The 55,341-nt window shown below is 56.8% G+C and carries 56 protein-coding genes, 5 tRNA genes, 1 pseudogene and 1 riboswitch (2 of these 63 running past the window's edge); of the genes and pseudogenes, 35 read left to right on the top strand and 27 right to left on the bottom strand.

Annotated features, from left to right (window positions below):
• The 3 genes in view from astB to astE are tightly spaced (at most 57 nt apart) and all read left to right on the top strand, a layout consistent with a single transcriptional unit that may run on beyond the window.
• Positions 1-290, top strand: partial view of an N-succinylarginine dihydrolase gene (astB, locus tag V3W27_RS11360; protein ID WP_115984193.1) — the final stretch only. Its footprint begins 1,057 nt before the window's first position; 290 of the gene's 1,347 nt are visible here — the last part of the coding sequence; its start codon lies beyond the left edge, outside the window; it ends in the stop codon at positions 288-290.
• 57 nt (positions 291-347) lie between these two features.
• The gene (locus V3W27_RS11355; RefSeq protein ID WP_134787124.1) at positions 348-638 is read left to right on the top strand and encodes a topoisomerase II; all 291 of its coding nucleotides are present in this window, start codon (positions 348-350) and stop codon (positions 636-638) included.
• A 12-nt stretch (positions 639-650) separates the two neighbouring features.
• A complete protein-coding gene (astE, locus tag V3W27_RS11350; protein WP_096795017.1) occupies positions 651-1,661 on the top strand; it encodes a succinylglutamate desuccinylase in 1,011 nt (336 codons plus the stop codon).
• A gap of 151 nt (positions 1,662-1,812) precedes the next feature.
• Here the strand turns inward: astE and V3W27_RS11345 are convergent, their stop codons facing one another.
• Positions 1,813-2,322 carry a 6,7-dimethyl-8-ribityllumazine synthase gene (locus V3W27_RS11345; protein WP_330206614.1) on the bottom strand — a complete coding sequence of 170 codons (510 nt, stop codon included), beginning with the start codon at positions 2,320-2,322 and terminating at the stop codon, positions 1,813-1,815.
• Positions 2,323-2,423: 101 nt separating this feature from the next.
• Positions 2,424-2,595, bottom strand: a riboswitch (FMN riboswitch).
• 275 nt (positions 2,596-2,870) lie between these two features.
• On the opposite strand from V3W27_RS11345, the gene ltaE reads away from it, so the two are divergent.
• The 8 genes from ltaE to V3W27_RS11305 all read left to right on the top strand — a co-directional run bounded on the left by ltaE (position 2,871) and on the right by V3W27_RS11305 (position 8,982).
• Positions 2,871-3,875: a low-specificity L-threonine aldolase gene (gene ltaE / locus V3W27_RS11340; RefSeq protein WP_330206613.1), complete on the top strand. Its 1,005-nt coding sequence runs from the start codon at positions 2,871-2,873 to the stop codon at positions 3,873-3,875.
• Between the two features lie 146 nt (positions 3,876-4,021).
• The gene (alaS, locus tag V3W27_RS11335; RefSeq protein ID WP_330206612.1) at positions 4,022-6,640 is read left to right on the top strand and encodes an alanine--tRNA ligase; all 2,619 of its coding nucleotides are present in this window, start codon (positions 4,022-4,024) and stop codon (positions 6,638-6,640) included.
• Positions 6,641-6,730: 90 nt separating this feature from the next.
• A complete protein-coding gene (locus tag V3W27_RS11330) occupies positions 6,731-7,972 on the top strand; it encodes an aspartate kinase (RefSeq protein WP_025112914.1) in 1,242 nt (413 codons plus the stop codon).
• 187 nt (positions 7,973-8,159) lie between these two features.
• Complete coding sequence (gene csrA, locus V3W27_RS11325; protein ID WP_002554426.1) at positions 8,160-8,348, top strand: carbon storage regulator CsrA; 189 nt, start codon at positions 8,160-8,162, stop codon at positions 8,346-8,348.
• A gap of 62 nt (positions 8,349-8,410) precedes the next feature.
• A tRNA-Ser gene (locus V3W27_RS11320) sits at positions 8,411-8,501 on the top strand.
• A gap of 107 nt (positions 8,502-8,608) precedes the next feature.
• A tRNA-Arg gene (locus V3W27_RS11315) sits at positions 8,609-8,685 on the top strand.
• Between the two features lie 71 nt (positions 8,686-8,756).
• A tRNA-Arg gene (locus V3W27_RS11310) sits at positions 8,757-8,833 on the top strand.
• A gap of 72 nt (positions 8,834-8,905) precedes the next feature.
• Positions 8,906-8,982: transfer RNA gene (locus V3W27_RS11305), tRNA-Arg, on the top strand.
• Positions 8,983-9,000: 18 nt separating this feature from the next.
• Here the strand turns inward: V3W27_RS11305 and V3W27_RS11300 are convergent.
• Complete coding sequence (locus V3W27_RS11300; RefSeq protein ID WP_098965155.1) at positions 9,001-9,519, bottom strand: cell envelope protein SmpA; 519 nt, start codon at positions 9,517-9,519, stop codon at positions 9,001-9,003.
• A gap of 321 nt (positions 9,520-9,840) precedes the next feature.
• Between V3W27_RS11300 and mgtE the strand changes: the two genes are divergently transcribed.
• Positions 9,841-11,283, top strand: a complete 1,443-nt coding sequence (gene mgtE / locus V3W27_RS11295; RefSeq protein ID WP_027612263.1) for a magnesium transporter — start codon at positions 9,841-9,843, stop codon at positions 11,281-11,283.
• A 231-nt stretch (positions 11,284-11,514) separates the two neighbouring features.
• Here the strand turns inward: mgtE and V3W27_RS11290 are convergent, their stop codons facing one another.
• On the bottom strand, positions 11,515-11,841 hold the full coding sequence (locus V3W27_RS11290; RefSeq protein ID WP_003178899.1) for an Arc family DNA-binding protein: 327 nt from the start codon (positions 11,839-11,841) through the stop codon (positions 11,515-11,517).
• A gap of 388 nt (positions 11,842-12,229) precedes the next feature.
• Here V3W27_RS11290 and phnN point away from each other — a divergent pair, with 388 nt between their 5' ends.
• Complete coding sequence (phnN, locus tag V3W27_RS11285; RefSeq protein WP_330206611.1) at positions 12,230-12,799, top strand: phosphonate metabolism protein/1,5-bisphosphokinase (PRPP-forming) PhnN; 570 nt, start codon at positions 12,230-12,232, stop codon at positions 12,797-12,799.
• On the opposite strand, the gene V3W27_RS11280 is transcribed toward phnN, so the two are convergent.
• Together V3W27_RS11280 and V3W27_RS11275 are read right to left on the bottom strand one after the other, a co-directional pair.
• Positions 12,774-12,953, bottom strand: a complete 180-nt coding sequence (locus V3W27_RS11280; RefSeq protein ID WP_027612267.1) for a PA3371 family protein — start codon at positions 12,951-12,953, stop codon at positions 12,774-12,776. The genes phnN and V3W27_RS11280 overlap by 26 nt on opposite strands.
• Positions 12,954-12,973: 20 nt before the next feature.
• Positions 12,974-13,204, bottom strand: coding sequence for a hypothetical protein (locus tag V3W27_RS11275; RefSeq protein WP_027612268.1), 231 nt, complete (start codon positions 13,202-13,204; stop codon positions 12,974-12,976).
• A 294-nt stretch (positions 13,205-13,498) separates the two neighbouring features.
• Between V3W27_RS11275 and V3W27_RS11270 the strand changes: the two genes are divergently transcribed.
• The 3 genes from V3W27_RS11270 (at position 13,499) to V3W27_RS11260 (ending at position 14,645) form a co-directional block, all read left to right on the top strand.
• Positions 13,499-13,575 (top strand) — tRNA-Arg (locus V3W27_RS11270).
• 189 nt (positions 13,576-13,764) lie between these two features.
• The gene (locus V3W27_RS11265) at positions 13,765-14,295 is read left to right on the top strand and encodes a hypothetical protein (protein WP_330206610.1); all 531 of its coding nucleotides are present in this window, start codon (positions 13,765-13,767) and stop codon (positions 14,293-14,295) included.
• Positions 14,292-14,645, top strand: a complete 354-nt coding sequence (locus tag V3W27_RS11260; RefSeq protein ID WP_330206609.1) for a hypothetical protein — start codon at positions 14,292-14,294, stop codon at positions 14,643-14,645. The genes V3W27_RS11265 and V3W27_RS11260 overlap by 4 nt, the downstream gene beginning before the upstream one ends.
• Positions 14,646-14,665: 20 nt before the next feature.
• On the opposite strand, the gene V3W27_RS11255 is transcribed toward V3W27_RS11260, so the two are convergent.
• The 10 genes from V3W27_RS11255 to V3W27_RS11210 form a co-directional block, all read right to left on the bottom strand.
• A complete protein-coding gene (locus tag V3W27_RS11255) occupies positions 14,666-14,899 on the bottom strand; it encodes a hypothetical protein (protein WP_330206608.1) in 234 nt (77 codons plus the stop codon).
• A gap of 65 nt (positions 14,900-14,964) precedes the next feature.
• Positions 14,965-15,552 (bottom strand): tail assembly protein, encoded by a 588-nt coding sequence (locus V3W27_RS11250; RefSeq protein WP_330206607.1) that lies wholly within the window; start codon positions 15,550-15,552, stop codon positions 14,965-14,967.
• A 10-nt stretch (positions 15,553-15,562) separates the two neighbouring features.
• Positions 15,563-15,910 carry a hypothetical protein gene (locus V3W27_RS11245; protein ID WP_330206606.1) on the bottom strand — a complete coding sequence of 116 codons (348 nt, stop codon included), beginning with the start codon at positions 15,908-15,910 and terminating at the stop codon, positions 15,563-15,565.
• A gap of 161 nt (positions 15,911-16,071) precedes the next feature.
• A complete protein-coding gene (locus tag V3W27_RS11240) occupies positions 16,072-17,262 on the bottom strand; it encodes a phage major capsid protein (RefSeq protein ID WP_330206605.1) in 1,191 nt (396 codons plus the stop codon).
• Positions 17,263-17,682: 420 nt separating this feature from the next.
• A complete protein-coding gene (locus V3W27_RS11235; protein ID WP_330206604.1) occupies positions 17,683-17,931 on the bottom strand; it encodes a hypothetical protein in 249 nt (82 codons plus the stop codon).
• A gap of 910 nt (positions 17,932-18,841) precedes the next feature.
• On the bottom strand, positions 18,842-19,246 hold the full coding sequence (locus V3W27_RS11230; protein ID WP_330206603.1) for a helix-turn-helix domain-containing protein: 405 nt from the start codon (positions 19,244-19,246) through the stop codon (positions 18,842-18,844).
• Positions 19,247-19,311: 65 nt separating this feature from the next.
• Positions 19,312-19,566 carry a helix-turn-helix domain-containing protein gene (locus V3W27_RS11225; protein ID WP_330206602.1) on the bottom strand — a complete coding sequence of 85 codons (255 nt, stop codon included), beginning with the start codon at positions 19,564-19,566 and terminating at the stop codon, positions 19,312-19,314.
• A complete protein-coding gene (locus V3W27_RS11220; RefSeq protein WP_330206601.1) occupies positions 19,563-19,886 on the bottom strand; it encodes a hypothetical protein in 324 nt (107 codons plus the stop codon). The genes V3W27_RS11225 and V3W27_RS11220 overlap by 4 nt, the downstream gene beginning before the upstream one ends.
• A complete protein-coding gene (locus V3W27_RS11215; protein ID WP_330206600.1) occupies positions 19,883-20,185 on the bottom strand; it encodes a hypothetical protein in 303 nt (100 codons plus the stop codon). Before V3W27_RS11215 ends, V3W27_RS11220 begins: the two co-directional genes overlap by 4 nt.
• Positions 20,182-20,400: a helix-turn-helix domain-containing protein gene (locus V3W27_RS11210; RefSeq protein ID WP_330206599.1), complete on the bottom strand. Its 219-nt coding sequence runs from the start codon at positions 20,398-20,400 to the stop codon at positions 20,182-20,184. The genes V3W27_RS11215 and V3W27_RS11210 overlap by 4 nt, the downstream gene beginning before the upstream one ends.
• Before the next feature lie 172 nt (positions 20,401-20,572).
• Here V3W27_RS11210 and V3W27_RS11205 point away from each other — a divergent pair, with 172 nt between their 5' ends.
• Positions 20,573-21,124, top strand: coding sequence for a hypothetical protein (locus tag V3W27_RS11205; protein ID WP_330206598.1), 552 nt, complete (start codon positions 20,573-20,575; stop codon positions 21,122-21,124).
• Here V3W27_RS11205 and V3W27_RS11200 read toward each other — a convergent pair whose 3' ends face one another.
• Complete coding sequence (locus V3W27_RS11200) at positions 21,125-22,339, bottom strand: site-specific integrase (protein WP_330206597.1); 1,215 nt, start codon at positions 22,337-22,339, stop codon at positions 21,125-21,127.
• 324 nt (positions 22,340-22,663) lie between these two features.
• Here V3W27_RS11200 and V3W27_RS11195 point away from each other — a divergent pair, with 324 nt between their 5' ends.
• Positions 22,664-23,482, top strand: a complete 819-nt coding sequence (locus tag V3W27_RS11195; RefSeq protein WP_330206596.1) for a hypothetical protein — start codon at positions 22,664-22,666, stop codon at positions 23,480-23,482.
• On the opposite strand, the gene V3W27_RS11190 is transcribed toward V3W27_RS11195, so the two are convergent.
• From V3W27_RS11190 to V3W27_RS11170, 5 genes and pseudogenes are all read right to left on the bottom strand, one after another.
• Positions 23,483-24,097: a recombinase family protein gene (locus V3W27_RS11190; RefSeq protein ID WP_330206595.1), complete on the bottom strand. Its 615-nt coding sequence runs from the start codon at positions 24,095-24,097 to the stop codon at positions 23,483-23,485.
• Between the two features lie 161 nt (positions 24,098-24,258).
• Entirely contained in the window at positions 24,259-24,675 is a 417-nt protein-coding gene (locus tag V3W27_RS11185; protein ID WP_330206594.1) for a hypothetical protein, read from the bottom strand.
• The gene (locus V3W27_RS11180; protein WP_330206593.1) at positions 24,672-25,517 is read right to left on the bottom strand and encodes a GAF domain-containing protein; all 846 of its coding nucleotides are present in this window, start codon (positions 25,515-25,517) and stop codon (positions 24,672-24,674) included. Before V3W27_RS11180 ends, V3W27_RS11185 begins: the two co-directional genes overlap by 4 nt.
• A 182-nt stretch (positions 25,518-25,699) precedes the next feature.
• Positions 25,700-25,870, bottom strand: a pseudogene (locus tag V3W27_RS11175) (tail assembly protein); the annotation flags it as partial.
• A 579-nt stretch (positions 25,871-26,449) separates the two neighbouring features.
• A complete protein-coding gene (locus V3W27_RS11170; RefSeq protein WP_330206592.1) occupies positions 26,450-27,928 on the bottom strand; it encodes a PIN-like domain-containing protein in 1,479 nt (492 codons plus the stop codon).
• Positions 27,929-28,431: 503 nt separating this feature from the next.
• Between V3W27_RS11170 and V3W27_RS11165 the strand changes: the two genes are divergently transcribed.
• The gene (locus tag V3W27_RS11165) at positions 28,432-29,289 is read left to right on the top strand and encodes a restriction endonuclease (protein WP_330206591.1); all 858 of its coding nucleotides are present in this window, start codon (positions 28,432-28,434) and stop codon (positions 29,287-29,289) included.
• Between the two features lie 127 nt (positions 29,290-29,416).
• On the opposite strand, the gene V3W27_RS11160 is transcribed toward V3W27_RS11165, so the two are convergent.
• Positions 29,417-30,079, bottom strand: coding sequence for a DUF4145 domain-containing protein (locus tag V3W27_RS11160; RefSeq protein ID WP_330206590.1), 663 nt, complete (start codon positions 30,077-30,079; stop codon positions 29,417-29,419).
• A gap of 139 nt (positions 30,080-30,218) precedes the next feature.
• Here V3W27_RS11160 and V3W27_RS11155 point away from each other — a divergent pair, with 139 nt between their 5' ends.
• From V3W27_RS11155 to V3W27_RS11135, 5 genes are all read left to right on the top strand, one after another.
• The gene (locus V3W27_RS11155) at positions 30,219-30,629 is read left to right on the top strand and encodes a hypothetical protein (protein ID WP_330206589.1); all 411 of its coding nucleotides are present in this window, start codon (positions 30,219-30,221) and stop codon (positions 30,627-30,629) included.
• A gap of 43 nt (positions 30,630-30,672) precedes the next feature.
• Positions 30,673-32,277 carry a tetratricopeptide repeat-containing response regulator gene (locus V3W27_RS11150; RefSeq protein ID WP_047295822.1) on the top strand — a complete coding sequence of 535 codons (1,605 nt, stop codon included), beginning with the start codon at positions 30,673-30,675 and terminating at the stop codon, positions 32,275-32,277.
• Positions 32,274-32,966, top strand: coding sequence for a sensor histidine kinase (locus V3W27_RS11145; RefSeq protein WP_095137133.1), 693 nt, complete (start codon positions 32,274-32,276; stop codon positions 32,964-32,966). The genes V3W27_RS11150 and V3W27_RS11145 overlap by 4 nt, the downstream gene beginning before the upstream one ends.
• Before the next feature lie 200 nt (positions 32,967-33,166).
• Positions 33,167-34,408 (top strand): glutamine synthetase family protein, encoded by a 1,242-nt coding sequence (locus V3W27_RS11140; protein ID WP_330206669.1) that lies wholly within the window; start codon positions 33,167-33,169, stop codon positions 34,406-34,408.
• Positions 34,409-34,477: 69 nt separating this feature from the next.
• Positions 34,478-35,854 (top strand): MFS transporter, encoded by a 1,377-nt coding sequence (locus V3W27_RS11135; protein ID WP_097085801.1) that lies wholly within the window; start codon positions 34,478-34,480, stop codon positions 35,852-35,854.
• Positions 35,855-36,032: 178 nt separating this feature from the next.
• Here V3W27_RS11135 and V3W27_RS11130 read toward each other — a convergent pair whose 3' ends face one another.
• From V3W27_RS11130 to flgA, 4 genes are all read right to left on the bottom strand, one after another.
• On the bottom strand, positions 36,033-36,779 hold the full coding sequence (locus V3W27_RS11130) for a flagellar brake protein (protein WP_330206588.1): 747 nt from the start codon (positions 36,777-36,779) through the stop codon (positions 36,033-36,035).
• 92 nt (positions 36,780-36,871) lie between these two features.
• Complete coding sequence (locus tag V3W27_RS11125; RefSeq protein ID WP_258675703.1) at positions 36,872-37,339, bottom strand: flagella synthesis protein FlgN; 468 nt, start codon at positions 37,337-37,339, stop codon at positions 36,872-36,874.
• Positions 37,340-37,387: 48 nt separating this feature from the next.
• Complete coding sequence (gene flgM / locus V3W27_RS11120) at positions 37,388-37,714, bottom strand: flagellar biosynthesis anti-sigma factor FlgM (RefSeq protein ID WP_007917589.1); 327 nt, start codon at positions 37,712-37,714, stop codon at positions 37,388-37,390.
• Between the two features lie 160 nt (positions 37,715-37,874).
• Positions 37,875-38,636: a flagellar basal body P-ring formation chaperone FlgA gene (flgA, locus tag V3W27_RS11115; RefSeq protein ID WP_027612276.1), complete on the bottom strand. Its 762-nt coding sequence runs from the start codon at positions 38,634-38,636 to the stop codon at positions 37,875-37,877.
• Positions 38,637-38,718: 82 nt separating this feature from the next.
• Between flgA and V3W27_RS11110 the strand changes: the two genes are divergently transcribed.
• The 9 genes from V3W27_RS11110 to V3W27_RS11070 all read left to right on the top strand — a co-directional run bounded on the left by V3W27_RS11110 (position 38,719) and on the right by V3W27_RS11070 (position 48,581).
• Positions 38,719-39,651, top strand: coding sequence for a chemotaxis protein CheV (locus tag V3W27_RS11110; protein ID WP_041074300.1), 933 nt, complete (start codon positions 38,719-38,721; stop codon positions 39,649-39,651).
• Between the two features lie 46 nt (positions 39,652-39,697).
• Positions 39,698-40,525 carry a protein-glutamate O-methyltransferase CheR gene (gene cheR, locus V3W27_RS11105; RefSeq protein ID WP_007963053.1) on the top strand — a complete coding sequence of 276 codons (828 nt, stop codon included), beginning with the start codon at positions 39,698-39,700 and terminating at the stop codon, positions 40,523-40,525.
• 365 nt (positions 40,526-40,890) lie between these two features.
• Complete coding sequence (gene flgB / locus V3W27_RS11100; protein WP_007917581.1) at positions 40,891-41,298, top strand: flagellar basal body rod protein FlgB; 408 nt, start codon at positions 40,891-40,893, stop codon at positions 41,296-41,298.
• Between the two features lie 3 nt (positions 41,299-41,301).
• Positions 41,302-41,745, top strand: a complete 444-nt coding sequence (gene flgC / locus V3W27_RS11095) for a flagellar basal body rod protein FlgC (protein ID WP_007963049.1) — start codon at positions 41,302-41,304, stop codon at positions 41,743-41,745.
• Between the two features lie 15 nt (positions 41,746-41,760).
• Positions 41,761-42,486 (top strand): flagellar hook assembly protein FlgD, encoded by a 726-nt coding sequence (flgD, locus tag V3W27_RS11090; protein WP_027612278.1) that lies wholly within the window; start codon positions 41,761-41,763, stop codon positions 42,484-42,486.
• 30 nt (positions 42,487-42,516) lie between these two features.
• Positions 42,517-43,833: a flagellar hook protein FlgE gene (flgE, locus tag V3W27_RS11085; RefSeq protein ID WP_027612279.1), complete on the top strand. Its 1,317-nt coding sequence runs from the start codon at positions 42,517-42,519 to the stop codon at positions 43,831-43,833.
• A gap of 190 nt (positions 43,834-44,023) precedes the next feature.
• Positions 44,024-45,184 (top strand): efflux RND transporter periplasmic adaptor subunit, encoded by a 1,161-nt coding sequence (locus tag V3W27_RS11080; RefSeq protein ID WP_330206587.1) that lies wholly within the window; start codon positions 44,024-44,026, stop codon positions 45,182-45,184.
• A complete protein-coding gene (locus tag V3W27_RS11075; RefSeq protein WP_442962650.1) occupies positions 45,181-47,199 on the top strand; it encodes a MacB family efflux pump subunit in 2,019 nt (672 codons plus the stop codon). Before V3W27_RS11080 ends, V3W27_RS11075 begins: the two co-directional genes overlap by 4 nt.
• Positions 47,196-48,581 (top strand): efflux transporter outer membrane subunit, encoded by a 1,386-nt coding sequence (locus V3W27_RS11070; protein ID WP_330206586.1) that lies wholly within the window; start codon positions 47,196-47,198, stop codon positions 48,579-48,581. The genes V3W27_RS11075 and V3W27_RS11070 overlap by 4 nt, the downstream gene beginning before the upstream one ends.
• 756 nt (positions 48,582-49,337) lie before the next feature.
• On the opposite strand, the gene V3W27_RS11065 is transcribed toward V3W27_RS11070, so the two are convergent.
• Positions 49,338-52,232: a ribonucleoside-diphosphate reductase subunit alpha gene (locus tag V3W27_RS11065; protein WP_095137143.1), complete on the bottom strand. Its 2,895-nt coding sequence runs from the start codon at positions 52,230-52,232 to the stop codon at positions 49,338-49,340.
• 849 nt (positions 52,233-53,081) lie between these two features.
• Between V3W27_RS11065 and V3W27_RS11060 the strand changes: the two genes are divergently transcribed.
• Together V3W27_RS11060 and V3W27_RS11055 are read left to right on the top strand one after the other, a co-directional pair.
• Complete coding sequence (locus tag V3W27_RS11060) at positions 53,082-53,804, top strand: response regulator (protein ID WP_330206585.1); 723 nt, start codon at positions 53,082-53,084, stop codon at positions 53,802-53,804.
• Positions 53,801-55,341, top strand: partial view of an ATP-binding protein gene (locus tag V3W27_RS11055; RefSeq protein ID WP_098965099.1) — the 5' portion only. It continues 70 nt past the right edge of the window; only the first 1,541 of its 1,611 coding nucleotides appear in the window; the start codon lies at positions 53,801-53,803; the stop codon falls past the right edge of the window. Before V3W27_RS11060 ends, V3W27_RS11055 begins: the two co-directional genes overlap by 4 nt.

The raw sequence follows: 55,341 nt of genomic DNA, 5'->3' as shown, positions 1-55,341 counted from the left end.
AAGTCAAAGTCTTCGACCTCAAGCAAAGCATGCAGAACGGCGGTGGCCCGGCGTGCCTGCGACTGCGCGTCGCGCTCAACGAAACCGAGCTGGCGGCCGTCAACCCAGGGGTTATCATGACGGCCCCGTTGTACGGTTCGTTGACCGCATGGGTTGAAAAGCACTACCGCGACCGCCTGAGCGAAACCGATCTGGCGGACCCGCAGTTGCTGCTTGAATGCCGGACGGCACTGGATGAACTGACGCAAATCCTTAAACTGGGCGCGGTTTATCCATTCCAGATCAATTGATGGCCGGCGCGTTGCCTGAACGCGGCGCGCGGCTTGTCTCCCCAAGAGAGTAAAAACATGAGCGATTCCCTGCAGCTGATCCTTGAAGACACCGACGGCACGCAACTGCAAACCTCGTGCACCCGCGTCGCGGTCATGTGGCAAGGCAAAGAGCTGTGGATCCAGCAGGACGGCCGTGGCCAACTGCTGATCGGCGTGGACGTTGAAGAAGGTGACGAAGAGTACGCCAACCTGCTGCTGCGCCCATTGGCGACTAATCTGGTAAGTCTGCAACTGGAAATGGAACCGGCTGAAGTCGGCGACGACGAAGACCACGTGCACGGCCCGGATTGCAACCACGATCACTAAGGAAACCGCTCTATGCTCGCCCTCGGCAAACTGCTTGAACTGACCCTCGCCGGCCGCGAACCGGCGGAGAAGACTCAACTGACTGTCGAAGGCGTGCGCATGCGCTGGTTGAGCGAGGGTGCGCTGGAAGTCCGGCCGCCCGAAGCGCGCGACAATGGCCTGGACCTGCTGCTGTCGGCAGGTATCCACGGCAATGAAACAGCGCCGATCGAGTTGCTCGATCGGCTGCTGCATGACATCGCTCGCGGCGATCTGAAGCCGCGTGCACGCATTCTGTTTCTGTTCGGTAACCCGGAAGCGATCCGCAAGGGCGAGCGCTTCGTCGAGCAGGATGTCAACCGGCTGTTCAACGGCCGGCATGAACAAACCAGCGGTTCCGAAGCCATCCGCGCCTGTGAGCTGGAACGGCTGGCGGCGAGCTTCTTCAGCCTGCCGGATCGGCAGCGACTGCACTACGACCTGCACACCGCCATTCGTGGTTCGAAGATCGAGCAGTTCGCGCTGTATCCGTGGAAGGAAGGTCGCCAGCATTCGCGCCGCGAACTGGCGCGTCTGCGCGCCGCCGGGATGGAAGCGGTGCTGCTGCAGAACAAGCCGTCGATCGTGTTCAGTTCCTACACCTACGACAAGCTCGGTGCCGAGGCTTTCACCCTGGAACTGGGCAAGGCGCGGCCGTTCGGGCAGAACGAAGGGGTGGATGTTTCACGTCTGGAAACTCGTCTGAAGCAGATCATCGAAGGCAATGAGCCGGATCTGGCAGCAGAGGGACTGGATGGTTTGCAGCTGTTCAGCGTCGCCCGGGAAATCATCAAGCACAGCGATGCGTTCCGCCTGAACCTGCCAGCGGACATCGAGAACTTTTCTGAATTGGATGTGGGTTATGTGCTGGCCGAAGATCTGGCCAATACCCGCTGGGTCATCGAGGAAGAGGGCGCGCGCATCATCTTCCCTAATCCCAAGGTCAAGAACGGCTTGCGTGCGGGCATCCTGATCGTGCCGGCCACCGACGAACACTTATCCTGAGAACACTTCAGACCCCATGTGGGAGCGGGCTTGCTCGCGAAAGCGGTGTATCAGTGACGAATCTGTGTGCTGACACACCGCTTTCGCGAGCAAGCCCGCTCCCACATTTAGATTTGAGTGAGGTTTGGGGTCGCGCTCGACCCAGACAGACTCAGACCGCTACAGCTCGCGGCTCACTGCGACGCAACGCACGAACCTTCTGCAGCGTATCCGCGCAAGTCCGCGCCGCTTCCTGACCCTTGTGCACGAAGTGCTCGAAGAAGAATTTCTGATGCTCTTCACCGGCATGGAAGTGATGCGGGGTCAGGGACACCGAGAACACTGGCACTTCGGTTTCCAGTTGCACCTGCATCAGGCCGCTGACCACTGACTGGGCGACGAATTCGTGACGATAGATGCCGCCATCCACGACCAGAGCGGCCGCGACGATGCCGGCATAACGGCCAGTTTTGGCCAGCAACTTGGCGTGCAGGGGCATTTCAAAGGCGCCGCCGACTTCGAAGAAGTCGATGTCCGATTCCTGATAACCCTGAGCCAGAATTTCGGCGACGAAGCCTTTACGGCTCTGGTCGACGATTTCCTTGTGCCAGCAGGCCTGGATGAACGCAACGCGCTCGCCGTGAGGGTGTTTGGTTTTGCTGTCGATAGCGGTGGGTTGCATGTTCTGACTCCTGTTTGTGTGAAAAACAGGGCGTTATGAATTGAAAGGGATTCAAGGGTACGCACGAGCACACAAGCGCGCGGGCGGCCCATTGGCGTCAATCCCGTTCTCTCTTCATCCGGACTATGACCGTCGGCCCCGGAATCACACCGGGTCTGCTGACCTTGTCGCCGATCACAGCCTTTGCCGTGTTCGTCGCCAAGCGCTCGCGGGCTATGCGCATTGCGCGCAATTACCGCCGGTGGGGAATTGCACCCCGCCCTGAGAACGTTTTTGCCGCCCTTTCTCGGGCGGCGCAGCGTTTTTATCACATATTTTCCGGCCTTGCACAGAACCTGTGGGAGCGAGCCTGCTCGCGAAAGCAATGTGTCAGTCAGCAGATGTGTCACTGACAGACCGCCTTCGCGAGCAAGCCCGCTCCCACATTGGGTTGCGTCCTTTCAAGGAGTAATGTGCTTTTTCTCACTCAAGGGTTGATTAATCGGCGCCATGACCGCAGTAATTCACCTTCGAAAAGGGATTTCCCCTGCTGATCAGAGGCCAGGTTCATGAGCGTTATCGATCTTCGCAGCGACACCGTCACCCAACCGACTCCTGCCATGCTCGACGCAATGACTGCGGCGGCTACCGGTGACGACGTGTACGGCGAAGATCCGACGGTCAATCGTCTGGAGGCGGAACTGGCAAGTCGCCTGGGGTTCGCCGCTGCGCTGTTTGTGCCGACTGGCACCATGAGCAATCTGCTGGGCCTGATGGCGCATTGCGAACGTGGCGACGAATACATCGTCGGCCAGCAGGCGCACACCTATAAATACGAGGGCGGTGGCGCGGCGGTGCTCGGCTCGATCCAGCCGCAGCCGCTGGAGGTGCAGGCCGACGGTTCGCTGGATCTGGATCAGGTCGCGGCAGCGATCAAGCCGGATGACTTCCATTTCGCCCGTACCCGACTGCTGGCGCTGGAAAACACCATGCAGGGCAAAGTGTTGTCGCTGGAGTATCTGGCCCGCGCCCGCCGCTTCACTCAGGATAAAGGCTTGCAACTGCACCTCGACGGCGCGCGCCTTTACAACGCCGCGGTCAAGCTGGGCGTCGATGCACGGGAAATCACTCAGTACTTTGATTCGGTGTCGGTGTGCCTGTCCAAAGGCCTTGGCGCGCCGGTGGGTTCGGTGCTGTGCGGTTCAGCCGAGTTGATCGGCAAGGCCCGCCGCCTGCGCAAAATGGTCGGCGGCGGCATGCGTCAGGCCGGTTTGCTCGCGGCGGCGGGGCTGTACGCGCTGGATCACCACGTTGAGCGCCTGGCGGATGACCATGCCAACGCCCGGTTTTTGGCCGAAGGCTTGCGCGAGGCCGGGTTCAGCGTCGAGCCGGTGCAGACCAACATGGTCTACGTGCAAATGGGCGATCAGTCCGAAGCGCTCAAGGTGTTTGCCGCCGAACGCGGGATCAAGTTGAGCGCCGCCGCGCGCTTGCGCATGGTCACGCACATGGACGTCAGTCGCTCGCAAATCGAGCAAGTGATCGCGACATTCGTCGAGTTTTCGCGCAAGTGACAGCGTTAGCCGTCCAATTGACCGTTACTATCGTATAAACACGCTGTACCCCGCGCGAAGGGCCGATATAATGCGGCCCTTTGCCGTCGTTTCGTCTGTTGACGTTTCGTACAGGCCTTTGGCCGCAGCCTCCGTGGAAGAACCTAATGAAAAGCGCAGAAATCCGTGAAGCCTTCCTTCGCTTCTTCGAAGAGCAAGGCCACACCCGTGTAGCCTCCAGCTCTTTGATTCCGGGCAACGACCCAACCCTGCTGTTCACCAACGCGGGGATGAACCAGTTCAAGGACTGCTTCCTGGGCCAGGAAAAGCGCGCGTACACCCGCGCAACCAGCAGCCAGAAGTGCGTGCGTGCCGGTGGCAAGAACAGCGACCTGGAAAACGTCGGTTATACCGCTCGTCACCACACCTTCTTCGAAATGCTCGGTAACTTCAGCTTCGGTGACTATTTCAAGCACGACGCGATTACCTTCGCCTGGACCTTCCTGACCGGCGTCCTGAAACTGCCGAAGGAAAAACTCTGGGTCACCGTCTACGCCTCCGACGACGAAGCGTATGACATCTGGACCAAAGAGATCGGTGTGCCGGTCGAGCGCATGATCCGCATCGGCGACAACAAAGGCGCGCCGTACGCGTCCGACAACTTCTGGACCATGGGCGATACCGGCCCGTGCGGCCCGTGCACCGAGATTTTCTACGATCACGGCGACCACATCTGGGGCGGCCCACCGGGTTCGCCGGAAGAAGACGGCGACCGTTACATCGAGATCTGGAACAACGTGTTCATGCAGTTCAACCGCACCGCCGATGGCGTGTTGCATCCGTTGCCAGCGCCGTCGGTCGACACCGGCATGGGCCTGGAGCGGATCAGTGCGGTGATGCAGCACGTCAATTCCAACTACGACATTGACCTGTTCAAGAACTTGCTGAAGGCTTCGGCCGAAGCGATCGGTTGCGAAAACGGCGATCAGTCGTCGCTGAAAGTGGTGTCCGACCACATTCGTTCGTGCGGTTTCCTGATCGCCGACGGCGTGCTGCCGTCCAACGAAGGCCGTGGCTACGTGCTGCGCCGGATCATTCGTCGCGCCTGCCGTCACGGCAACAAGCTGGGCGCTACCGGCAGCTTCTTCTACAAGATCGTCGCTGCGCTGGTCGCCGAGATGGGCGAAGCCTTCCCGGAACTGAAGAAGCAGCAGAGCAACATCGAGCGCGTACTGAAGGCCGAAGAAGAGCAGTTCTCCAAGACCCTGGAGCACGGCTTGAAGATTCTCGAACAGGATCTGCTGGAACTCAAAGGCACCGTGGTGCCGGGCGACGTAGTGTTCAAACTCTACGACACCTACGGTTTCCCGATGGACCTGACCGCCGACATCGCTCGCGAGCGCGGCCTGACCGTCGACGAAGTCGGCTTCGAGCGTGAAATGGAAGCCCAGCGTGTTCGTGCGCGTTCCGCCAGCTCGTTCGGTCTGGACTACAACACCCTGGTCAAGGTTGATGTGGCCACCGAGTTCACCGGTTACAAAGACACCAGCGGTTCGGCAAAAATCGTCGCTATCTATAAAGATGGCCAGTCGGTCGACGTCTTGAATGAAGGCGAAGAGGCGGTGATCGTACTGAACCAGACGCCGTTCTACGCTGAATCCGGCGGCCAGATCGGCGACTGCGGTTTCCTCCAGGCGGGCAACGCGCGTTTCGACGTCCGTGATACCACCAAGACCGGCGGCGCCTTCCTGCACCACGGCGTGCTGGATTCCGGCAGCCTGACCATCGGTGCGCCAGTGGAAACCCACGTCGATGCCGAGGTGCGTCACGCGACCTCGCTGAATCACTCCGCGACTCACTTGCTGCACGCTGCATTGCGTCAGGTGTTGGGCGAGCACGTTCAGCAGAAGGGTTCGTTGGTGGATAGCCAGCGTCTGCGCTTCGACTTCAGCCACTTTGAAGCGATCAAGCCGGAGCAGATCAAGGCGCTGGAAGACATCGTCAACGCCGAGATCCGCAAGAACTCCGCGGTTGAAACCGAAGAAACCGACATCGAGACCGCCAAGCAGAAAGGCGCGATGGCGCTGTTCGGCGAGAAGTACGGCGACAACGTGCGCGTGCTGAGCATGGGCGGCGATTTCTCCGTCGAGCTGTGTGGCGGTATCCACGCCAACCGTACCGGCGACATCGGCCTGCTGAAGATCATCAGCGAAGGCGGTGTGGCATCGGGCGTGCGTCGTATCGAGGCAGTCACCGGTGCTGCGGCGCTGGCCTACTTGAACGCTGCAGAAGAACAACTCAAGGAAGCGGCCAACCTGGTCAAGGGCAGCCGCGACAATCTGATCGACAAGCTGTCGGCCGTGCTGGAGCGCAACCGCGCGCTGGAAAAGCAACTCGAGCAGTTGCAGGCCAAGGCCGCCAGCGCCGCGGGCGACGATCTGTCGAACTCGGCAGTCGACGTCAAGGGCGTGAAGGTTCTGGCCGCACGTCTGGATGGTCAGGACGGCAAGGCGCTGCTGGCGCTGGTCGATCAGCTGAAAAACAAACTCGGCCGCGCAGTGATCCTGCTCGGCAGTGTCCATGAGGAAAAGGTCGTACTGGTTGCAGGCGTAACCAAAGACCTGACTGGCCAACTCAAAGCCGGTGATTTGATGAAACAGGCTGCTGCGGCAGTGGGCGGGAAGGGCGGTGGTCGTCCGGACATGGCGCAGGGCGGCGGTGTTGACGCCGGCGCACTGGATGGCGCGCTGGCGCTGACCGTTCCATTTGTCGAGCAGGGTTTATAAGACGGCCCGCCGGGCCCGCAGTCTAGTGGCGGGCCCGGCGGCTGTTCGAGTGATTATTGGGCGCCCTTCATGGGCAGAGGCGGCTTTGAAATGGCTTTGATCGTACAGAAATTTGGAGGCACCTCGGTCGGCACTGTCGAGAGAATCGAGCAGGTCGCCGACAAGGTTAAGAAATTCCGCGATGCCGGCGATGACCTGGTGGTTGTGCTGTCTGCAATGAGCGGCGAAACCAACCGTCTGATCGATCTGGCCAAGCAAATCAGTGGCGACGTGCAACCGGTTCCGCGTGAACTGGATGTGATCGTTTCCACCGGTGAGCAGGTGACGATTGCCCTGTTGGCCATGGCGCTGATCAAGCGCGGTGTGCCAGCGGTGTCGTACACCGGTAATCAGGTGCGGATCCTGACGGACAGTGCGCACAATAAAGCGCGTATCTTGCAGATTGATGACCAGAAGATTCGCGGTGATCTGAAAGCAGGTCGCGTGGTGGTTGTCGCCGGTTTCCAGGGCGTCGACGAGCACGGCAACATCACCACCCTCGGCCGTGGCGGTTCCGATACCACAGGCGTGGCACTGGCGGCTGCATTGAAGGCTGACGAGTGCCAGATCTACACCGACGTCGATGGTGTCTACACCACTGACCCGCGCGTGGTGCCGGTCGCTCAGCGTCTGGACAAGATCACCTTCGAAGAGATGCTGGAAATGGCCAGCCTCGGTTCCAAGGTGCTGCAGATCCGTGCGGTGGAATTCGCCGGCAAGTACAACGTTCCGCTGCGCGTACTGCACAGCTTCAAGGAGGGTCCGGGCACCCTCATTACTATTGATGAAGAGGAAACCATGGAACAGCCGATCATTTCCGGCATCGCTTTCAACCGCGATGAAGCCAAGCTGACCATCCGTGGCGTGCCAGACACCCCGGGCGTGGCGTTCAAGATTCTCGGCCCGATCAGTGCCGCGAACATCGAAGTCGACATGATCGTGCAGAACGTCGCGCACGATAACACCACCGACTTCACCTTCACCGTGCACCGCAACGACTACCAGGCCGCACAGACCGTGCTGGAAAACACCGCTCGCGAGATCGGTGCCCGGGAAGTGGTGGGTGATACCAAGATTGCCAAGGTCTCGATCGTCGGCGTCGGCATGCGTTCCCACGCAGGCGTGGCCAGCCGCATGTTTGAATCCCTGGCCAAGGAAAGCATCAATATCCAGATGATCTCGACGTCGGAAATCAAGGTTTCCGTGGTGATCGAAGAGAAGTACCTGGAACTGGCCGTGCGCGCCCTGCACACGGCTTTCGAACTGGACGCTCCGGCCCGTCAGGGCGAGTAATCCGGTCACCTGAAGGGCGCGGTCTGACCGCGCCCTTTATTTTTTGAATGGCGCGAGCCCTGAACTGTTCTTTTGCTCGCGCTGGTCAATACTCAGGCATGTAGGGCTACGATCGCTCCGGTTGTAGGTCGGGTGCCTTTTTTTTGCAGACTGTTGTCCCTGAAATGAAATGCGTGAGGAGAAAGGTATGCTGATTCTGACTCGTCGGTGCGCAGAAAGCCTGATTATCGGTGATGGCGAAATCACCGTGACCGTGCTCGGCGTCAAAGGAAATCAAGTGCGCATCGGCGTCAACGCCCCGAAAGAGGTTGCCGTGCACCGTGAGGAAATTTACCTGCGTATAAAGAAAGAGAAGGACGAAGAACCAAGCCATTAATTTTTATCGATTTTTATGTTTGCAAACGGGGAAGAAGGTGGTTAATATACGCCCCGTGTTGCGGAGAGCTGGCCGAGTGGCCGAAGGCGCTCCCCTGCTAAGGGAGTACACCTCAAAAGGGTGTCGGGGGTTCGAATCCCCCGTTCTCCGCCATTATTTGCTTAGTACGTTGTAATCTGGCTTTTTCTGTAAGTTGTTGAATTTATTAGAAAAAGTGGTTGGAATAGAGATTAGACGGGCTATAATGCGGCGCAACAAATGCACTCGTAGCTCAGCTGGATAGAGTACTCGGCTACGAACCGAGCGGTCACAGGTTCGAATCCTGTCGAGTGCACCATTTAAGAGTTGTTTATAGCGATATAAAGAACTCGGCTTCAGCCAGTTGTGGTCTGGTTTAAAAACACAAATGCACTCGTAGCTCAGCTGGATAGAGTACTCGGCTACGAACCGAGCGGTCACAGGTTCGAATCCTGTCGAGTGCACCATTTAAGAGTCGTTTGTAGCAATACAGGCAACTCGGCTTCAACCAGTTGTGATCTGGTCTAAAAACACAAAATGCACTCGTAGCTCAGCTGGATAGAGTACTCGGCTACGAACCGAGCGGTCACAGGTTCGAATCCTGTCGAGTGCACCATATTCAAGAAGCCCGCGTTTAACGCGGGCTTTTTGTTGCCTGCGATTTGGCTTTTCCTTTCACGCATCCCTTCTCGTCAAAATCGACTTGAGCACTTCGGCCTCTTTTCAGGTCATAGCGATAGCTAGTCGTCGACGTTCGAATATTCACCTTGTCCGGTTTGCCGAGCGCGCTCTCGACATCCTGTTGGCTCATGCCGGCAATCACTCGTTGATTGATGATTGCTGCGCGGCGCTGCCTGGCATCGATCAGGTTGCCGCATTTGTCCGCCAGGCGGCCAACGATGCCCGGTTCACGTCCCCTGATTGTCATACCGGATATTTCCTCATGGTTGTGTTCCGGCATGATCGGTACGACGGATCCGGGCGAGTAAGGGTGAACCTGTTGCTCTGAAAGCTGCTCGTCGCTCGCACAGCTCAGGGTCGTGAAGGTGATGCCGCCGTCGGCAGCCTCGCAGCGGTGAAGGGTGGTGGCGGCTCCGGCGGGTGGCAGGCAGAGCAGGCTGGCGACTACAAAAAGGCATGTTCTGGATAGCATTCGACGTCCTCCATGACGGTCTACGCTCAAGGGTAGCCGCTACATTTTTCAACGCCGGTGTGTTTTCTTTTCAAGATGAGTCGTCGCATCTGCACGGGTCAGGACAGCGCTCAACTTTGTCGCGCAAGCACTTGTTTCGACCGCGATTTTTTAACGTTTAAAACCGTCAGGCGGTGTATCATTGCGCCCGTCAGCCCCGCCGGGGCTTATGGAAAACCTCCATGGACTTACCCAGTAGTTACTCAGTAGCCCGTTTCACCAATCATGAATTGACTGATTGATCCTTCCGGCGTGCCCCGCTGCTGGGAGTGGAGTTCGCCTATGTCCGAAATCGAAGTAAAGAAAACCCAGGAAAGCCTGCAGGATCGCCTGGCTCAGGTCGTTGAGCTGCTGCAGCGCCAGAAGGTCGTCGAAGACCTGACTCATCGCCAGGAAGGCGCGCACCACGACCGGGTCGAGAACCTGGTTCACCGGCAGAACCTCGTCGAGCTGCAACGCAAACTCGATGATCTGCACTCCGCCGACGTTGCCTACATCCTTGAAGCCTTGCCGCTGGACGATCGTCTGACGCTCTGGCAACTGGTCAAGGCTGATCGCGACGGCGACATTCTTCTCGAAGTATCCGATTCCGTTCGTGAAACGCTGATCGCCGACATGGACGATCACGAGCTCCTGGCTGCGGCCAAGGACATGGACGCCGACGAACTTGCTGACCTGGCCTCCGAGCTGCCGCGAGACGTCGTCCATGAGCTGATGGAGACGCTCGACCAGCAACAACGCGAGCGCGTGCGTTCGGCCTTGTCCTATGACGAGGAGCAGGTCGGTGCGCTGATGGACTTCGAGATGGTGACGATCCGTGAGGATGTCAGCCTCGAAGTGGTTCTGCGTTACCTGCGTCGGCTCAAAGAGCTGCCGGGCCATACCGACAAACTGTTCGTGGTCGATTACGACGGCGTGCTCAAGGGCGTGCTGCCGATCAAGCGTCTGTTGGTCAACGACCCGGAGAAGCAGGTTTCTGAAGTCATGGCCAGCGATCCGGTGAGTTTTCACCCGGACGAAGACGCCTATGACGCGGCTCAGGCGTTCGAGCGTTACGACTTGATCTCGGCCCCGGTGGTCGACAAGAACGGCAAGCTGATCGGCCGTCTGACCATCGACGAAATGGTCGACCTGATTCGTGAAGAGAGTGAAAGCGAAGTCCTCAACATGGCGGGTCTGCGCGAAGAGGAAGACATCTTCGCCTCCGTCTGGAAATCCCTGCGCAACCGTTGGGCGTGGCTGGCGATCAACCTGATCACTGCCTTTGTCGCGTCGCGGGTGATCGGTCTGTTCGAAGGCTCGATCGAGAAGCTGGTGGCGCTGGCGGCGCTGATGCCGATCGTGGCGGGTATCGGCGGCAACTCCGGTAACCAGACGATCACCATGATCGTGCGTGCCATGGCGCTTGACCAGGTCAGCACCGGCAACACCTCGCGTCTGATGCGCAAGGAGCTGGCGGTGGCGTTGATCAACGGTCTGGTCTGGGGCGGGGTGATCGGTGTGGTCGCCTACCTGCTTTACGGCAGTTGGTCGCTGGGCGTGGTGATGACGGCGGCGATGACCCTCAACCTGCTGCTCGCGGCGCTGATGGGGGTGTTGATCCCGATGACGCTGGCCAAAATGGGTCGCGACCCGGCGATGGGCGCCAGTGTGATGATCACGGCCATGACCGACAGCGGTGGCTTCTTCATCTTCCTGGGGTTGGCGACGATCTTCCTGCTCTGATTCGCTGCAATGCAAAAGCCCGCCAATTGGCGGGCTTTTTTGTGCCTGTGTAGTTATCTGTAGTGAGGGGATTTATCCCCGATGGGTTGCGCAGCGACCCCGGAAGAGGGCCTGCTGCGCAGTCCGTCGGGGATAAATCCCCTCACCACAAAGTCTGCCTTGGATTGTCGTGATTAAAATCCGGGTAAAAAAAAGCCAGCACTTAAGCTGGCTTGAGATGTTCGATGTAGCTCAGGACGCGTCTGCGGCCATCTCGGCGTCGTGAGCGATCAGCGACACCAGTGCGTTCTGTTGACGGTGTGACAGCTGACGGAAGCGTTGCAGCAGCTCACGCTCGTGCAGCGAAAGCTCCGGGCTGTCCAGGCGCATGCTCAGCTCTTCGCCCAGTGCGCCTTCCTGAATAAGACTCTGCTCAAGGCGCGCAATGATTTCGGAGTTCATGCTGCGATGATGATTGCGAGCCACCTCGGCAATGCGTTCACGCATCCCGTCTGGCAGACGTACGACGAACTTGTCAGCCGTACGGCTGGAATAAATTGCCTGTTTCAATGGGCGCATATATTTAACCGGTTAGTTCAGGGGAGCGGTTCTCGGGATTGGCCGCAGGATGTGTGGTAGGACAAGCATCCGCGCCAAATGGTTCAACCTGAATTGTTAAGAGGCGCGCATCATGCCTCAAAATTGCCAGATCATTGGCGTCAATTCTGTGACAAATATTGAGCTGGGTAAAGGCGTAATGCCAGCACCAATTATCAGAAATGCGGACTGGTTGGAAAACTTTGCCTTGGTCCGCATCAATGACCGCTTCCGGGTGCACATCTGTTGATGTCCGAAGACGTCAGAACGTGCATGCTATGCGGCTTTCAATCCTTGTTCCTTACCTGTACAGGATAGTGGCAATTTGCCGATTTACTAGGGCAAACACCCGTTGGAGGGCGTTTTCAGGATGGATGGCAGGCTTATTTATCTGATGGGACCCTCCGGTTCAGGCAAGGACAGCCTGATCGAGGCCGCGCGTGAGCCTTTGCGCGAGTTGAACTGCGAAGTCATGCGTCGAGTAATTACCCGATCCGCGGAATCGGTGGGTGAGGACGCCATCGGCGTGACGCCCGAAGAGTTCGAGCGACGCCAGCAAGCCGGGGATTTCGCGCTGGCCTGGCAGGCCAATGGGCTGGCTTATGGCATCCCGGCAGAAATGGACGAGCGGTTACGCGCTGGGCGATCCGTGGTGGTGAACGGCTCACGCGCTAACCTGCGTCAGGCGCTTGAGCGCTATCCAAGCCTGCTGCCGGTGCTGCTGACGGTCAAGGATGAGGTGTTGCGTGAGCGCCTGCTCAGACGAGGGCGGGAGACGCCTGAGCAGATCGATGCAAGGCTGGCGCGCAATGCGCTGTTCAAGGACAGAAGAGCAACTGACTTGCCCGTGCATCTGATCGACAACTCGGGCGACCTGGCGGACGCCGTCAAGCAACTGCTGGGCTTGATCCGTCTTAACGCAGCACCGGATCAAACTTGATCCTGCGCCCGGCCACCAGGGCCAGCACAAACAACACCGCAAACACGCCGCAGCCAATCAGGGGCAGGGTGACTGAGGTTTCCTCGAACAGCGAAAAATGCACAACGCCACTCAATAAGGCGAGGATCAGAAATCCTGCGGCTGATCTGGACATGCTGTACTCCTGAAGATATTTCAAAAAACCAGACGTTCGGTGTCGCGCGTCGGCATTGCTTGCTCAGGCTCATTGACTGCCTGCGCCGCGTAGTCGCTCTGATCGCTCAGCACCGCCAACTGCGGCGCTTTCTGCACCTGCAAATAATGCGGCATACGCTGAGCTACCGGTTCAGCACTCTCTGGAACAAAATGAAAGCCAACCAAAACCGCCAGTGCGATAGCGTTTGCGAGCAGGAGAGTGCTGTTCATGGGGCGGACTCCGTTTGTGCTGTTGTGAGAACAGACAAAGCAGCCGTCGTGCCAACAGTCTAACTGCTGTTAAGTCCTTTAAAAACAAGGATTTGCAAGGTTTTTTCATAAGGCGCGGGTTGCAATCTGCAATGATGGCTTTTTGAGGTAGTGCAAATTGCACGGTAAATGTTCTCGCAACCTTGCAGGGCGCCTGCCTACACTTAAAAAGCCCACGGACGACATGACAAATCAAGGGCTGGCCGTTAACATGCACGCCGTCCGTCGCGCCGAGTCCAGCCGCGACAACTCAGTGTCTCAGTAGCTCAATTGGATAGAGCATCCCCCTCCTAAGGGGAAGGTTGGCAGTTCGAACCTGCCCTGGGACACCATATTTATCTGGTTTTGAGGCAGTTGTGGGTTTTCGCTTTTAATTCGTACCAGCAAGGTACCAGCGAATATCTCGGTAGCTTCAGCCCAAAGACAGCGGCCGGCGTCAGTACTACAACCTACGATCCGATCGGGAGCGAGTTTGTAAACGCCAATTAGGTAAAGAACGCTCCAAAAAAGCGGGGAAAAGAATGGATTTTGCCCAGTTTAATCATTTTTTGGAGGTCAATCGCATTGGCGATTATGCAGGCTTGGTCGGCTTGCTTATTTCTTTCGTCGGTTTCTTCTTCACTATTAAGACATCTCTTAAAACGAGAGCGGCCGCTGCTCAGGCCTCTGCTGCTGTAGAAAGCATGAGAGGGGATCTCCGGAGGAGAGACACCGTGGGCGATTTTTCAAGCGCGCTCGCTGTCATGGATGAAATTAAGCGTATGCATCGGTCGGCCAATCTTCATTTATTGCCGGATAGATATTCCCAGCTAGGAAGAATTCTAATAAGTATCCGCTCGTCGAATCCGCTGCTAGGCGACGCCGATCAAAGGGCGATACAAAATGCCATTGTCCAATTTGCAGCGTCTGAGCGATTAGTAGAGAAGGCAATTGAAACCGATGGCGTGGTGTCCGCTGCCAGAATGAACTCCCTAGTTTCCAAGCATTCAGAGGCAATACAAGAGCTTCTGGTCCGGGTAAAATCTGAGACTCTCAAGGGCGACCAATCATGAGCTACCCAAAAATCGCTAAGCTGATAGAGACATTATTGTCTCAGACCGAATCTGGTGCGCTGCCGTGGGCGCAAACTGAAAAGTCGGACATGTTTCAAGCGTCTTTCCCGAGATATTCAATTCGGATCTACCCTCAACGTAGTCACAATTCTCTTGAGCCTGATTATGTTTTGCAGATCCTCAACGATCTTGGGGATATTGTTGAAGAGGTATCTGACCCAGACCTTCAATCGGTACTAGAAACCCCATTTCTCGTAATGAGGAATCTTTACGAGGGGGCCCGGCGGAGCGCCATGGGTGTTGAGAATGCTTTAGATGAAATATTGGATTTCCTCGATCCTCTTGCTTGAACCGAATCGGGGGAGAGGAGCTAGTCCAAGGAAAGCATTTTGGCCAACAATGGATCGTTTGAACTCATCACCGCAGCCTGCAGGTCGACGAAGTACATACCGCCAGTGATCTCTCCAACGATCTCACCGTCCTCAATCCACTTTTTCAACTGTTGAAGGCTGGGTTTATTCCCCGCATACCTCAGCTTTCGATACTCGCCGACCTCCATCAATCGAGGCAGTCGCACGGTTACTTGCGTGACAATCTTGGTCATAGAGGCGCCATCTACCTGTTTGGATCTTGAGCCTATCGCAAGTCCTAGGCACAGCTCCAGCGGGCCTAAATCTTGTCTTCCGCCAGGATCGAGGCCGAGATGATCATCCCACCCCACCGGCGCTCACCGATGCAGATCGGCACCGGGTTGCCGCTAGACGTGGTGTTCTTGGCACTACCGAAGGCATAGGACGGCGCGTTTTCTGGAGATGCGCTTTGCTTCAAGCCCGGCACTTGCGGGCTGAGCATCTGAATCACCCCGCCAGCCGCCAGCGCAATACCCGGCGCTAGTGTCGCGCCGTTCGTGATTGAGCTCGCAGCAGTCAGGACTACACCGAGGACTGTCTGCAGCAAGCCGGCACGCTTGCTGCCCGATACTACCGGCACGATCTTCAGCGTCTTGATGCCGCCCAGGTCAAAGTCCTTCTCTCCCACGTTTTTGCCATTGCGGACGATAGCGAACCTCATACCCGGTCTGGCGAGGCGCGCAATCTCCTCGGTGAATCCGTCGACTGTCGCCCTCAACGCCTTGAACACCTCCCAGGTGCTGCCGGTTTCGAGGTGATAATCCTTCTGCCGGAAAAACTTTCTCCCGAGGATGCTGCTGAGCTGAATGGTCGTCATGCGGTTGTAGTGCGCTGCTGTTGCGGCCATGGTCTGGCTCCTACGTGTTTGAGGCCGGCGCGGGTACGCCGAGGCGGATTGCGAGAAGCGATCTCGACACAAGTGCTTGGTCGAAAGTGAGCTGCTCACGCTGCGGGGTGTAGTTCCAGATTCGGTCGTAGATCGCCTGGTAAGCCCGGGCGCCGCGGAATGTACCTCGCAATAAGTCAGCGGAAACGCGCGCCTCTTCTTCGGTGAAATATGGCCCGTCGATGGTCACCTTTTCACCATCACGAACGTGTTGAACATCCCAAACCACATAGCCCGAGTCTGGACCTTGCGAGAGGGCGTGCGACTGGAAGCGATGCACCTTGCAAGCCTCGGCGAAACGCTCTTGGTGGGTAGTCATTGCAAACCTCAATTTTGGAAATCTAATTTTGACGGCGCGAAAAAAGCCTTCGGGCGCGGTCGAGAAGCGAAAGTGCCCAGACTTCTGACCCACCCCTCCCGGATCGTAAAAAAGGCCCGCTCCGAGCTGTCGGGCGAGCCTTTTCATGCTCCCTGATCTGATCAGCCACCAGCCGGTGGGGTGATATCTACGGACCGCACTGCACCAGTGGAGAAGACTGCCAAGCCGGCGCGCAGCTCTGCCAGCAAGGTGACCATGTTGCTGGTGAAGTTGTTGCCGTCTTCACGGCTGAGCATCAGCGTAGGCTGCTCGCGGTCGAGCATGGCCACCTGCGACGTATCCAGGAGAAGGACGGTGCCGGCCGGCATCGAGCCGGAAGTGATCAGCGGCACGCCCCACAGAACTGGCGGCGCTGGATCTCGTGGAGAGCCCAGCACATATTGACCATCAGCATCGCGTTCGCTGGAGATATTGAACCAGTCGTTTGGGTTCATGATGATCAGGCGGGCTTGCCAGCCGCTGGTCTTCATGGCGGTGACCGCCTGACCAATTGCGTCCACGGGCAGAAGGGTGCCGACGACAGTGTGCGGCACTGCATAACCGAGCAAGCCTTTGATCTTACCCTTACCGCCGGGGCCGGCGATCAAACGGGCCTCAAGCTTTTCCAGCAGACCGTAGTCCAGCAGGTTGCCGATCTGCTGGCCCAGGGCTGGGGTGTCGTCCAGCACTTGCTTCGAGGCCCGAGTCCAGTGGGCCACGGTGGCGATATTGGCAGTTTCCAGCTCGGCGTCGATCTTGCTTTCTGCCTTCTGCTGGCCTTCTTCTTCCTGCTCCGTGGCGTTGTTCACGTAGTCCTTTAGCTGCATATACTCGAAGGTGCTGGAAGTTGCGGGCAGGGAAGGCAAGTAGTCCAGAAGGGAGAGATCCCGGCGGGGATCGTTATGCAGGCCTGGCTGACGCTGGGCGGTGGCGGAGTAGCTGGTAGAACCGGTGACACCCTGGCCGGCGTTGGTCAGCGCTTTGATGCTGACACTATCGACAGTGACCCGGCCAGTGGTCGGGCCACCAGACTTCATAGCGGCGAACTGGCCCGACTTCGTGAACTCCTCGGCCATCTTCCCGACTGCGTCATCACCACCGGCTGTCGCGTTGCTGCCACGGCGCTGGCCTTTCTGCTCCAGGTCCTGCAGGCGGTCTTTGAGGGCGGTGATTTCTTTTACTGCGTTCTCGCTGAAATTCTTGATTTCAACGTCGCGGGACTGAAGCTCTTTGAGGATCACGTCCTCGAGTTGATCGCCACCGCTTTTGGTGTGCAGCTCACGGCGGGCGTTGTTGCTCATAGCATTAAACATGATGATGACCTTTTTTCCGAAATGGGGGACGCGCCTTGTCCACGCTGGGTGCGTGACTCTTGCGCTGTTGCTTGCTTTCGCGTCCCGCCGGACTCGCTCCGGAACTGGCCTCATCTATCACCGCGCAGCCTCGCGCCGTCGATGATTTCAAAGTTGTCGCGCCGGAGGACCAAGGCCCAACCGACAATCCAATTCTACTGGCCCATTCGCTTAACGCAAGCCATATGCGGGCCCGCAGCGGTAAAAGCCTTCGAACAACGTGGTCCGGCACCAGTCCGGTGAATTGAACGGCAAGGGATCTTGGGACACCCATTGATCGAAGGTGCCGCTCAAGGGCTCTCAGCCTGGGAATATCTCGTTTCATGCCCAACTCCTGAATTTTTAATTTCGCGGGTGTGAGAAAACGATTGAGGGCGCGGTCTAGGTCGACAAGTGCCCAGACTTTTGAGCCTCCCCCTGCGGGTCAGGCTCGGCGGGAAGGCCCATCTCCCGGGCGATGGCTTCCGCCGTGATGCCGCGATCCAATGCTCGCTGAGCGTCGCGCACCATTGCTCTGATCGCCTGCTCCTCGAGTCTGATGGCCATGATCGAGGCCTTGCGGGCGATTCCTGCCGCAAGAACTCGAGGGAATGGCGCACGCGGCGGCCGGCTGTAGTCGTTCTGCTTCATTTCAACCTCCACTTTCATTGTTTGTTGAATGGTCGCGCAGCCCTCGCGGCGCGTGGCCTGTAGCGATTTATGCGAATTTCCGAATCAGGCGCCTGTCAGGTCGAGAACACGGAAACCACAGATGCGATCTAACTTTCTATTCCTCGCAGCTGGTGGATTACTGACCGGCCTGCACGCCTTGCACCCCGCGGCCTGTAGCGAAATGCTTAATGCGGCCGATCAACAGCGGGTCATTTTTGATTCTCGGCCCCATCGAGATGCGAGCAGGGTTGCTCACATCTGAGCCCGCCAACATCGCTTTGGGGTGTCGTTTGCGAGAACGACACCCGGGCGTGGAGTAGGTCGGCGCCATCCACTAACGCTGCCTCCGTTACCTTTGCGTTAGTGAGTCCAATTTGGGACGCATCCCTTCTAAGCCGAGCTGCTCACCGGCGCCAAGAGCCCTGGACTGGAAAAGCTCCCCTGGTGCGTCAACTGCACCCCGTCCTTGCAGCGCTTGCACTCCGCGCAGTCCAGCTGCCTGTGCTGCCTGATAGATCAGGTCCTTCCGTACCTCTTCAGCACACGGCCGGCACATACCGATCAATGTCCAAGGAAGCCAATCAGCAACAAGGAAGTGGTAGCCCCCTGCACGCTTGCATTGGCCTGCATAGCCGTGGCTGCAACGCATCTGCTTGTAGGTTTGTGGCGCCATGTAATAAGCCCCGGTGGTGGTAATTTAATAAGGGTGGGATTTTTTCCGTTTACCCACCCCCCTTGGAGGCCCCGGTTTTATTGGGAAGTACTGGGAAAAAATCCCACTACTTAGCCAAGCGTCCATCTCAACGGGACACAACGGGACTGTTTAAGAGCAACGACTAGGAAAAATTCCCAGTACTAGGCGGAAAAAATCCCACCGAAAAACTCGAAATCAGATGAACCGGAATTGCGGTGGCCCCGGCCTTACCTCGAGGTCTTTGCCCGGGCAATCATCGATTGCAGCCCAGGTGATGGCGTACAGCGCACAACGCGCCATCCCATGCTCTCGACCACCCTTCCTGTTCTCCCGTGTGCGCACGATCAGCCCCGCGTCGATGAGCTCGGCCAATGCAGAAGCAAGCGTCTTGGCGTCCATCGGCTTTCCCTTGGCCATCGTCGAAGTCGTGCAGGACAGGTCGCCGTTGTTCCGGCCGTTGTAACCCCTTGCCAGCTTGATCAGCACCGCGATGGCTTTGGGTGATAGGTTGTCGAACGCTGGGTGGACAAGGAGCCGGTAGGGCAGGGCGAGCACCCGCCCGCCGCCGAAGTCGACCTTGTATTTTGTCTTTCTTGCCATTACTCAGCTCGCAGGCTGGCCGAGGGTTTTCCTCAAAGTGACGGAATCCCTCGGCGCTACTCAAATCAGGACGGCTCACTGGCCAGGACATACAAGCCAACCCGGTGCGGCCTTCGGCCGGTTTCGGTGGTTTTGTAGGTCCATTCTGTTTTGATTGAATAGCCGCGATTGCGCAGCCAGCGGACGGTCGACGGGGGATGCACAATATCCAAGCTTTGAGCTGCCTCGATCGTGGAGACCGGACCCGTTCGAAGGGCGACGACCAAGCGCAGGGCCTGGGCTTCTGTACAGTGATTGTCAGCGTTATGAACTTCTGTCACGATTCAACCCTCACGTTGGTGCCATCCAATGTTGTTTCAGCCCGGCGGCGCGCCAACGCTGCCTGGGTTTCTTCTTCAAGTTCGTCTCGAACTACCTTTTTGCTAAGCCATTCGGCTCGATCAGTCAGGCACTCGCTGACCATTTCAAGCCCCCGCAGAAGTCCGTCGATACTGAACCCGTTTAAAAACGGTTTTCCTCCCTCGCTCTCCCTCTCCACCAAGTCGTCTGTGATAAGTCCGGCAACGGTCTTCATGAAGATCCCGGCGTCGTCCATCAGTTTTGCCGTGTTATTCGTGATCGAACGATCTGCGCCGCTCATGAGCCAACCCTCTGGATAGAACGAATATTCCGTGCCGTGCCTGAGGAGCCAAGATGCCTATGGCGCCAGCAGAAGTTCCCGCTGAATATTCGAATCTGCTCAAGGTGGCGTGCGATGTCAGAGGCCACTCCGTTTTCCTCGGTGCACATGGCAGGATCAATGAGGGGGGCGAGAATCTGCACCAGCTTGTCGAATTCCTCCCGGGCAAAATTCATGCTGCGCATCTGATCGCCATCAAGAGTGGCTGTCCGCAAACACTCGGCGCCGGCGAGGGTCGCGACTGGGAGGTTTGTTTTCATCTTGAACTCTCCCTCGCCACGCGGTTAATCCAAATCTCCAGCTCGCGAACTAGGATCAAGCGGCGCTTACCTGTCTTGAATGATTTGAGTTCGCCTCCGGCGATCGCCTTATAAATCCCGCTTCGACTGTGCGCGGTCATCCGTGCTGCTTCATCAGGACCTACGACAAGAGTCGGAGGCAATGTTGGTTCTGTTTTCGAAATTTGCTGTTCCACGTCTTCTCTCCCGCTGGTTGAGGTGTATTGCCAGATATGGCCACCATAGCTGACTCGAAAATGCCGTGTCCACATTTTTCTTACATGTATCGACACGTGGCGAGACACGTTGACAAATGTTGACGCTGTGACATCCTCCACGCACCTCCACACGTAGCTACCGAGAAACCTGATGGCAAAGCCAGCCCCCAACAGAGCCAAAGCTGAAACTCTATCGTTGCGCATATCTCCAAACTTAAAGTTTGGTTTGGAGTTGCTTTCAAGGCTGGAAGAGCGATCTTTGACAACTGAAGTTGAGAAGGCTTTAGGGGAGCTTTTCGACAGGACAACGGTAGATGTAAGCTATTTGGGGACAGGCACAGTTGAGAATAATGGTCGGTTTGAAGAAGTGTGCTTTTCGGAAATTATGACGCTCATTTATTCCATCGACGCACCCACAAGACTGATGCGCACGGCCGTCCTGCTCCCTCGAACATTGACCCAGCGCGAGACGGCATTGCTTGATCTGGCTTATGATGAGGAGCAACTTTTTGGTGATGCTCCTAATTATTTTTCATTAAATATCGGACACGAAGAACTTCTCAACGAATTGATGAGCGAGTATTGCAGATATAATCAGCCTCTTGATTTAAAGGCTCTTAGGCGCAACTGGAAAACGCTAAATGATGCGATAGATTACGCACTTGATCATGGCAGTTATCCAGAAAAAATAATGCTGGTTTAACTACCCGATCAAGTCTACTGCTGCCGCCTTTGTTCCGGGAGCTAAGTGCGCATAGCGAAGGGTCATCTTGATATCCGAGTGGCCCAGCAGATCGCGCACCGTGTTAAGTGGCACGCCAGCCATCACCAGGCGGGAGGCGAAATCGTGGCGCATATCGTGCCAGCGAAAACCCTGGATCTCGGCGCGCTCAAGCAGTTTGAGCCAAGCGCTTTTCACATCCTCCATACGCCCGCCGTCCTGACCGGGGAACACATAGCCCACATCATCGCCCTGTTTTTTCCATTCCTGCAGCGTGGCAAGGGCTTCATTGTTGGTGGGTATGTGCCGTGTTTCGCTAGTCTTGGCCGTGGCGCCTACCACGGTGATTGTCTTGGTAGCGAAATTGACATCCGACCACTTGAGGCTGAACAACTCCCCGCGGCGAACGCCAGTGTTTAGCGCCAGCAGGATCATTGGCTTGAGGTGATCGGTAAACGTCACCGCGCGCAGATCCTCCAGCGGCTGCCGATTGCGTTCCTGGCGCCACTTGTTGGCACTGTCCCTCTCGGCGCGCATCTGTTCCTGGCGGCCATCCAAGGCGCCACGCAGGCGCTCAGCCTCATCCGGCGACAGGTAACGGACCTGGCCCTTTGAATCAACCTTGAGCTGTCTCAGCCGCTCCAGCGGGTGCTCGGCAATCAGCTCCCACTCAGCCGCACGACTGAATACACCGCTGATGGTCCCCATCTTGCGATTTGCGGTCGCCGGCTTGTTCCCGCCGGTAAGCCAGGAGGTGCGCACCAGTTCGAGGTCGCGCCCGGTTATTTCGTTGAGCCGGCGGGCCATGATCGAGGAAAAGTTATTGTCCAGGGTGTGCAGCGTTTTGTCGTAGCCCTTATGGTGGGCTTTGAACCACGGCAAATAGGTGTCGTCGAGGAATTCGCGCAGGGTGGGGGTGGTCGCGTTGCGGCGGTTCTGAGTGACCGCCAGGGGCTCGCCGTGTTCGTGCGCGTCTGCCAGGTAGCGGGCGGCCTCTGTTCTGGCCTGGGCGAGCGTCAGGGTACCAACGCGACCCAGGGACCGCTCGCGGTTGCGCGCCCAGGAAACCATATACGCCATGTGCCCGCTCGGTTGCACCCTGATAAACAGGCCTGGCTGGTCCGTGTCGAAGACGCGGTAGTGCTTCTCCTGGGGGGACAAGCTGTTGATGAGTTTCTGAGTGATCTTGGCTTTCATGTCCGTACCAGCAGGATACCAGCAGAAAGCACAGTATCAGCCAGTATAAGAATACTCAACCAGACACTAGGCCCCAGTATCTGCGGGCTTAGGCCCATTTTCATTGGGCTCAATTTGACCCTCCTAAGGGGAAGGTTGGCAGTTCGAACCTGCCCTGGGACACCATATAAAATAAGGTTTCTAGCTATTTTAGCGTGTTGCGAGGTTTTTCCGTGACAGCAGGGTGGCAGCAATCGCAGATGTAAAGAGCCCTGTTCAGGATTGTGCCTAGCAGGGCTTTTTCGTAACTGTGACCTCATATCAAGGAAAGGTATGGATACGCCAATGAACTTCGCCCTGACGACACTTGCTTCTGCAGGAGTGACCACAGCTCTCTTGGCGGCACTCGGCTGGTTGCTCAGAACCTGGATAGGGGAACGCTTCAAAGCGAGCGTCAAGCATGAATACGATGACCGACTAGAAAGACTAAAAAGTGAGCTGAGGGCGCAGAGCGACTTGGATCTTGCTGCTCTGAAGTCGGAAGTGGATCGACAGGCTGAGAAGCTAAAAATAGCAGCGCTGTCCTTCTCAGACGTCCAAAAGGCCACAATTCCTCGGAAGATTGACGCTGTCGATAATTTGTGGGAAGCCGTTAGACAGGCGCGGAACTATATTCCAGGCGAGCTCTATGTCTGCGACGTGCTCACTGACGACGAGCTAACTGATATGCGTAAGACTGTCCCGCTGAACGACTTGCGTCTGAGGCTGCTGGATATTGACGCAGTAGAATTGTCCACTCGATTGTTTGGAGACGCTGAAAAAATACGTCCTCATGTAGGCGAGTATATCTGGGCGTTGTTTGCGACCTACCATGGTCTCTTGAGCAGAATACTGTTTCTGATTTCTGGTAAAAACGAAGATCGCAGATGGTACAGAGACGAAAATGTTCTGCGTCTGATCGCGTCGGCGTTCGGCCAGAATCGAGTCGATGTATTTCGCTGCCTCCAGTCGAATCGTTATGACTGGTTGAGGAGAGAGTTTGAAGGTCTGCTTTTCGTTGCTTTTGAGCACCTATTGAACGGTAAGGCTTTTAGTGAGGCGGCTCTCCGTCAAGCTCAGGATATGGAGAGCCAGCTTGTACGCGCTAAACAGGACCAAGGCTAGTTAGGATATTGCGTCCCTGATTCTCAAAACGGTAGTTGTCGAGCAATCTGCGTGCCGCGCGGTAGCACGTATACCTAAACCGGCTTTTAGTAACTCTTTAACGCGCTTGTGTAGCTCAGTGTCTACTGGCCGGCCCTGATACTTGCCCTCGGCCTTTGCCTTCTCGATGCCTTGGGCCTGTCGCTCGCGGCGCTGCTCGTAGTCCTTGCGCGCGATTGCCGCCATCATTTCCACCAACATCGAGTTGATGGCACCCAACATCCGGCCGGTGAACTCGTCGCCTTTGGTGTCCTGCATTCCTTGGTGACTGGTCGGCAGATCGAGCGCGACGATGCGCAAGCCTTTGGAGTCGATTGCAGCTTTGAGCTTCTGCCAATCTTCCACAGGAAGGCGTGAGAGGCGGTCTATCGACTCCACCAGCAGGACGTCACCCTTGCGCGCATCTTTGAGCAGGCGCAGCAGTTCAGGCCGATCTGCCGACGCTCCGCTGGCGTTCTCCAGGTACACGCTCGCGATCACCTTGTTATGGTCGGTGGCAAATTGCTCGAGCGATGCCCGGGCGCGGCCGGCGTCCTGCTCTTCGGTCGATGCTCGGAGGTATGCGCGGATGAACATGATGTGCTGTCCGTATCAGTTAAGGTGTTCTACTAATACTGTTGCACTTTGAGTGTCACTTATCAAGGAGATTGCGCAAATAAAGACGAATTTGCGTGTATCAGCTCAGGCATACTCATAACGGACTGATCTGCGTCAGCCCGCTAGGTGAGAGGGGGGGATTAGGCGATATCGTTGGTCATCAACACTCGGCGGATAGCATCTCGATTTCCACCGCTGAATTGTCCAGGCTCATGTCCGATCTTGGATTCAATGTACGAATCCAGATCGCTAATCTCTGGCAAAAGCTCTCTATTTAATTGCATGGAGATTGAATATATTCTTTTGCTTTTGGTCCCAATAGAAATTTCTAAGTCCCCGGGCAATCTGATGTTTTTGAGTGTTTCAGATTGGGATAAATAGCGAAACTCGATGTGAAAAACAAAGTTTTTTGCATCGATATTTTCTCGATTGGATCTATACGCAATTGGTACATCAGATGGTGAAAGCATAAAGTGGGTTTTAGATCCGTTGAACTCTTCATGCTTGCTTGGCTGATTTATATCTTTTTGAGAAATGCTAATCCAACCCGTGCTCATCGCGCTTTCTCCAAAAGTTGACCAACCAATGCTACTGTCAAATCATAATTTAGCACTGAATCTGCAGTCACACCATTCGGGAGTCGACTGTCAAGGACAATCACTCCCCAGATCGTTCCAGAGACCATGATGGGAATGGCCGCAATCGAGCGGGGCATTGGCCGGCGGGCTTTTATATATTTTTCGACCATTTCACGGGTGCTATATGTCGCTTTGGCATAAGTGATGATGTCTCGAGACTTTGGCGTTCCGCTATTGATCGATGGTAAATTTTCCTTAACCACCACTTGATTGCTTGTCCAAGCTTTTGCCGCCACGCTTTCACAGTCATCGCTACTATCGGATGTGTAAAACACGGCTGATGATTTCTGAGAAAGATGGCCGGACCGTAGAACAGGTATTAAGTAGTCGGAGAAAGGTGATTTTGTTCCCCAAGGTTTTAGTATTGAATTTGAACTCCAGTGACGAACGAAAAGACAGTTCTTTTTGTGTTGGAATAGAGTAACTCGATGGTGGTCGGTCGCGTCATCTGGATCTTTAGTGAAAGCCTTACCTTGATATTCATCCAGAATGAATTTAAGTTTTTCCCAAATCCACGGGTCACCGCGTCTGCGGTGGAAATAACTTAGGATAACCAAGGCGCAGATCGTCGCGTAAATTGGTATGGCATATTCCTGCAAGAACTCAACCACTCTTACAACAATTGGTCTGTTTTTTAGCCAGCCCGACTCAACATCTGATCCCGTAGCTACCCCCATTACAGCGGAGGTGAACACTGCCGCTGCATATACCAGTTCGGAGGCTTTATAGATAAGCTTTCTCGTTGCGCCAAATCCCTTCATAGGATCTTCAGTCCTGTAGTGTTCGACGGCTATGCCACCCTCATTGGGTAGTCTTGTGCGTTCAAGCTCAAACAAATCGCGGTGCTTGTGATTGCTATTGCGCCAGCATGTATTGCTTCAGTGTGGCGTAAAATTCGAATTTCATAGCGAAAAATACTCAATTTATTCAATCGCAGGCACTGCTACGACTTGTCCTCCGCATGGATCGATGCGGAGATGATTATGCCGCCCCGCCTGCGCTCGCAGATGCAGATCGGCAAAGGGTTGACGCTGGCGGTTGTGTTCTTAGCACTACCGAAGGCGTAGGACGGAGCATTTTCCGGCGATGAGCTTTGTTTGAGACCGGTAGCCTCGATGGGATTTGAGTTGGCTTCAAACCCACATTAAGAATTATATGATCTTATCCAGTGTTTTTAGGGTGCACCTCAGGTGATACACATAACCGGATTAAACGGAACTGAAATAGTTGGTTTTGGCGGATCGGAAGAGGGATTTTTTGTAGCAGTAAGTCGGGGGAAGGCAAAGTGATACAGCAGCTCAGGCGAACGATTTATCCTCAATCTGAGGTCGGGTGCGGGGGCGTGCACTGGAGAGTGGTGGGACTTCCTCAATTTGAGGAACACTCCCCCAACGGGGAAAGTTGAGCGGCCCAACCCCCATTGGGGGCTGGACCTGCCATCCCATTGCGGTAGGGCAGGTGTAGCGACACGTTTCGCGGGATCTGAAAACGTGTCGCGTACTTGATGATCCAGATTTGGATGAGTCTTCCCCCAGCGGGGAAATACCTCGGATATGAGGGGTTTCGAACTACCGAGAAATCCTCGGCAGTTCGCGGACAGGGCAACGTGAGAAAATCCCACTTTGGTTCGGATGGCTCAAATGTGGGCCATGATCACAATTTCATACGCCTGCTCCAGCCTGCTGTCTGGAGCTTATCTGCCGGCAAAATCGTTGTATTTACCGCTCAGGAAAGGAGCGAAGGTCTCACTCGAATCCTCAATCACACCGATGGCTATCAATAAAGTGTCAGATATACCCTCCACCGGATACTCGTGCAGCAAATCTAATAGTTCATTTATTTCTGATATAGAGCGCACAGAAAATACCATTGTATAAGTCTGCACGGTCCCATCTTTTATGTGTCTGTTAGCTGACTCTGTAATCATCTTTATAGATGATTTAAATATGGCCCGACTGATCGTGAAGGGTCTTGTTTCATATCCGCTTCTGTAGTTGGAGTGCTCGATCAATAAATCAAATTTATCATCCGGGACTGGAGTTCCTCCAAGAGAAAGAATCCAGCTATGCATCATGTTTTTATTAGCTATCGCGTTTGTTAGAAACTCTTTGTAGCTTTCTTTTCGTATAATATTTTCTATTGAGGTGTCACGAACATCTTCTAGTGTAGTCTCTGATATTTCTGTCTTCAAAAAGTCTTGCGCGTATTGCATGAAGCTTTCAGGGTTATACATTATGAAGGTGCTTATGCCACCTATTAAGCTGGCTTCCTCGATTAGTTCTGGTCTAGGTCCAATGGTTTTCGTTCCCTCAAGATTGTACTTAAGCCACCAATCTTCTTTAGCGTCATCTGTTACGAATATAATTTTCGTTTTGTTTTGAGATTTTGCAAAGTCCAGAAGCTGCGTCCAGATTAGGTAGTCCCCATACTTGCGTTTGTACACAATGCCTGAGTGTACGAACTCGTCTGGAGAATCCTCGTCCTTTTTGCTATCCATATAGCCAGGTGGGGTTTTGAATTTGTAACGTTGCTCAGCAGCCTTGAATAGATCATCAACAGTTTTCTGATCGACTGGAGATGGTCCGACACGATTTTCAAAGAGATCCTCAATTCGATTTTTTAGGATGTCTGGTGCGGTTAACTTTTGCTGTGTTTTTTGCGAGTTATCTAGTTGCTCCAGAAATTTTTGGGCTAGGTTGTCAAACTCCACAGTCAAAGAGTCAAAGTCAATCAACGTGTGCCGCTTTGCAAGGTTCAATCTGGCGGCTTCTGCAGCAACGGCGCTCTTGATTTTTTCAATACTTTTTCTTACTTCGGAAAATTTTTTTCCTTGTGTTGTAATTACTGTGAGTCTATTTCTCTGGAATTCCAATGCTACGTGGAATGGTATCCATATTTTTTCAGATAGTTCTTGCAATACTGAAAGTAATTCGTCTCGAGTGTTTTCCTGATAACGATACAGGTTCAACAACACATTAGTGTCGAACACAAAGACTGCTTCTTTCCATGCAGATTTGAAGTCAATCTGTGTCGATGCATCGTATTGTGGAAAGAGTCCCTTCATGTGCCCTCCAGGCGATTGACACCCAAATGCGTGGGTGGCCATTGAAATGGCATCATCTTGCAGGCTTTTCGTACGATTGTCGAAAGGTGCCAGCAGTAAAGATTGCATCCGATCCGCGAAATCAGCCTGACACGGTCAGCTCAGCAATTCCCTTCCTGATAAAGTCTAGGTTCTCGACCAGCGTGGAAAGCGCCCCACGCACGTTCTCAGCTAAACTGACCGAGTCGCACTGTTCCACTCAAGGTCGATTGAACTACATTTTCAGAAAAATCACTGAAGGGTCGTGAATGCTAACCCACTGGATATTCATGTTGTTCATTGGCGGTCAGCCTGCACTGACCGAGCAGAAGGCTTCGGAGACTGACTGCAACCGGGCGCTTGTCCGCATCGTTACGTTGGCCCGTACCTAGGGAAAGGACGCGATAGGTGCTTGCTATCTTCGTGCAACGTCAGATGCTTGAGCCTTCCGTTATAACTGGCACAGTGAGAACACATCGAATTTCTAATGGAGGCAACGGCATACAGCGTGTCGAGAGTCGCTATTTATTTTTGCTGATAATATAAATCGGTCGGGCCATTAACCCAACCAAAAATCTCTAGGAGTTTCTTTGATGTCCGATGGAAGAGATTATGAAATTTTCGTTCAGAATCTTCAGCAAGCTATGTTGGATTCCGAAAAGTTTTCTGATCAAAAAACTATAAAGGTCGAGCGAAATAAAAAAATCATAGATAATTTTGGTGTCGAGCGAGAATTTGATTTGTATTGGGAGTATGAACTCGCTGGTGTTGTGTATAAAACTATTATTGAGTGTAAGGACTATGCGTCAAGAGTGTCGATAGAGAAAATAGATGCTCTGATAGGGAAAATACGCGATATACCGGATTTGAAACCGGTTTTTGCAACTAAGACTGGCTATCAAAGCGGCGCGGAGCAAAAAGCAAAACATAATAGAATCGATTTGCTGATCGTTCGAGAGCAAAGGGATGATGACTGGATTGATAGTGATGGTAATCCACTAGTTCGTGAAATCAATATAAATTTTTGTATAACTCCTTGCCCAAGAATTACCGATTTCAGACCTAAGGTAGATGGTGAGTGGTTAAGGAAAAATCCAGTAGGGGAGGGGGTCAAGCTTGTTTCTTCTGGTTTGAATACTGAAATATTTATCGAGGATGTGTTAGGTGCAGATACGTATTCGCTTTATGAGCTAGCATCCAGATTAGATGCTAAATCAGATGGTAGGTATGGTGACTTAACTCATGCGGAAGCTTTTGAGGAGGCGTATTTGATAACTAATGGGCTTAGATTAAAACTAGTGTCGTACGAAGTCGATTATTGGCGTTCAGAGCCACACAATGATTTAATGCAAATCGACTTTTCAAAAGAATTGATTGGAGTGATTGAATATATACATAAAGGGTCTTCTACGGCGATTTTTAGGGACAAAATTGTGAGGGACTGGAAGTGAGCGGCGGAGGGGTACTAGGTGAGCGTAATGTATTGGAAACAGAATGCATCGGAGAGATGCGGCAGTGCTGCTCGCATCTATCATCCCCTGCATACTCCCATCAAGCGCGTCTCTTAGAGTTGCTTGGTCATTGAAGATTTGTTGTGAGAAAGCGCTCAACGTCATCAATCATGCCCCTTACGTCTGCGGCCGTGAACTCTTCTGGCTTTCCATGGGCTGCACTGTTGCGGATTGCTGCCAAAGCTGTGATCCGTTTTTTCTGACTCGCGTTGTATGCGCCGGCCTTAGCCAGGTCATCGTTCATTTTGTTGAGGCTGCCGTGCTCTAGCTCCAGGGTAGTACACAGATCGCGCAAAGTCGTTTCGAGCACAACTCCAGCAATGACTGCCGCTGCTGTCGCGTATCCCGACTTGAGGAGCTCCTCCGCTTGCTCAAGCTCGTTGGTGAACACCTCTGCCTGTACAAGATTCCGGAAAGAAATGAGGTAGCCGCCTTCGAAATCTTCCTTGGTTGCGTGGAAGACTGCTCTCATACGTTTTAGGCGGCTGCCATTGAACTCCAACCCGAGTTTTTTTTCTGCGTCTATGAACATCTGTAGTTGGCTAGATGCTCCTGCGCCAAGTCGCTCGAAAAGGGATTTTACCTTTACCCCCCAGCTCAGAAGTACTTCGGAATCAAGGTCCTCATAGTCTCTGCCGTCGTAAGGATTGCGTAGAGTGACGACGCCGGTTTGCACAGCTTGTAACTGTTCATCGAGCTCAACAAAGCGCTTCGCGAGTAGTGCCGTCATCTAAATCATACCGCTCCATGTGTGATGGCCGATTTTGGCCTGTGTGACTCGTGGGAGCAAGACGGCTCTCAATGAGCATTCATATGGCTGCAATTATTTTGCACCCCTGCTCTTGCGTCAGCACTAACAGGAGTCTGGTATGGAAGTTGAGGACAAAGGCAAGCGCACGGGGGCGGATCGTCAGCGAGACTTTGCAGAGCGCCAGAAAGCGGCAGGTTATAAGCGCACCACGGTATGGATTCACGAAGGGGAAGGTTGGCAGTTCGAACCTGCCCTGGGACACCATCAGTTCCGGATGCTAAAAGCGTCCACCCAAAAAGCCTCGAGCAGGGCCACCTTTCGGGGCTATTTTATGCGCTTGCGGTTGGCTTATCGGAGTCTGGCACTTACCGGTAATCGTTCAGCCAGACAGCTTCATTATTCCTCAAGGAATCTTGAACACCCACTTCAGAGAACCCCACCCCTTGCCGATAACTCATTCGGCGGCCTCAGACTCGCGCGAAATCGCTTGATAGCATTTGGCCTCCAGCTATCATCAGCGCGCCTGTGAAAACGCCCCCGGTTCACCTACTTCAATTGCCTGGAAATCCTCGATGCTGTCGTATCACCAAAAGAGTTTTCTGATCGTCGATGATTTCTCGGATTTCCGCAGTTCCGTACGCTCGATGCTGCGTGAACTGGGGGTCAAGGATGTGGATACCGCCGATACCGGCGAGCAGGCGCTGAAGATGTGTGCGCAGAAGTCCTACGATTTCATCCTGCAGGATTTCCACCTCGGCGACGGCAAGAAGAACGGCCAGCAAGTGCTCGAAGACCTGATGTCGGAAAAGCTCATCAGCCATGAAGCGGTGTTTGTCATGGTGACGGCCGAGACCAGTCAGGCGATGGTGCTCAGTGCCCTGGAGCACGAGCCGGATGCGTACCTGACCAAGCCGTTCAACCGCTCCGGCCTGGCGCAGCGCCTGGAGCGTCTGGAGCAGCGCAAGACGTTGCTCAAACCGATTCTGCAAGCGCTCGACCGTGGCAAGCCGGTCGAAGTGCTCAATGCCTGTATTGCGCTGTGCAAGCAGGACATCCGTTATTCGCCGCTGTGCCTGCGTTATCGCGCCGATGCGCTGCGCGACATGAATCAGAACGAAGCCCTTGAACGCCTCTACGACAGCATCATTGCTGATCGGCCGTTGCCGTGGGCGTTTGCCGGGCTGGGCAAGTTGCTGTTCAAGCGTGGGCAAGTGGCGCAGGCCAAGGATGTTTACGAAAAGGCGCTGAAAGTGTTCCCGATGATGCCGGCGCTGTACGACGGCATGGCCGATGTGCTGGTCGCCGAGGGCGATACCAAAGGCGCGCAGCGGGTGCTGGAAGAGGCGATTCGTTTGTCGCCGCTGGCGGTGCGCCGGCAGGCGTTGCTCGGCAAACTGGCGATGGCCAACGAGGATTTCGACACCGCGTCCCGGGCCTATCGTCAGGCGGTGGCGCAGGGCGCGCAGTCGCGTTTCAAGGACCCGGAAAGCAACCTCGGTCTGGCCCATGCCTTGATCAGCAAGGGCAGTGAGCGCGGGCTCGACACGCGCACGCGGCTGGAGATCAACACCACGCTCAGCGCCGTCGCCAAAGAGAACCCGTCTGACCCCGGCCTGCAGATTCGTGCGCGGCTGATGAAGGCCACCAGTCTGCTGCTCAACGATGCCGAGACCGCCGACAAGCTTACCGAGCAAGCACTGATGCGCCTCGACGGCATGGAACAGTTCATGAGCCCTGAAGCGGCGCTGCTGGTCGCCAAGCAATTGCAGATGCTCGGGCAGGCCGAGGCGGGCACGTCGATGCTCAAGAGCTGTGCGGAGATCTACGGTGACGATCCGGCGGTGATGAAAGACATCGCCAAGCTCACCGACGACCCGACTATCCTCAGTTCGAGCAACGCCGCCGCCGACCTCAACCGGCAGGGCGTACGCGTGTACAAGACCGGCAACCTAGTGGAGGCGCGCGAGGTGTTCCGCAAGGCGCTGAAGATGCAACCGAAGAACATCAGTATCGCGCTGAACATGGCCCAGTCGCTGCTGCACGGCACCGACACCAGTGTGCCGTCGGCGGAGCTGGAAGAATGTCGGGCCTGCCTGAAAATGGTCGGCCTGATGCCCGACACCGACGCGCGTTATGCGCGTTATCAGAAGCTGAAAAGCAAGGCGTTTGGCGAATGAACCAAGACGAGCAGGCGCTGGATTTCTCCACGGTGATCGCCTCCACCGTTCACGACATGAAGAACTCGCTGGCGATGCTGATGCAGGCCCACAGCCAGTGGCTGGCGCGCTTGCCCGAGGGGCAGCGCGCAGGAGCGGAGCAGGGCGTGATCGACTTCGAGTTCGCCCACCTCAACGGCATGCTGGTGCAACTGCTTGGACTGTACAAGCTCGGCGTCAACCAGTTGCCGCTGCAACCGGCGTATCACGAGCTGGATGATTTCATTGAGGCGCAACTGGCCGCGCATCAAGAGGTGTTCGCCAGTCGCGGGATCATTGCTACCTACGAAGTTGATCCGCTGAGCCCGCTGGGTTTCTTCGATCGCGAATTGGTTGCGTCAGTGCTGGGCAACTGCATCAACAACGCGATTCGTTATGCCCGCGAGTCGCTGCTGATTACCGTCAGCGACGAGGCTGGGCAACTGGTGTTGAGCATCAACGATGACGGCGACGGTTACCCGGCCGAGATGCTCGAGCGTCAAGCCGATTACGTGCAGGGCATCAATCACGGCAGCGGCAGCACCGGGTTGGGTCTGTATTTCGCCAACCGGATTGCTGCGTTGCATCAGCGCAATGGCGTGGTCGGGCACACCGAGATTCGCAATGGCGGACCATTGGGTGGCGGGGTGTTCAGCCTTTATCTGCCGTGACTCGGGTTTTTATTTGACGCTGCTTGATATTCCGAACAGCCGGAGCCTATTTTGTACGGGTCGCCGCTTGCGGCTCGCACAATAACAAGGATTGCGTCATGACAACCGATGGCCAGCGTTCACTCGCGCAGCGACTGACCGGCATTGATGAGATTGAATGTGTCACGCCGGATTTGAACGGCGTGCCGCGCGGCAAGGTGATGACCGCCGAGGGTTTCCTCGAAGGGCGGCGTTTGCAGATGGCGCGGGGAGTGCTGCTGCAATGCATCATGGGCGGTTATCCGCCGGCGCGGTTTTACGGCAGCGATGACGGCGACCTCGCGCTGGTGGCCGAGCCGAGCATGATCCATCCCCTGCCATGGAGCGACGAGCCACGTGCCCTGGCCATCTGCGATGCCGACGAACTGAGCGGCGAAAGCTCCAACCTGTCGACCCGCGGTCAATTGAAGAAAGTCATTGCCCGGTACGCCGCACGCGGTCTGGCGCCGGTAGTGGCGACCGAGCTGGAATTCTTCGTCTTCGCGCCGAACACTGATCCGACCCAGCCGTTCCGTCCGCCAGTCGGCCTCGACGGACGTCGCGAGGATGGGCAGTCGGCCTTCAGCGTCAGTTCCAATAACGGTCTGCGGCCGTTCTTCAGTGAAGTCTATAAATGCATGGCCGCCCTCGGCCTGCCGCGCGATACCTTCATGCATGAAATGGGCGTCAGCCAGTTCGAGATCAATCTGCTGCACGGTGATCCGCTGTTGCTGGCCGACCAGACCTTCCTGTTCAAACACCTGCTCAAGGAAGTCGCGCTCAAGCATGGTCTGAGCGTGGTGTGCATGGCCAAGCCGCTGGCGCACACGCCGGGCAGTTCGATGCACATTCACCAGAGCGTCGTCGAGATCGCCACCGGCAACAACGTGTTCAGTGACGAGAATGGCCAGCCGACGGCGATGTTCCGCCATTTCATCGGTGGGCAGCAGGCGGGCATGGCTGATTTCACAGCGCTGTTCGCGCCGAACGTGAACTCCTATCAGCGTCTGTGTCACCCGTATGCGTCGCCGAACAATGCCTGCTGGTCCCATGACAACCGCGCCGCAGGGTTGCGGATTCCGGCCAGTTCGCCGGTGGCTCGACGCGTGGAAAACCGTTTGCCTGGCGCCGATGCCAACCCGTATCTGGCGATTGCCGCGAGTCTGGCCGCCGGCTTGCATGGGATCGAGCATGAGCTGGAACCGACTGCGGCGATTCAGGGCGAATTCGAAGTGCCGGATAATCTTTCGCTGCCGTGTACCTTGCATGCCGCGCTCGAGCGTCTGAAACGTAGCCAATTGGCCAGGGAACTGTTCGGACAGGAGTTCATCGAAGGCTACATCGCTTCGAAGACCATGGAGTTGACCAGCTTCTTTGATGAAATCACTCCCTGGGAACGGCGTGTTCTAGCAGCCCAGGCCTGACTAACTGTCGCCGTCGGGCTATCGTCTGGATAGCCCGATACTCACTGCAAGGAGCCGCTCGGAACGCCGATGCGCCAAATCTGGAAATCCTTTCGAGCGCTGTATTTCGCCTCGCTGATGATGTTGATCGGTTCGGGCCTTCTATCTACTTACCTGGCATTGCGCCTGGCCGCTGACCATGTCGACGGACTGTGGGTCGGTGCGCTGATGGCGGCCAACTATTTCGGCCTGGTGCTGGGCGGCAAGATCGGTCACCGCTTGATCGCCCGGGTCGGACACATTCGAGCGTATTCGGCGTGTGCCGGGATCGTCGGCGCGGCGGTGCTCGGGCATGGCCTGGTCGACTGGCTGCCGGCGTGGCTGGTGCTGCGGACCATCGTCGGTTTGGGCATGATGTGCCAATACATGGTGATCGAGAGCTGGCTCAACGAGCAGGCCGATGCCAACCAGCGTGGGCTGGTGTTCAGCGGCTACATGATCGCTTCGTATCTGGGGCTGGTGCTCGGTCAGTTGATTCTGGTCATGCATCCGGGCCTCGGCCTGGAGCTGCTGATGCTGGTCGCGCTGTGTTTTGCCCTGTGTCTGGTGCCGGTGGCGCTGACCCGCCGGATTCACCCGGCGCCGCTGCATCCGGCACCGATGGAACCGCGCTTCTTCATCAAGCGCGTGCCGCAATCGTTGAGCACGGTGCTCGGTGCTGGTCTGATCATTGGCTCGTTCTACGGTCTGGCGCCGCTGTATGCGTCGCAGCAGGGGCTGTCGACCGAGCAGGTCGGTCTGTTCATGGGTAGCTGCATTTTTGCCGGGCTGCTGGTGCAGTGGCCGCTGGGCTGGTTGTCCGACCGTTATGACCGGGCGCTGCTGATCCGCTGCTTTGCCGGGTTCCTCGCGGTGGCGGCGTTGCCGTTGGCGATCCTGCCGCAGGTGCCGCTGGAAGTTCTGTTTGTCGTCGGGTTCATGTGTTCGCTGGTGCAGTTCTGCCTGTATCCGTTGGCAGTGGCGTTCTCCAACGACCACGTCGAGGGCGATCGCCGGGTGTCGCTGACGGCGATGCTGCTGGTGACCTACGGTGTCGGTGCGAGCATCGGCCCGCTGCTGGCCGGGGTGCTGATGAAGCTGTTTGGCAGCCAGAGCCTGTACGCGTTTTTCAGTTTCTTCGCGCTGGTGCTGGTGTGGCGCATCCGCCCGAAAGCGGTGACCAATCTGCATCAGGTCGACGACGCGCCGCTGCATCACGTGGCGATGCCGGACAGCATGTCCAGCTCGCCGTTGGTTGCAGCACTCGATCCGCGAGTGGATGAGCAGGTGGTGCAGGAGCAGATGCAGACCACAGTTACGCCAGAACCGGAGCCAGAACCCGAAGTGCAGCCTGAAGCGGCGGTGGAAACTGATCCGGCTGATGAGGGGGATAAACCAGCACCGGACATCAGTGGTGCCAGACCCTGAAATGTGGGAGCGGGCTTGCTCGCGAAGGCGGCGTGTCAGCCAGCATCAATTTTTAATGTCGGGCCGTATTCGCGAGCAAGCCCGCTCCCACAATGGATCTCCAGTCGCCCCGAGATTCAGTCGCGCATAAAAAAGGGCAGTCCCGCGAGGGGCTGCCCTTTCTATTTGCCTGTAGGAATTACAGATCGTCTTTATCGAACCGGCGTGCTTCACGTTGCAGCTGATAGACGAAGCGCTCGACGTTGCGCGCCGCCTGGCCACTGATGTTGTGAAAACGCAGACCAGCGAAGGTGATGTTGAGCTTTTCCTCGAAGTGCAGATAACGCAGCTCGACCGAGATGGGCTGATTGCCGAACAACGGGGCGGCAATCATGCGGTCATAGACCTGGCCCAATTGCAGGCGGTCGGTGATGTCGCCTTCAAAGCGCAGCTTGCACCCGGTGGCGGAAATATCCAGCAGTTTGCCGTTGATTGGCGCCTTGAGCTTTTCGCCGCCGAGTTCGACGCTGACCAGATCGGTCAGCTTGAGGGCTGCGCGAAAGGCGTTGCGGCGCTGGTGGTAAACCACTTCGGTCGGCAGTTCGCCGGTGTAGAAGCGATCGCCCTCGGACTCTTCAATGTTCAGCGTGCCGGTACATTCCCAGGCGATGCGCACGCCCTCGTGGAAGCCTTCGACCTTGAATGGTTCGCCCGCCTGCAGAAAGCGCTCGCCATCGCGCGGGATCATTTCGTCCAGGGCAATCGTTGCGGTTTCGCGGTCGACCTTGATCAGGTAGCTCTGAAAGCGCTGGCTGCGCTCGTGGAACGTGATGATCAGCGGATCGTGGCTTTCTTGCAGCTGGCGCAGGTTGCTGGAGATTTCCAGGGGCGTGGTCAGCACCTTTGGTGGCTGCGGACTATCATCCGCGCTTAGGGCGTTTGGCACGTTTTCTCAATCTCCAGACAAAATTTGACTACGACTAGCCAGCATTTTGCCAGCATGTTTCGCGGGTTGATAGTGCAGGCACATCGAATGGCTCACGCCTGGCTGAGCGTACGCGGCTTGGTGGGTTTGGCGAAAGTGCCCGAGGCGTCATACAACGCTGGCGGCTCGCCCCCGGTGAGGATTTTCAGCTGATTGGCCGTGGCGGCCTGCTGAATCTGGATCGACTGGCCGTTCTTGACGTTGGCCGCCTGGCACTGGGCAATCAGGTCGGTCAGCACGTCGCTCTGGGCCAGCAACTGGTCGCCAATGCTCGACTGGCTGGCCAGTTGCTCCAGACCCTGACGGTCGAGCGGCAGGTTGAGGCTGGCGAGGATTTCGCTGCGCTTGCGGCCATGCTGTTCAAGCAGAATGATCAATGCCTGTTTGCGCGCCAGAATATCTTCGAGCAAAGGCATGTCGCGACCGTGCAAGGCGAGGGACTCGGTTTGCAGTAACTCCAGCAATTGTTGAGCTGGAGCAAAGTCGTCGGTGATCAGTTGCAATAAATTAGTGTCGTGCATGGCTGGCCTTGGGTTTTAAGCGTCCAAAAGCCTGGCGCCGGCAAAAGCCTAGCGCTGGGCTTCGAAGTTGAGCAGTTTGCTGGCTACACGGTTGCTGTCGACTTTATAGCTGCCATCGGCAATCGCTGCTTTCAACTCGGCCACCCGGGCTTTGTCGACGGCAGGCTGATCGCGCAGCTTGTCAGTGACCTTCTGCAACTGTTGAGCCTCATTGCTGAGGTGTACCGATTCCCCGCTTTTTGCGGTACTGGCCGTTTCGGCCTGGGTATTCAGCGGCGCGGAGGTGCCGGATTCGGCGGTTTCCTTGGCGTTGCTGGTACGTGTACTGCCCGTAAGTGACGAGGAGCTGTTCAAACGGCTGAAATCGATGACCATGTTAAAAACCTCTGGGAATTTGGACGCTTGCCATGTTCTCGGCCATTCCCTGGAAAACTTTAGGCTCACTTTGCAATGAGCTGCATGTGCCGAAGCGTGTTCTGCTGCGGCACAGTTTAGGGAAGCATCGAGGCCGGCGCCAGTTTTCTGCCTGAGCGTTTTACATGGCCACTTCCACCTGACCCGGCGCGATGACTTGCGCCTTGATCACCCGGTTGGAATTGAGGTTTTTCACCCGGATCTGTTCTTTCAAACCGCCATTGGCCAGGGCTTCGCCGGGCATGCGCACGGCGAGCGTACCGCTGCGGGCGATGATGACCACCTGATCACCCTTGCGCACCACTTCAGCCTGTTCCAGATGCACAAGGGTAATCACCTGATCGGCGACCGTTGGTCGGGTCAATTTCTGCCCGATGGCTTCATCCACCGACGTCAGGAAACCCTGATTGATCTGGCTGATGTCGCGTTCACGCAAGGTCACATCCTGCGGCTCGATAATTCCGGCGCGTTTCAGCGGGCGGGTGGTGGTAACAATTTCGCGAAACAGGCGGACTTGAGCGGGCACGAACACCGTCCACGGCGAGCTTCCTTCGCACCGGACCTTGACCGTTACCCGGCCCAGCGGACGGGCCGGACTCTCCAGCGACGCTGTCAATTCCTTGTCGCACATAGGCATGCGCATACGCGGGTCGAGCTGGTTGACCTCGATTTCGTAGCGGCCTTCCGTTTGACTGGTAGCCAGATAGTCTTCTACGGTGAACTCAAGAAAGCCTTGGGTGACGCCGATAAGCATGTCAGGCAAGGTAACCGTATCAGCACCGGCAGGGCTGCCAGCGAAGAAGAAGCAGACGGCAGACACCGCGCACAGCGCTTTGCGGGTGCGGGAGGTCAGGCGTCGGAAAAATGTCGTTTGAGCGTTCATACGAGTTAAAAAGCAAGCGCCGTGCCGTTTAGCAATGAATGTGCGTCGCAACAACACTTGGCGTTGGTGTAGGAGTCTGGGCATGGCTGGTGTAATGGATTCGGTGAACCAGCGCACGCAACTGGTAGGGCAGAATCGCCTGGAGCTGTTGTTGTTCCGTCTCGACGGTCAGCAGCTCTACGGCATCAACGTGTTCAAGGTGCGGGAAGTGCTGCAATGCCCGTCGCTGACGTTGATGCCCAAGTCCAGTCCTGTCGTGTGCGGGGTGGCGAATATCCGGGGGGCGACCATTCCGATCCTTGATCTGGCAATGGCGACCGGTTCCGGGGCGTTGAAAGACAAGAACAGTCCGTTCGTGATCATCACGGAGTACAACACCAAGACCCAGGGTTTCCTGGTTCGCTCGGTGGAGCGCATCGTCAACATGAACTGGGAAGAGATCCATCCGCCGCCCAAGGGCACCGGGCGCGATCACTACCTGACGGCTGTGACTCGGGTCGACAATCAGTTAGTCGAAATCATCGATGTCGAGAAGGTGCTGGCGGAAGTGGCGCCGACGCCTGAGGCGATTTCGGTCGGTGTGGTCGATGTCGAAACCCAGAGCAAGGCGTTGTCGCTGCGGGTGCTGACGGTCGATGACTCGTCGGTGGCGCGCAAGCAGGTCACGCGTTGCCTGCAGACGGTCGGCGTCGAAGTGGTGGCGCTGAACGACGGCAAGCAGGCACTGGATTACCTGCGCAAGCTGGTCGATGAGGGCAAGAAGCCGGAAGAAGAGTTCCTGATGATGATTTCCGACATCGAGATGCCGGAGATGGACGGGTACACCCTGACGGCGGAGATCCGCAGCGACCCGCGCATGCAAAAGCTTCATATCATCCTGCATACTTCGTTGTCGGGGGTATTCAATCAGGCGATGGTCAAGAAAGTCGGTGCCGATGACTTCCTGGCCAAATTCCGTCCTGATGACCTGGCATCCCGGGTAGTCGACCGGATCAAAGCAGCAGATATCAGCTAGGGACCTTTTGTCCCTGGCGGTCAACACGATTTAAGAGGCGGCATCATTGTCTACGGGTAATTTGGATTTCGAACAGTTCCGGGTCTTCCTGGAAAAAGCCTGTGGCATTTTGCTCGGTGAAAACAAGCAGTACCTGGTCTCGAGCCGTCTCAACAAACTGATGGAGCAGCAAGGCATCAAGTCCCTGGGTGAGCTGGTACAGCGCATCCAGACCCAGCCGCGCAGCGGTTTGCGCGAGCAGGTGGTCGATGCCATGACGACCAACGAAACCCTGTGGTTTCGGGACACCTATCCGTTTGAAGTCTTGAAGAACAAGGTGCTGCCCGAGGCGATCAAGGCCAGTCCCAACCAGCGTCTGCGGATCTGGTCGGCGGCGTGCTCGTCGGGTCAGGAACCGTATTCGCTGTCGATGTCGATCGACGAGTTCGAGCGCAGCAACCTCGGTCAGTTGAAGATGGGCGTGCAGATCGTTGCCACGGACTTGTCCGGCAGCATGCTGACCAACTGCAAGACCGGCGAGTACGACAGCCTGGCGATCGGTCGCGGTTTGTCCGCCGATCGTCTGCAGCGCTACTTCGACCCGAAAGGGCCGGGGCGCTGGGTGATCAAGGCGCCGATCAAGAACCGGGTGGAATTCCGTTCGTTCAACCTGCTCGACAGCTACGCGAGTCTGGGCAAGTTCGACATCGTGTTCTGCCGCAACGTGCTGATCTACTTCTCCGCCGAGGTGAAGAAAGACATCCTGTTGCGCATTCACAGCACGCTGAAGCCGGGCGGGTACCTGTTCCTTGGCGCGTCCGAAGCGCTGAACGGTTTGCCGGATCATTACCAGATGGTCCAGTGCAGTCCGGGGATCATTTACCAGGCGAAATGATTGCATCGGCAACACGAGAAACGGGAGTCCTTGGGGACTCCCGTTTTTTTGTGCCTGAATTATCTCCCTCACACACCACAAAATCCCCTGTGGGAGCGGGCTTGCTCGCGAAGGCGGTGTGCCAGGACAACAAATATTGACTGACACGACGCCTTCGCGAGCAAGCCCGCTCCCACAGTTGTCCGGTGTTGGCGAGAGCACGCAAGCGGCAGAAAAGCGGCAGCCAGCGGAAACCGGTTGCCGCTTTTCTGGCATTGCCGCTTTGCCGGCTCCTCGCAAAGCCCCGGTTTATGGGGGTTGTTCTGTTTGGCACGGCGCTTGCTAAAGCTCAGGTACGAAAAACCGGTCACCCGAAGGTTCCCGACATGAGCATCAGCTTCGATAAAGCGCTCGGCATTCACGAAAAGGCATTGGGCTTCCGCGCCCAGCGTGCCGAAGTGTTGGCCAACAACATCGCCAACGCCGATACCCCGAACTACAAGGCTCGGGATCTGGACTTCTCCAAGGTGCTTGAAGCACAGACCCAGAAGAACGCCAACGGCACCATCGCGCTGAACATGACCAACAGCCGTCACATCGAAGCTGAAGGCCTGGGCAATGGCGACGAGTCGCTGATGTATCGCACGCCGATGCAGCCTTCGATCGACCAGAACACCGTTGACGCTCAGCTTGAGCAGTCGAACTACGCGGAAAACGCGGTCGGCTTCCAGGCCAGCTTCACCCTGCTCAACAGCAAATTCAAAGGGCTGGTGTCAGCCCTGCGCGGAGAGTAATCCATGTCCCTGTCCAGCGTTTTCAACATTGCCGGCAGCGGCATGAGCGCACAAACCACGCGTCTGAACACCGTGGCTTCGAACATCGCCAACGCCGAAACCGTTTCGTCGAGCATCGACCAGACCTACCGCGCCCGTCACCCGGTGTTCGCCACCATGTTCCAGGGCGGCCAGAACACTGGCAGCAACTCGCTGTTCCAGAGCCAGGACGCCGCAGGGCAGGGCGTGCAAGTACTTGGCGTGGTCGAAGACCAGAGCAATCTCGAAGCGCGTTACGAGCCGAACCATCCGGCCGCTGACGCCAAAGGCTACGTCTACTACCCGAACGTGAACGTGGTGGAAGAAATGGCTGACATGATTTCCGCGAGCCGTTCGTTCCAGACCAACGCCGAAATGATGAACACCGCCAAAACCATGATGCAGAAGGTACTGACCCTCGGTCAGTAATAAGGGGCGACTGCCATGAGCGTTACCGATACCACCAGCAGCCTGAGCATGAATGACATCCTGGCGAACTCGTCGAAAAAGACCAGTTCGACCACCGGTGGCATTGCTTCGGCCACCAACAGCGCCACCGGCGGCCAGGCGCTGGGCAAGGATGCGTTCCTGCAACTGCTGGTCACCCAGCTGAAAAACCAGAACCCGCTCGATCCGCAGGACAACAGTGCCTTCGTGGCGCAGTTGGCGCAGTTCAGCAGCCTTGAGGGCATTACCACCCTCAACAGCACCGTCAGCTCGCTGGCCGGCAACTACAACTCGTCGCAGGCGCTGCAGGCGTCGTCGCTGGTCGGTCGCAACGTGATCGTGCAGACCAACAGCGTGCAGATGGACGACCCGAGCAAGGGCATGACCGGTTCGGCCACCGTTCCGTCGTCGATTGCCGGCGGCACGGTCACCATCACCGACAGCAGCGGCGCGATCGTGCGAACCATTGATCTGGGCAGTCGCGCCGCAGGCAGCGCGAGCTTCACCTGGGACGGCAAGGACAAAGACGGCAATCTGGTGAAGGCCGGGACCTACACCGTCAAAGCCAACGCATCGATCAATGGCACCGCGACCGACCTGGCGACCTACCTGCCAGCCACGGTCAACAGTGTGACCATCAGCCAGACCGGCGGCGAGCTGATGCTCAACCTGTCCGGCAAGGGCACCGTCGCCCTGTCCAAAGTACAAACCATTGGTATATAGAGCCGACTAACCGGCACAAAGGAGTGGAATATGTCTTTCAATATCGGCCTTAGCGGTCTCTATGCAGCCAACAAACAACTGGACGTGACCGGCAACAACATCGCCAACGTCGCGACCGCCGGTTTCAAATCGTCCCGTGCAGAATTCGCAGATGTTTACTCGGCCACTCGCCTGGGAACCGGCAGCAAGGTCATCGGCAACGGTGTGCGTCTGGCCAACGTATCCCAGCAGTTCACCCAGGGTGATATCAACAACACCGGTAACGTGCTGGACATGGGCATCAACGGCTCGGGCTTCTTCACCATGAGCAACAACGGCTCGATCTCCTACACCCGGGCCGGTACGTTCAAGGTCGACGATAAAGGCTACATCACCAACACCGACTACACCTCGCGTCTGCAGGGCTACGGCGTGGATGCCAACGGCAAGGTCATTAACGGCGTACTGACCGACCTGAAGATCGACACCTCGAACCTGGCGCCAAAGTCCACCTCGCTGGTGACGTCGACCATCAACCTGGACTCGACCGCTCCGGTGATCGACGACACAGCGCCGGCCGGCAAATTCGACCCGACCAACCTCGCGACCTACACTAAATCGTTCAGCACGCCGATCTATGACAGTCAGGGCAACATGCACCCGATGGATCAGTACGTGGTCAAGACCGGTGCCAACACCTGGAAGGTCTACACCCTGGTAGACGGGCGTAACCCGGACGCTACCGGTAGCGATCCGAAGGTCACCGCGCCGACACCTTCGACCATGACGTTTGACTCCGCTGGCAAACTGACTCAGGTCAGCACCCTGCCTGGTCCGGTGATCAGCAGCGACTTGAAGCTCAGCGGCTGGGTTCCGGGTAACGTGGTCAACGGTACCTTCAAACCTAACGGTGCCGCCGCGAACACGGCCGGCATTACCATTTCGATGGCGCAGACTACCCAGTACAACGCCGATACCGCCCGTTCGATCCCGACCCAGGACGGCTATGCTACTGGCCAGATCACTAACCTGACCATCGACGGTACCGGTACCCTGTTCGCCAATTTCAGCAACAACCAGAACAAGGCCATCGGCCAGGTTGCGCTGGCCAGCTTCACTAACGAGCAGGGCCTGCAAGCGATCGGCGGAACGAGCTGGAAGGAAACGTTTGCCTCGGGTATCCCGGGTTATGACGCTCCGCAAACCGGTACCCTGGGTTCCATCCAGTCCAACTCGCTGGAAGAGTCGAACGTTAACCTGACCAACGAGCTGGTAGACCTGATCAAGGGCCAGAGCAACTATCAGGCGAACGCGAAGACCATTTCGACCCAGAGCACCATCATGCAGACCATCATTCAGATGACCTGATATCGATGTTTTGTAAAAAGCTGTAACGGAAAGCCCCTCTTTGAGGGGCTTTCTTGTTTAATGCGCGCGCCGGGGGCCACTCGTCTGCGGCATCGTATTTGTGCCGGCGTATTCATGCGCTTGCTCAGGCAACACCCGGGCGCCAATGAACGGTTCGCCCAACCACAGACAGGGATGTAACGATCACTCCATGGTTTTTTTCTCTCGCTCCCGAATCGTCCTCGGGACGTTGTTCGTCAGTGCATTGCTGGTCTGGTTTATAGGGGGGCTGGGCTGGGGCGCCACGCCAAGGAAATATCTGACCACGACCGTCACCGTCGAGGACCTTGAAGAAACCGTATTGGCCAGTGGTACGGTCAAGCCTTTCCAGCAAGTCAGTGTTGGCGCACAGGTCAACGGGCAACTCCAGAGCCTGAAGGCCGGGTTGGGCGATACGGTGCGCCAAGGTCAGCTGCTGGCCGAGATTGACCCGCTGTTGCCACAGAACGAACTGCTCAAGTCACGGGCAGCGTTGCTTAGTGTCCGGGCACAATATAAGGCTCGACAGGCGCTGATTCGCCAGTACGAACTTGATTTTCGTCGCAAGCAAAGTCTGGTTGCCAGTGAGGCCGGATCGCGGGCCGATCTGGAAATAGCCGAAGCGCAATTGCAAAGCTCACGAGCCGAACTGGCATCCCTGGCTGCGCAGATATCCCAGGCGGAGATAGAAATCCGCATCGCCGAAGTCAACCTTGGCTATACGCGTATCAGTGCGCCGATGGACGGAGAAGTCATTGCCGTGGTGACGAGGCAGGGGCAGACCGTCGTTTCCGCGCAAAGTGTCCCGACTTTGCTGATCCTGGCCCGACTGGACCGGATGACGGTCGAGGCGCGGATATCCGAAGCTGACGTGGTTCGAGTCAAGCCAGGCCAGGCGGTGTCCTTCAGTATCCTGGGCGATCCGGATCGGCGCTTTGAAAGTCATATTCGGGCGGTAGAACCGGCGCCAGAGTCCATTGCCCGGCAGGACACAATGCAGGGTAGCGGTGGCTCGACTGCTGGCGGTGCCGACGCAGCGGTGTACTACAACGCTCTGTTTGACGTGCCCAATGACGATCATTCGTTGCGCACATCAATGACGGCGCAGGTCAGTGTGCTGCTCGCTTCTGCGCCAAAAGCCACAACGGTGTCGGTGGCTGCGTTGGGCAAGCGTGCCGCGGATGGCCGCTATGAAGTGCGTCGACTGGTTGATGGTCAGTTGCAGACGGTGCTGGTCAAGACCGGCTTGCGCAATGACCTTAACGTTCAGGTGTTGGACGGTCTCAAGGAGCATGACGAAGTTGTCCTCGGCGAAGAGCCGGAGCCTCAATGAGCAGCGCCAGCGATCTTCGCGGCTTGACGCCGGATGCGATGAACGACGTGTTGCCGGCCAAGCCGCTATTGTCCCTTGAAGGTGTGCAGCGTTGGTTCGCTGATGGCGAGGCCAGAACGCAAGTGTTGCGGGACGTGAATCTGACCATTGGCGCCGGTGAAATGGTGGCGATTATCGGTCCGTCCGGCTCCGGAAAATCCAGCCTGATGAATATCCTCGGCTGTCTGGATCGTCCCTCCGCCGGTCGCTACTGCATCAACGGTCTCGACATGGCCGGTATGAGCAGCGATGAGCTGGCGACATTGCGTCGTGAGCATTTCGGGTTCATTTTCCAGCGCTTTCATTTGCTGTCGCATTTGAGCGCCGAGGCCAACGTCCAGGTGCCGGCCATTTACGCCGACCAGTCGTTTATCGAATGTCAGCAACAGGCCAGGGCATTGTTGCAGCGCCTGGGGCTGGGGCAGCGTCTGCAGCATCGGCCGGGGCAGCTTTCCGGTGGTCAGCAGCAGCGGGTCAGTATTGCCCGTGCGCTGATCAATGGTGGCGCGGTGATCCTGGCTGACGAACCTACCGGCTCGCTGGACTCACGCAGTGGTGAGGAGGTAATGGCCATCCTGCGTGAACTGCACCGTAGCGGCCACACCATTATTATCGTGACCCATGACGTGCAGGTGGCGCAGCACGCTGACCGAATTATCGAGATTCATGACGGAGAAATCGTCGCGGATCAATCGAATGCCAGCCGAAAAGTGTCTGCGGCGCAGGTCGCCGAGGCTGGTGAAAGTACGCAAGATCAGGGGCGCGAAGTAGCGGCGGTGCAGTGGCGTCGCTTCAGCGAGGCTTTCAAGATGGCCTGGGTTTCCCTCTGCAGCCATCGTATGCGTACATTGCTGACCATGCTGGGGATCATCATCGGCATCGCCTCAGTGGTGTCGGTGGTCGCTTTGGGGCAGGGTGCGCAGACCCGAGTACTGCGCGATATCAGCGCCATGGGCACCAATACCATCGATGTTTATCCTGGCAAGGACTGGGGGGATGAGCAGGCCGCCTCGATCCGCACCCTGCAACCTGTGGATCTGCGGATTATCCAAGGGCAGTCCTGGGTCGACAGTGTCTCGGCGATGGTCAATGGCAGCCGAACGATTCGCTATCGCAATCTGCATGTCAGTGCCACCGTCAATGGTGTCGGCCACGATTACTTCCAGGTGATGGGCATCCGCATGAACAAGGGTGCGGTGTTCAGTGCCAGCGATGTGATGCGCCGCGGCCAGACACTGATCATTGATCACAATACGCGACAACGGCTGTTCAAGGACTGGGAGCAACCACTGGGCAAAGTGATCCTGGTGGGCGGCCTGCCTTGCACGGTGGTAGGGGTCATGGAAAGTCGCGATGACGGTTTTTCAGGGCCAAGCCTGCAGGTCTATCTGCCTTATACGACGGTGATGGGGCGCTTGTTGGGGCAGAGCCATTTCAATTCGATCAAGGTTCGGCTCAGGGAGCAGGTTGCCAGTCCAGCAGCAGAGCAAGCACTGCAAACATTGTTGGTGGCACGTCATGGGCGCGCGGATTTTTTCCTCAGTTCCAGCGACAGCATCCTTAAAATCGTACAGAAAACCACAGACACACTGACCCTGCTGATTTCTGCGGTGGCGCTCATTTCACTGTTGGTTGGTGGTATCGGCGTGATGAATATCATGCTGGTGTCGGTCACCGAGCGCACCCGGGAGATTGGCATCCGCATGGCGGTCGGCGCGCGGCGCACGGACATCCTGCAGCAGTTTTTGATCGAGGCGGTGCTGGTCTGTCTGCTGGGGGGCTTGTTGGGTGTCCTGCTTTCGTTGTTGATCAGCCAGGTGTTCGGCTATTTCGTGCAGACAATCGTTATGGAATTCACGGCTTTGGCCATGATTTCAGCGTGTTTGTGTTCGCTGCTGGTCGGCGTGTTGTTCGGTTATATCCCGGCGCGCAATGCCGCCCGGCTTGATCCAATTCAGGCGTTGTCCAGAGAATGAAGTACACCAAGCGCAAGTGGATCTGGGCATTGCCATTGCCTTTGTTGTTGGGCGGCTGCTGCGCTCTGCTGCACAGCGAATATCGTCAACCGCAAGTGAAGACGCCGGCCTTCTGGTTTGGCGACGCATCTCGTGAGCGCTCATTGAGTGTGCGAGAGCGATGGTGGGAAACGTTTGATGATCCACGTCTGAACGCCTTGGTCGACGACGCCCTGGCGCGCAATAACGATCTTGCAGTTGCTGCGCTCAGAGTGCGTCGGGCAGCGCTTCAGGCAGGGCTCACCGGCACCAATATCACGCCCGATCTGGACGTGGGGGCGGGGGCGGACTGGAGCAGGAATCTACATCGAGACAATTCAAGCCAGCGTCGATTTTCCACGAGCGCGACGGTGCGTTACGAAGTCGATTTGTGGGGGAAACTGGCGAGTACGCGCGATGCCGGGCAATGGGCGCTGTTGGCGACTGACTTTGACCGGCGTGCCAGCGCGCTGAGCCTGGTGGGTACGACGGCGCGCCTGTATTGGCAGATTGGCCTGTTCAACGAACTGGTCCGGTCTGCGCGGGAAAGTATCGGGTACGCCGAGCAGACGTTGCAACTGGTGCAGTCTCAACATCTGGCGGGTGCGGCGACGGGTCTTGAAGAGGCACAAGCTGAGCAGGTGTTGGCCACGCAGCGTGCTGTATTGAGTGACTATTTGCAGCAACTTGAAGTGGCGCGCAACGCACTGGCCATTGTCTTTGATCAGGCACCCGAGCATCGGTTTGCAGAACTTGTGCAATTACCTTCGACGGCATTGGCGAGTGTGCCGGCAGGCTTGCCGGCTGATCTGGTTGATCGACGTCCGGATTTGCAGGCGGCTGAATGGCGATTGCGCCAGGCGCTGTCGAACTATGACGCAACGCGTGCCAGTTTCTATCCCTCGTTCACACTGACGGGCGGTCTGGCTACTGGCGGTAGTCGAGAGTTAAGCCAAGTGCTCAATAATCCTGTCGGTCTATTGGGTGTTGGTATCAGTCTGCCGTTTGTGCAATGGAATGTTCGCAAGTACACAGTGGGTATATCGGCGGTGGACTATGAGTCGGCGATAATCGACTTTCGTCAGAGCCTTTATATCGCGCTGGCGGAAGTTGAAGACGCCCTGTCGGCGCAAGTGCAGTTGGCTGATCAGGGGGGGCGGCGAGAGCAGGCTCTGATCGCCGCAATGAAAGCCGAAGGGTTGGCCGAAATTCGTTATCGCAGCGGGCAAACGGGTATCAAGGAGTGGCTGGATCTGCAAGAGAGCCGGCGTGCCGCGCAAATTTCACTGGCGCAGAATCGCTTCGAGCGACTGCAGGCGCAAATGGGACTGTACCTGGCGCTGGGCGGAGGCTTCGCGCGTTAATTTATTGCGCAGACAAACGTTAACTTATTGGGATGTTGTTTTTAATTAAGGAAGATTGTGCCGCGTGTCTGGTTTTAGTTAGCGTATTTTTTGATTTAGGTCAGTGGTTTGTATGCAATTAATGTTGTAGGTCTTTGCCTGGTTGTTGATTTTTTTTGAGTTGATTTAATTAATAAATAGTTTTGGTTGTGGGGGTTTTATTTATTGTTTTTAGTTGTTTCGCAATGTAAGGTGCGCGCTCTTTCGTCAGGGCCTTGATGAATGATGGGTGTTCGGTTTGCAACACTCTTACTGCTGTCTCTGGTTGTGTCGGCAAGATGATGATCTATGAAGTTATTGCGCTGACGACCGTTTGAGACGTTTATTTGAAATGGAGATCGTTATGTCGCTGCGTATGGGTTTTGGTCTGACTTTGGCCGCAAGTTTGCTGTTGGGTGCAGTCGTCGTTCAAGCTGCACCGGCTTCCTGGTGGCTTTATCAGTCGGCTTCGACCGGCCGTACTATGTGCAGCAACGTTCCACAAGCCAGTGGCTGGGTTCGTGTTGCCGGTCCTTACAATAACGGCGGCTGCCGATAGTAAGCACCAATAAGGAGGCTCCTTCTGTGAAGGGGCCTTTTTTGTATCGGCTGAACCCTGTTCATTAGAGCCTTGGTGTTTGGCAGACAAAAGAAAACCCCCGACAAACCAGAAGTCTGTCGGGGGTTTTCTTTTGCCTGGAAGCATCAGGCGTCTCGCGACGCCTGGCCCGGCTCAGCTTATTGGCAAGCTTCGCAATCCGGCTCGTCGATCGCGCAAGCCTTTGGCACTGGCGCTGGGCCGGCCGGAGCTGCCAGAACCGAATCGTCGCCGTGGTTGCCGCCGCTGGAAACAGCGTTCAGCTTGCCGGTGTTGATGGTCGACTTCTCGGTGCTGGTCGCAGCCAGGGCACGGAGGTAGTAAGTGGTTTTCAGGCCACGGTACCAGGCCATGCGGTAGGTCACGTCGAGCTTCTTGCCCGATGCGCCGGCGATGTACAGGTTCAGCGACTGGGCCTGGTCGATCCACTTCTGACGACGGCTGGCGGCGTCAACGATCCACTTGGTGTCCACTTCGAACGCGGTCGCGTAGAGCTCTTTGAGTTCTTGCGGGATGCGCTCGATCTGCTGAACCGAACCGTCGTAGTACTTCAGGTCGTTGATCATGACCGAGTCCCACAGACCGCGCGCCTTGAGGTCGCGAACCAGGTACGGGTTGATCACGGTGAATTCGCCCGACAGGTTCGATTTCACATACAGGTTCTGGTAGGTCGGTTCGATCGACTGCGATACGCCGGTGATGTTGGCGATGGTCGCGGTCGGTGCGATGGCCATGATGTTGGAGTTACGAATGCCTTTCTGTACGCGGGCGCGAACCGGTGCCCAGTCCAGGGTTTCGTTCAGGTCAACGTCGATGTACTTCTGACCGCGTTGTTCGATCAGGATCTGTTGCGAATCCAGCGGCAGGATGCCTTTGGACCACAGCGAACCGTTGAAGGTCTCGTACGCGCCACGCTCATCGGCCAGGTCGCAGGACGCCTGGATCGCGTAGTAGCTGACCGCTTCCATCGACTTGTCGGCGAACTCGACGGCAGCGTCGGAACCGTAAGGGATGTGCTGCAGGTACAGCGCGTCCTGGAAGCCCATGATGCCCAGACCGACCGGACGGTGGCGGAAGTTGGAGTTCTTCGCTTGCGGCACCGAGTAGTAGTTGATGTCGATCACGTTGTCGAGCATGCGCACGGCGGTGTTCACGGTGCGTTGCAGCTTGGCGGTGTCCAGCTTGCCGTCGACGATGTGGTTCGGCAGGTTGATCGAGCCCAGGTTGCAAACGGCGATCTCGTCCTTGTTGGTGTTCAAGGTGATCTCGGTGCACAGGTTCGAGCTGTGAACCACGCCGACGTGCTGCTGCGGGCTACGCAGGTTGCACGGGTCTTTGAAAGTCAGCCATGGGTGGCCGGTTTCGAACAGCATGGAGAGCATTTTGCGCCACAGGTCTTTGGCCTGGATGGTCTTGAACAGCTTGACCTTGCCCGGGTACTCGGTCAGGGCTTCGTAGTACTCGTAACGCTCTTCGAAGGCTTTACCGGTCAGGTCGTGCAGGTCAGGAACTTCGGATGGCGAGAACAGGGTCCACTTGCCGTCATCGAAGACGCGCTTCATGAACAGGTCAGGGATCCAGTTGGCGGTGTTCATGTCGTGGGTACGACGACGATCATCACCGGTGTTCTTGCGCAGTTCGATGAACTCTTCGATGTCCATGTGCCAGGTTTCCAGGTAGGCACACACAGCGCCTTTGCGCTTGCCACCCTGGTTAACGGCTACGGCGGTGTCGTTCACTACTTTCAGGAACGGAACCACGCCTTGCGACTTGCCGTTGGTGCCTTTGATGTACGAACCCAGGGCACGCACAGGGGTCCAGTCGTTGCCCAGGCCGCCAGCGAATTTCGACAGCATGGCGTTGTCGTGGATCGCGTGGTAGATGCCCGACAGATCGTCCGGAACGGTGGTCAGGTAGCAGCTCGACAGCTGTGGACGCAGGGTGCCGGCGTTGAACAGAGTCGGGGTCGAAGCCATGTAGTCGAACGAGGACAGCAGGTTGTAGAACTCGATCGCACGGTCTTCTTTCTGCTTCTCTTCGATCGCCAGGCCCATGGCCACACGCATGAAGAAGATCTGCGGCAGTTCGAAACGCACGCCATCCTTGTGGATGAAGTAACGGTCGTACAGGGTCTGCAGGCCCAGGTAGGTGAATTGCTGATCGCGCTCGTGGTTGATCGCCTTGCCCAGTTTTTCCAGGTCGAAGGTGGCCAGCACAGGGTTCAGCAGTTCGAACTCGATACCTTTGGCGATGTAAGCCGGCAGCGCCTTGGCGTACAGGTCGGCCATTTCGTGGTGAGTGGCGCTTTCGGCCACACCCAGGAAGCCCAGGCCTTCGGCACGCAGGGTATCCATCAGCAGGCGAGCGGTGACGAACGAGTAGTTCGGCTCACGTTCAACCAGGGTACGCGCGGTCATCACCAGCGCGGTGTTGACGTCGTTCAGGGCCACGCCGTCGTACAGGTTTTTCAGGGTTTCGCGCTGGATCAGGTCGCCGTCGACTTCAGCCAGGCCTTCGCAGGCTTCGGTGACGATGGTGTTCAGGCGGCCCATGTCCAGCGGCGCGAGGCTGCCGTCAGCGCGGGTGATGCGGATCGACGGGTGCGCGTCGACCGCAGCTTCGACCGGCGCGTGGGCAGCGCGTTCTTTCGAACGGCCGTCACGGTAGATCACGTAGTCACGAGCGACTTTCTGCTCGCCGGCACGCATCAGGGCCAGTTCGACCTGGTCCTGGATTTCTTCGATGTGGATGGTGCCGCCCGACGGCATGCGACGCTTGAAGGTCGCGGTGACCTGTTCGGTCAGGCGCGCAACGGTGTCGTGGATTCGCGACGAAGCGGCAGCGGTGCCGCCCTCAACTGCGAGAAACGCTTTGGTGATAGCGACGGTGATCTTGTCATCGGTGTAAGGAACGACAGTGCCATTGCGCTTGATCACGCGCAGTTGACCAGGCGCGGTGGCGGCCAGATCCGAATTCGAATCGGCGGCCTGCGGCAAGGTGCCCTGCGGGTTCTCGCGAGTTGTGTCGGTTTGCATGGGGGGTGATCTCCACATTCTCTATGTTTGTTTGGGCACCATCATGGTGCTCACCGTTCTGGTCCGAAGCACTACAACCGACGGGCGTCGGGCATAACAACTTCGGACCAGTAGGAAAAAGGCTAATGACGCCGCATCCTTGCCGAAGTTTTTGGCTGCGAGCCAGGGCTCGAGCCGGATTCCTTCCCGGATGACAGTAATGACTGCAACACCCGTACCGTTCCGGTCGTTTCCAACCTGAAAAACGGCGCCATCCGCAAGTGCGGTTTGGGCTTTGAAAAACTTGCTTGGTTCAACCGGAAACTGGCAATAAAGCGCTTGAGTTTCAGGTCCGAAATGTGGTTGGTCGCCTGAGCGGAAAACCCTATATGTAGGGTCTCTCCTCGCGCCGTGCTACAAGATAATGCGTTTCGAGAGGGCTTGCAACGTACTAGCTGTGGATAAACCTGTGCGTAAATTGTGTAAGAAACCAGGAATTCCCGTGTAGGCCGCGAACCTGCTGAGCTAGACCGTTTGTCACTGTTTTTCACTTGGGAAAAACGCTTCAGCGGATTTTTAAGGGCGCGAACCCTATCACAAAAAACCGCCTTGTCCGAACGCATTTGCCGACTTGTGTTCTGGTTGTACGCCGTTTATACAATCGGGCAGTGTTTACCCATTCTTATCTTCCCGAAAGATGACAAAAAGACGGGAGAAATGTGGGAGCGGGCTTGCTCGCGAAAGCGGTGGGTCAGGCAATTTCCATGTTGACCATGCCGCCGTCTTCGCGAGCAAGCCCGCTCCCACAGGGGAATTGAGTCAGGCCGAGCATTCTTCCTTATTAATAAAAACAGCAAGCAGAGGTCACCGGTGGAGCAAGAAGCCTGGCAGGTATTGATAGTCGAGGACGACCAGCGTCTGGCCGAACTCACCCGCGAATACCTGCAAGCCAATGGATTGCGTGTGGAGATCGAAGGCAACGGCGCGCTGGCGGCGGCGCGGATCATCAAGGAGCAGCCGGACCTGGTGATCCTCGACCTGATGCTGCCCGGTGAAGACGGCCTGAGCATTTGCCGCAAGGTGCGCGACCGTTACGACGGTCCGATCCTGATGCTCACCGCGCGCACTGACGACGCTGACCAGATTCAAGGCCTCGACCTCGGCGCTGATGATTACGTATGCAAACCGGTGCGCCCACGGCTGTTGCTCGCGCGCATTCAGGCTTTGCTGCGACGCAGCGACACAGTCGAGCCAATCGTGGAAAAAAGCCGTCGCCTGCAATTCGGCCCGCTGGTGGTGGACAACGCCTTGCGCGAAGCCTGGCTCAGCGACAGCGGCATCGAACTGACCAGTGCCGAATTCGACCTGCTCTGGCTGCTGGTGTCGAACGCCGGGCGAATCCTCTCTCGCGAAGAAATCTTCACTGCGCTGCGCGGCATCGGTTACGACGGCCAGGATCGTTCGATCGATGTGCGCATCTCGCGCATTCGCCCGAAAATCGGTGATGACCCCGACCATCCGCGGCTGATCAAGACCATCCGCAGCAAAGGCTATCTGTTCGTCCCTGAAGCCTGTGTGGATCTGGCGCTGTGAATTCGATCTTCCTGCGCATCTATGGCGGCATGTGCGCGGCGCTGATTCTGGTGGCGGTGCTCGGTGTGCTGGCACTGCACCTGCTCAATCAGGTGCGCAGCGAGCAATACCGCGAGCGCCTGGCCCACGGCACGTTCTCGCTGATGGCCGACAACCTGCAACCGATGAATGAAACCGAGCGCCATCGGGCGTTGCTGGTCTGGGAGCGTCTGCTGGGGATTCCGCTGGCACTGAAGAAGTTTTCCGAGACCGATCTGGATCTCTCTCAGCGCGCCCGGGTGCAGCGCGGTCAGGCGTTAGTGGAGCAGACCGGCCCGCATGCGGCGCGGGTCTATCGGCTGGTCAGCGACAAGGAACAGCTGCTGCTGACCGGTGACGTACAACAGATCAGCGAGCAATTGGCCCGCGCGACTATTTATCTGTTGGCCGATGAACTGGTACGGGTGCCGGTCGGCGAACAGCCCAAACGACTGGCGCAGTTAAAGGAAGAGAAAGGCTTCGGTTTTGATCTGCGGCTGGTCACGGTCAACGAGGCCGACATGGACGAAGACCAGAGCCGTCGCGTGTCCGAGGGCGATACGGTGATGGCGCTGGGCAAGGGCGGGGATTCGATCCGGGTGTTTGCCGGCATGGTCGGTACGCCGTGGGTGCTGGAGATCGGCCCGCTGTATCAGATGAATCCGTATCCGCCGCAATGGCTGGTGTTGATCGCTGCCCTGGGCCTGACCTTGATCGGTCTGATCGTATATCTGCTGGTGCGTCAACTCGAACGACGTCTGCGCGGACTTGAAGCCGCGGCCACGCGCATCGCCAAGGGCAGCCTGGAAACCCGCGTGCCGGCCCGCGGAGCTGACTCGGTCGGGCGACTGGCGGCGGCGTTCAACGGCATGGCCGAGCATCTGCAGCAGTTGCTGGCGATCCAGCGCGAGCTGGTGCGTGCGGTGTCCCACGAACTGCGCACGCCGGTGGCGCGCCTGCGTTTCGGGCTGGAGATGATCGGCTCGGCCACCACCCCGCAGGCGCTGGAAAAATACCGCGAGGGCATGGATCACGACATCGAGGATCTCGATAAGCTGGTCGACGAAATGCTCACTTACGCGCGGCTGGAACAGGGTTCGCCAGCGTTGACCTTTCAGCGCATTGACCTCGATGCGCTGGTCAATCAGGTGATCGCAGAACTGGCGCCGTTGCGTGCCGAGGTCACGGTGCAGCGCGGGTTGTGCCTGTCAGCGGCGGACAACGATGGCGCCTGGGTTGAAGCCGAGCCGCGCTTCCTGCATCGGGCGTTGCAGAATCTGGTGAGCAACGCGATGCGCCATGCACGCTCTAACGTCACGGTGAGTTATCAGGTCGGGCAGTTGCGCTGTCGGGTCGATGTCGAGGATGACGGGCCGGGTGTGCCGGAGTCGGCGTGGGAACGGATCTTCACGCCGTTCCTGCGTCTGGATGACAGCCGCACCCGGGCCTCTGGTGGGCACGGGCTGGGGCTGTCGATTGTGCGGCGGATCATTCACTGGCATGACGGTCGGGCGCTGAT

This window comes from Pseudomonas sp. AM14(2022) (assembly GCF_036346455.1).
Classification (GTDB): Bacteria; Pseudomonadota; Gammaproteobacteria; order Pseudomonadales; family Pseudomonadaceae; genus Aquipseudomonas; species Aquipseudomonas putida_A.
This window is presented reverse-complemented; position numbering and strand designations above follow the sequence as displayed.

Bases quoted from the DNA above. Each gene is read 5' to 3' on its own strand.
- V3W27_RS11355 (WP_134787124.1), top strand. From the start codon at position 348: ATGAGCGATTCCCTGCAGCTGATCCTTGAAGACACCGACGGCACGCAA.
- astE (WP_096795017.1), top strand. From the start codon at position 651: ATGCTCGCCCTCGGCAAACTGCTTGAACTGACCCTCGCCGGCCGCGAA.
- V3W27_RS11345 (WP_330206614.1), bottom strand. From the start codon at position 2,322: ATGCAACCCACCGCTATCGACAGCAAAACCAAACACCCTCACGGCGAG.
- ltaE (WP_330206613.1), top strand. From the start codon at position 2,871: ATGAGCGTTATCGATCTTCGCAGCGACACCGTCACCCAACCGACTCCT.
- alaS (WP_330206612.1), top strand. From the start codon at position 4,022: ATGAAAAGCGCAGAAATCCGTGAAGCCTTCCTTCGCTTCTTCGAAGAG.
- V3W27_RS11330 (WP_025112914.1), top strand. From the start codon at position 6,731: ATGGCTTTGATCGTACAGAAATTTGGAGGCACCTCGGTCGGCACTGTC.
- csrA (WP_002554426.1), top strand. From the start codon at position 8,160: ATGCTGATTCTGACTCGTCGGTGCGCAGAAAGCCTGATTATCGGTGAT.
- V3W27_RS11300 (WP_098965155.1), bottom strand. From the start codon at position 9,519: ATGCTATCCAGAACATGCCTTTTTGTAGTCGCCAGCCTGCTCTGCCTG.
- mgtE (WP_027612263.1), top strand. From the start codon at position 9,841: ATGTCCGAAATCGAAGTAAAGAAAACCCAGGAAAGCCTGCAGGATCGC.
- V3W27_RS11290 (WP_003178899.1), bottom strand. From the start codon at position 11,841: ATGCGCCCATTGAAACAGGCAATTTATTCCAGCCGTACGGCTGACAAG.
- phnN (WP_330206611.1), top strand. From the start codon at position 12,230: ATGGATGGCAGGCTTATTTATCTGATGGGACCCTCCGGTTCAGGCAAG.
- V3W27_RS11280 (WP_027612267.1), bottom strand. From the start codon at position 12,953: ATGTCCAGATCAGCCGCAGGATTTCTGATCCTCGCCTTATTGAGTGGC.
- V3W27_RS11275 (WP_027612268.1), bottom strand. From the start codon at position 13,204: ATGAACAGCACTCTCCTGCTCGCAAACGCTATCGCACTGGCGGTTTTG.
- V3W27_RS11265 (WP_330206610.1), top strand. From the start codon at position 13,765: ATGGATTTTGCCCAGTTTAATCATTTTTTGGAGGTCAATCGCATTGGC.
- V3W27_RS11260 (WP_330206609.1), top strand. From the start codon at position 14,292: ATGAGCTACCCAAAAATCGCTAAGCTGATAGAGACATTATTGTCTCAG.
- V3W27_RS11255 (WP_330206608.1), bottom strand. From the start codon at position 14,899: ATGACCAAGATTGTCACGCAAGTAACCGTGCGACTGCCTCGATTGATG.
- V3W27_RS11250 (WP_330206607.1), bottom strand. From the start codon at position 15,552: ATGGCCGCAACAGCAGCGCACTACAACCGCATGACGACCATTCAGCTC.
- V3W27_RS11245 (WP_330206606.1), bottom strand. From the start codon at position 15,910: ATGACTACCCACCAAGAGCGTTTCGCCGAGGCTTGCAAGGTGCATCGC.
- V3W27_RS11240 (WP_330206605.1), bottom strand. From the start codon at position 17,262: ATGTTTAATGCTATGAGCAACAACGCCCGCCGTGAGCTGCACACCAAA.
- V3W27_RS11235 (WP_330206604.1), bottom strand. From the start codon at position 17,931: ATGAAGCAGAACGACTACAGCCGGCCGCCGCGTGCGCCATTCCCTCGA.
- V3W27_RS11230 (WP_330206603.1), bottom strand. From the start codon at position 19,246: ATGGCAAGAAAGACAAAATACAAGGTCGACTTCGGCGGCGGGCGGGTG.
- V3W27_RS11220 (WP_330206601.1), bottom strand. From the start codon at position 19,886: ATGAGCGGCGCAGATCGTTCGATCACGAATAACACGGCAAAACTGATG.
- V3W27_RS11215 (WP_330206600.1), bottom strand. From the start codon at position 20,185: ATGAAAACAAACCTCCCAGTCGCGACCCTCGCCGGCGCCGAGTGTTTG.
- V3W27_RS11205 (WP_330206598.1), top strand. From the start codon at position 20,573: ATGGCAAAGCCAGCCCCCAACAGAGCCAAAGCTGAAACTCTATCGTTG.
- V3W27_RS11200 (WP_330206597.1), bottom strand. From the start codon at position 22,339: ATGAAAGCCAAGATCACTCAGAAACTCATCAACAGCTTGTCCCCCCAG.
- V3W27_RS11195 (WP_330206596.1), top strand. From the start codon at position 22,664: ATGAACTTCGCCCTGACGACACTTGCTTCTGCAGGAGTGACCACAGCT.
- V3W27_RS11190 (WP_330206595.1), bottom strand. From the start codon at position 24,097: ATGTTCATCCGCGCATACCTCCGAGCATCGACCGAAGAGCAGGACGCC.
- V3W27_RS11185 (WP_330206594.1), bottom strand. From the start codon at position 24,675: ATGAGCACGGGTTGGATTAGCATTTCTCAAAAAGATATAAATCAGCCA.
- V3W27_RS11180 (WP_330206593.1), bottom strand. From the start codon at position 25,517: ATGAAGGGATTTGGCGCAACGAGAAAGCTTATCTATAAAGCCTCCGAA.
- V3W27_RS11170 (WP_330206592.1), bottom strand. From the start codon at position 27,928: ATGCAATCTTTACTGCTGGCACCTTTCGACAATCGTACGAAAAGCCTG.
- V3W27_RS11165 (WP_330206591.1), top strand. From the start codon at position 28,432: ATGTCCGATGGAAGAGATTATGAAATTTTCGTTCAGAATCTTCAGCAA.
- V3W27_RS11160 (WP_330206590.1), bottom strand. From the start codon at position 30,079: ATGACGGCACTACTCGCGAAGCGCTTTGTTGAGCTCGATGAACAGTTA.
- V3W27_RS11155 (WP_330206589.1), top strand. From the start codon at position 30,219: ATGGAAGTTGAGGACAAAGGCAAGCGCACGGGGGCGGATCGTCAGCGA.
- V3W27_RS11150 (WP_047295822.1), top strand. From the start codon at position 30,673: ATGCTGTCGTATCACCAAAAGAGTTTTCTGATCGTCGATGATTTCTCG.
- V3W27_RS11145 (WP_095137133.1), top strand. From the start codon at position 32,274: ATGAACCAAGACGAGCAGGCGCTGGATTTCTCCACGGTGATCGCCTCC.
- V3W27_RS11140 (WP_330206669.1), top strand. From the start codon at position 33,167: ATGACCGCCGAGGGTTTCCTCGAAGGGCGGCGTTTGCAGATGGCGCGG.
- V3W27_RS11135 (WP_097085801.1), top strand. From the start codon at position 34,478: ATGCGCCAAATCTGGAAATCCTTTCGAGCGCTGTATTTCGCCTCGCTG.
- V3W27_RS11125 (WP_258675703.1), bottom strand. From the start codon at position 37,339: ATGCACGACACTAATTTATTGCAACTGATCACCGACGACTTTGCTCCA.
- flgM (WP_007917589.1), bottom strand. From the start codon at position 37,714: ATGGTCATCGATTTCAGCCGTTTGAACAGCTCCTCGTCACTTACGGGC.
- flgA (WP_027612276.1), bottom strand. From the start codon at position 38,636: ATGAACGCTCAAACGACATTTTTCCGACGCCTGACCTCCCGCACCCGC.
- V3W27_RS11110 (WP_041074300.1), top strand. From the start codon at position 38,719: ATGGCTGGTGTAATGGATTCGGTGAACCAGCGCACGCAACTGGTAGGG.
- flgB (WP_007917581.1), top strand. From the start codon at position 40,891: ATGAGCATCAGCTTCGATAAAGCGCTCGGCATTCACGAAAAGGCATTG.
- flgC (WP_007963049.1), top strand. From the start codon at position 41,302: ATGTCCCTGTCCAGCGTTTTCAACATTGCCGGCAGCGGCATGAGCGCA.
- flgD (WP_027612278.1), top strand. From the start codon at position 41,761: ATGAGCGTTACCGATACCACCAGCAGCCTGAGCATGAATGACATCCTG.
- flgE (WP_027612279.1), top strand. From the start codon at position 42,517: ATGTCTTTCAATATCGGCCTTAGCGGTCTCTATGCAGCCAACAAACAA.
- V3W27_RS11080 (WP_330206587.1), top strand. From the start codon at position 44,024: ATGGTTTTTTTCTCTCGCTCCCGAATCGTCCTCGGGACGTTGTTCGTC.
- V3W27_RS11075 (WP_442962650.1), top strand. From the start codon at position 45,181: ATGAGCAGCGCCAGCGATCTTCGCGGCTTGACGCCGGATGCGATGAAC.
- V3W27_RS11070 (WP_330206586.1), top strand. From the start codon at position 47,196: ATGAAGTACACCAAGCGCAAGTGGATCTGGGCATTGCCATTGCCTTTG.
- V3W27_RS11065 (WP_095137143.1), bottom strand. From the start codon at position 52,232: ATGCAAACCGACACAACTCGCGAGAACCCGCAGGGCACCTTGCCGCAG.